Annotated in this window: 55 protein-coding genes and 2 pseudogenes; 39 read left to right on the plus strand and 18 right to left on the minus strand. The window is 49.5% G+C overall.

The window, feature by feature from the left end; translation table 11 throughout:
- Nucleotides 1–70: 70 nt before the first annotated feature.
- Entirely contained in the window at nt 71–388 is a 318-nt protein-coding gene (cyaY, locus tag EWA64_RS09145; protein WP_039437826.1) for an iron donor protein CyaY, read from the minus strand.
- A gap of 75 nt (nt 389–463) precedes the next feature.
- Between cyaY and lptM the strand changes: the two genes are divergently transcribed.
- The 7 genes from lptM to EWA64_RS09180 all read left to right on the plus strand — a co-directional run bounded on the left by lptM (nt 464) and on the right by EWA64_RS09180 (nt 7,703).
- Nucleotides 464–580 carry an LPS translocon maturation chaperone LptM gene (gene lptM / locus EWA64_RS21240; RefSeq protein WP_407701081.1) on the plus strand — a complete coding sequence of 39 codons (117 nt, stop codon included), beginning with the start codon at nt 464–466 and terminating at the stop codon, nt 578–580.
- A gap of 47 nt (nt 581–627) precedes the next feature.
- Nucleotides 628–1,881: a diaminopimelate decarboxylase gene (gene lysA, locus EWA64_RS09155; protein ID WP_039422162.1), complete on the plus strand. Its 1,254-nt coding sequence runs from the start codon at nt 628–630 to the stop codon at nt 1,879–1,881.
- Nucleotides 1,882–1,890: 9 nt separating this feature from the next.
- Complete coding sequence (gene dapF, locus EWA64_RS09160; RefSeq protein WP_061893539.1) at nt 1,891–2,721, plus strand: diaminopimelate epimerase; 831 nt, start codon at nt 1,891–1,893, stop codon at nt 2,719–2,721.
- Nucleotides 2,722–2,740: 19 nt separating this feature from the next.
- Nucleotides 2,741–3,445, plus strand: a complete 705-nt coding sequence (locus EWA64_RS09165) for a DUF484 family protein (RefSeq protein WP_061893540.1) — start codon at nt 2,741–2,743, stop codon at nt 3,443–3,445.
- Nucleotides 3,411–4,358: a tyrosine recombinase XerC gene (gene xerC / locus EWA64_RS09170; protein ID WP_061893541.1), complete on the plus strand. Its 948-nt coding sequence runs from the start codon at nt 3,411–3,413 to the stop codon at nt 4,356–4,358. Before EWA64_RS09165 ends, xerC begins: the two co-directional genes overlap by 35 nt.
- A complete protein-coding gene (gene yigB, locus EWA64_RS09175; protein ID WP_061893542.1) occupies nt 4,358–5,092 on the plus strand; it encodes a 5-amino-6-(5-phospho-D-ribitylamino)uracil phosphatase YigB in 735 nt (244 codons plus the stop codon). Before xerC ends, yigB begins: the two co-directional genes overlap by 1 nt.
- A gap of 118 nt (nt 5,093–5,210) precedes the next feature.
- The gene (locus tag EWA64_RS09180) at nt 5,211–7,703 is read left to right on the plus strand and encodes a bifunctional diguanylate cyclase/phosphodiesterase (protein WP_061893543.1); all 2,493 of its coding nucleotides are present in this window, start codon (nt 5,211–5,213) and stop codon (nt 7,701–7,703) included.
- Nucleotides 7,704–7,752: 49 nt separating this feature from the next.
- On the opposite strand, the gene EWA64_RS09185 is transcribed toward EWA64_RS09180, so the two are convergent.
- Complete coding sequence (locus tag EWA64_RS09185; protein ID WP_061893544.1) at nt 7,753–8,346, minus strand: tRNA-uridine aminocarboxypropyltransferase; 594 nt, start codon at nt 8,344–8,346, stop codon at nt 7,753–7,755.
- Complete coding sequence (locus tag EWA64_RS09190; protein ID WP_061893545.1) at nt 8,346–9,896, minus strand: COG3650 family protein; 1,551 nt, start codon at nt 9,894–9,896, stop codon at nt 8,346–8,348. The genes EWA64_RS09185 and EWA64_RS09190 overlap by 1 nt, the downstream gene beginning before the upstream one ends.
- Before the next feature lie 41 nt (nt 9,897–9,937).
- Between EWA64_RS09190 and EWA64_RS09195 the strand changes: the two are divergent.
- Nucleotides 9,938–10,048: pseudogene (locus EWA64_RS09195) on the plus strand (EVE domain-containing protein); the annotation flags it as partial.
- 53 nt (nt 10,049–10,101) lie between these two features.
- Here the strand turns inward: EWA64_RS09195 and EWA64_RS09200 are convergent.
- Both EWA64_RS09200 and EWA64_RS09205 read right to left on the minus strand, forming a co-directional pair.
- Nucleotides 10,102–10,932, minus strand: a complete 831-nt coding sequence (locus tag EWA64_RS09200; RefSeq protein WP_061893547.1) for a Cof-type HAD-IIB family hydrolase — start codon at nt 10,930–10,932, stop codon at nt 10,102–10,104.
- A 228-nt stretch (nt 10,933–11,160) separates the two neighbouring features.
- Entirely contained in the window at nt 11,161–12,138 is a 978-nt protein-coding gene (locus EWA64_RS09205) for an alpha/beta fold hydrolase (protein ID WP_061893548.1), read from the minus strand.
- A 64-nt stretch (nt 12,139–12,202) separates the two neighbouring features.
- Between EWA64_RS09205 and rhtB the strand changes: the two genes are divergently transcribed.
- The 3 genes from rhtB (at nt 12,203) to EWA64_RS09220 (ending at nt 15,201) form a co-directional block, all read left to right on the plus strand.
- Nucleotides 12,203–12,820, plus strand: a complete 618-nt coding sequence (gene rhtB, locus EWA64_RS09210) for a homoserine/homoserine lactone efflux protein (RefSeq protein ID WP_061893549.1) — start codon at nt 12,203–12,205, stop codon at nt 12,818–12,820.
- A gap of 39 nt (nt 12,821–12,859) precedes the next feature.
- The gene (locus EWA64_RS09215) at nt 12,860–14,083 is read left to right on the plus strand and encodes an EAL and HDOD domain-containing protein (protein ID WP_061893550.1); all 1,224 of its coding nucleotides are present in this window, start codon (nt 12,860–12,862) and stop codon (nt 14,081–14,083) included.
- Nucleotides 14,084–14,187: 104 nt separating this feature from the next.
- A complete protein-coding gene (locus EWA64_RS09220; protein WP_061893551.1) occupies nt 14,188–15,201 on the plus strand; it encodes an acyltransferase in 1,014 nt (337 codons plus the stop codon).
- Here EWA64_RS09220 and EWA64_RS09225 read toward each other — a convergent pair.
- Nucleotides 15,198–15,536: a DUF2500 domain-containing protein gene (locus EWA64_RS09225; protein WP_061893552.1), complete on the minus strand. Its 339-nt coding sequence runs from the start codon at nt 15,534–15,536 to the stop codon at nt 15,198–15,200. The genes EWA64_RS09220 and EWA64_RS09225 overlap by 4 nt on opposite strands.
- 233 nt (nt 15,537–15,769) lie before the next feature.
- On the opposite strand from EWA64_RS09225, the gene EWA64_RS09230 reads away from it, so the two are divergent.
- The 3 genes from EWA64_RS09230 to EWA64_RS09240 all read left to right on the plus strand — a co-directional run bounded on the left by EWA64_RS09230 (nt 15,770) and on the right by EWA64_RS09240 (nt 18,366).
- Nucleotides 15,770–16,138, plus strand: a complete 369-nt coding sequence (locus EWA64_RS09230) for a hypothetical protein (RefSeq protein WP_061893553.1) — start codon at nt 15,770–15,772, stop codon at nt 16,136–16,138.
- A gap of 938 nt (nt 16,139–17,076) precedes the next feature.
- On the plus strand, nt 17,077–17,697 hold the full coding sequence (locus EWA64_RS09235) for a lysoplasmalogenase (RefSeq protein WP_039439437.1): 621 nt from the start codon (nt 17,077–17,079) through the stop codon (nt 17,695–17,697).
- A gap of 81 nt (nt 17,698–17,778) precedes the next feature.
- A complete protein-coding gene (locus tag EWA64_RS09240) occupies nt 17,779–18,366 on the plus strand; it encodes a YhgN family NAAT transporter (protein ID WP_061893554.1) in 588 nt (195 codons plus the stop codon).
- 39 nt (nt 18,367–18,405) lie between these two features.
- Here the strand turns inward: EWA64_RS09240 and EWA64_RS09245 are convergent, their stop codons facing one another.
- Nucleotides 18,406–18,672: a DUF1145 domain-containing protein gene (locus EWA64_RS09245; protein ID WP_039422115.1), complete on the minus strand. Its 267-nt coding sequence runs from the start codon at nt 18,670–18,672 to the stop codon at nt 18,406–18,408.
- 12 nt (nt 18,673–18,684) lie between these two features.
- The gene (gene rsmD, locus EWA64_RS09250) at nt 18,685–19,284 is read right to left on the minus strand and encodes a 16S rRNA (guanine(966)-N(2))-methyltransferase RsmD (RefSeq protein ID WP_061893555.1); all 600 of its coding nucleotides are present in this window, start codon (nt 19,282–19,284) and stop codon (nt 18,685–18,687) included.
- A 210-nt stretch (nt 19,285–19,494) separates the two neighbouring features.
- Between rsmD and ftsY the strand changes: the two genes are divergently transcribed.
- From ftsY to glpG, 6 genes are all read left to right on the plus strand, one after another.
- Nucleotides 19,495–20,700, plus strand: coding sequence for a signal recognition particle-docking protein FtsY (gene ftsY / locus EWA64_RS09255; protein ID WP_061893556.1), 1,206 nt, complete (start codon nt 19,495–19,497; stop codon nt 20,698–20,700).
- Nucleotides 20,701–20,720: 20 nt separating this feature from the next.
- Nucleotides 20,721–21,398, plus strand: a complete 678-nt coding sequence (gene ftsE / locus EWA64_RS09260; protein WP_061893606.1) for a cell division ATP-binding protein FtsE — start codon at nt 20,721–20,723, stop codon at nt 21,396–21,398.
- Nucleotides 21,385–22,353: a permease-like cell division protein FtsX gene (gene ftsX, locus EWA64_RS09265; RefSeq protein ID WP_061893557.1), complete on the plus strand. Its 969-nt coding sequence runs from the start codon at nt 21,385–21,387 to the stop codon at nt 22,351–22,353. The genes ftsE and ftsX overlap by 14 nt, the downstream gene beginning before the upstream one ends.
- Nucleotides 22,354–22,528: 175 nt before the next feature.
- Nucleotides 22,529–23,386, plus strand: a complete 858-nt coding sequence (gene rpoH / locus EWA64_RS09270) for an RNA polymerase sigma factor RpoH (protein ID WP_039422105.1) — start codon at nt 22,529–22,531, stop codon at nt 23,384–23,386.
- 405 nt (nt 23,387–23,791) lie between these two features.
- Nucleotides 23,792–24,112, plus strand: coding sequence for a thiosulfate sulfurtransferase GlpE (gene glpE / locus EWA64_RS09275; protein ID WP_061893558.1), 321 nt, complete (start codon nt 23,792–23,794; stop codon nt 24,110–24,112).
- Between the two features lie 32 nt (nt 24,113–24,144).
- Complete coding sequence (glpG, locus tag EWA64_RS09280) at nt 24,145–24,987, plus strand: rhomboid family intramembrane serine protease GlpG (RefSeq protein ID WP_061893559.1); 843 nt, start codon at nt 24,145–24,147, stop codon at nt 24,985–24,987.
- A gap of 34 nt (nt 24,988–25,021) precedes the next feature.
- Here the strand turns inward: glpG and EWA64_RS09285 are convergent, their stop codons facing one another.
- On the minus strand, nt 25,022–25,432 hold the full coding sequence (locus EWA64_RS09285; RefSeq protein WP_061893560.1) for a flagellar basal body-associated protein FliL: 411 nt from the start codon (nt 25,430–25,432) through the stop codon (nt 25,022–25,024).
- 161 nt (nt 25,433–25,593) lie between these two features.
- Here EWA64_RS09285 and EWA64_RS09290 point away from each other — a divergent pair, with 161 nt between their 5' ends.
- Together EWA64_RS09290 and ubiA are read left to right on the plus strand one after the other, a co-directional pair.
- On the plus strand, nt 25,594–26,133 hold the full coding sequence (locus tag EWA64_RS09290) for a chorismate lyase (RefSeq protein WP_139045634.1): 540 nt from the start codon (nt 25,594–25,596) through the stop codon (nt 26,131–26,133).
- A complete protein-coding gene (ubiA, locus tag EWA64_RS09295; protein WP_061893562.1) occupies nt 26,134–26,988 on the plus strand; it encodes a 4-hydroxybenzoate octaprenyltransferase in 855 nt (284 codons plus the stop codon).
- A gap of 155 nt (nt 26,989–27,143) precedes the next feature.
- Here ubiA and EWA64_RS09300 read toward each other — a convergent pair.
- The 4 genes and pseudogenes from EWA64_RS09300 to hslR form a co-directional block, all read right to left on the minus strand.
- Nucleotides 27,144–27,338 (minus strand): annotated as a pseudogene (locus EWA64_RS09300) (DUF4277 domain-containing protein); the annotation flags it as partial.
- A gap of 123 nt (nt 27,339–27,461) precedes the next feature.
- Entirely contained in the window at nt 27,462–29,090 is a 1,629-nt protein-coding gene (pckA, locus tag EWA64_RS09305) for a phosphoenolpyruvate carboxykinase (ATP) (protein WP_061893563.1), read from the minus strand.
- A gap of 331 nt (nt 29,091–29,421) precedes the next feature.
- Nucleotides 29,422–30,297: an Hsp33 family molecular chaperone HslO gene (gene hslO, locus EWA64_RS09310; protein ID WP_061893564.1), complete on the minus strand. Its 876-nt coding sequence runs from the start codon at nt 30,295–30,297 to the stop codon at nt 29,422–29,424.
- Between the two features lie 32 nt (nt 30,298–30,329).
- The gene (hslR, locus tag EWA64_RS09315; RefSeq protein ID WP_061893565.1) at nt 30,330–30,713 is read right to left on the minus strand and encodes a ribosome-associated heat shock protein Hsp15; all 384 of its coding nucleotides are present in this window, start codon (nt 30,711–30,713) and stop codon (nt 30,330–30,332) included.
- Nucleotides 30,714–31,029: 316 nt separating this feature from the next.
- On the opposite strand from hslR, the gene gspC reads away from it, so the two are divergent.
- The 12 genes from gspC to EWA64_RS09375 are packed head-to-tail and all read left to right on the plus strand — an operon-like array spanning nt 31,030 to nt 42,340.
- Nucleotides 31,030–31,959 carry a type II secretion system protein GspC gene (gspC, locus tag EWA64_RS09320; RefSeq protein WP_061893566.1) on the plus strand — a complete coding sequence of 310 codons (930 nt, stop codon included), beginning with the start codon at nt 31,030–31,032 and terminating at the stop codon, nt 31,957–31,959.
- Nucleotides 31,960–31,996: 37 nt separating this feature from the next.
- Nucleotides 31,997–34,018 (plus strand): type II secretion system secretin GspD, encoded by a 2,022-nt coding sequence (gspD, locus tag EWA64_RS09325; protein WP_061893567.1) that lies wholly within the window; start codon nt 31,997–31,999, stop codon nt 34,016–34,018.
- Entirely contained in the window at nt 34,018–35,517 is a 1,500-nt protein-coding gene (gspE, locus tag EWA64_RS09330) for a type II secretion system ATPase GspE (protein WP_061893568.1), read from the plus strand. Before gspD ends, gspE begins: the two co-directional genes overlap by 1 nt.
- On the plus strand, nt 35,517–36,734 hold the full coding sequence (gene gspF / locus EWA64_RS09335) for a type II secretion system inner membrane protein GspF (protein WP_039422644.1): 1,218 nt from the start codon (nt 35,517–35,519) through the stop codon (nt 36,732–36,734). The genes gspE and gspF overlap by 1 nt, the downstream gene beginning before the upstream one ends.
- Nucleotides 36,735–36,786: 52 nt before the next feature.
- Nucleotides 36,787–37,230 carry a type II secretion system major pseudopilin GspG gene (gspG, locus tag EWA64_RS09340; RefSeq protein ID WP_039422645.1) on the plus strand — a complete coding sequence of 148 codons (444 nt, stop codon included), beginning with the start codon at nt 36,787–36,789 and terminating at the stop codon, nt 37,228–37,230.
- A 51-nt stretch (nt 37,231–37,281) separates the two neighbouring features.
- Nucleotides 37,282–37,872: a type II secretion system minor pseudopilin GspH gene (gspH, locus tag EWA64_RS09345; RefSeq protein WP_061893569.1), complete on the plus strand. Its 591-nt coding sequence runs from the start codon at nt 37,282–37,284 to the stop codon at nt 37,870–37,872.
- Entirely contained in the window at nt 37,872–38,234 is a 363-nt protein-coding gene (gene gspI, locus EWA64_RS09350) for a type II secretion system minor pseudopilin GspI (protein WP_061893570.1), read from the plus strand. The genes gspH and gspI overlap by 1 nt, the downstream gene beginning before the upstream one ends.
- On the plus strand, nt 38,221–38,892 hold the full coding sequence (gene gspJ, locus EWA64_RS09355) for a type II secretion system minor pseudopilin GspJ (protein ID WP_061893571.1): 672 nt from the start codon (nt 38,221–38,223) through the stop codon (nt 38,890–38,892). The genes gspI and gspJ overlap by 14 nt, the downstream gene beginning before the upstream one ends.
- Nucleotides 38,885–39,910, plus strand: coding sequence for a type II secretion system minor pseudopilin GspK (gene gspK, locus EWA64_RS09360; protein WP_061893572.1), 1,026 nt, complete (start codon nt 38,885–38,887; stop codon nt 39,908–39,910). Before gspJ ends, gspK begins: the two co-directional genes overlap by 8 nt.
- Nucleotides 39,879–41,078, plus strand: coding sequence for a type II secretion system protein GspL (gene gspL / locus EWA64_RS09365; protein WP_061893573.1), 1,200 nt, complete (start codon nt 39,879–39,881; stop codon nt 41,076–41,078). Before gspK ends, gspL begins: the two co-directional genes overlap by 32 nt.
- 7 nt (nt 41,079–41,085) lie before the next feature.
- Nucleotides 41,086–41,577, plus strand: coding sequence for a type II secretion system protein M (locus EWA64_RS09370; RefSeq protein WP_039439069.1), 492 nt, complete (start codon nt 41,086–41,088; stop codon nt 41,575–41,577).
- A gap of 1 nt (nt 41,578) precedes the next feature.
- Nucleotides 41,579–42,340: a type II secretion system protein N gene (locus tag EWA64_RS09375; protein ID WP_061893574.1), complete on the plus strand. Its 762-nt coding sequence runs from the start codon at nt 41,579–41,581 to the stop codon at nt 42,338–42,340.
- 78 nt (nt 42,341–42,418) lie between these two features.
- Here EWA64_RS09375 and cysQ read toward each other — a convergent pair whose 3' ends face one another.
- From cysQ to EWA64_RS09395, 4 genes are all read right to left on the minus strand, one after another.
- The gene (cysQ, locus tag EWA64_RS09380; RefSeq protein ID WP_061893575.1) at nt 42,419–43,246 is read right to left on the minus strand and encodes a 3'(2'),5'-bisphosphate nucleotidase CysQ; all 828 of its coding nucleotides are present in this window, start codon (nt 43,244–43,246) and stop codon (nt 42,419–42,421) included.
- A gap of 14 nt (nt 43,247–43,260) precedes the next feature.
- Entirely contained in the window at nt 43,261–43,815 is a 555-nt protein-coding gene (gene nudE / locus EWA64_RS09385; protein ID WP_061893576.1) for an ADP compounds hydrolase NudE, read from the minus strand.
- 155 nt (nt 43,816–43,970) lie between these two features.
- Entirely contained in the window at nt 43,971–44,555 is a 585-nt protein-coding gene (gene nfuA, locus EWA64_RS09390; protein WP_039422661.1) for a Fe-S biogenesis protein NfuA, read from the minus strand.
- A 133-nt stretch (nt 44,556–44,688) separates the two neighbouring features.
- Nucleotides 44,689–45,387: an amidophosphoribosyltransferase gene (locus tag EWA64_RS09395; RefSeq protein WP_061893577.1), complete on the minus strand. Its 699-nt coding sequence runs from the start codon at nt 45,385–45,387 to the stop codon at nt 44,689–44,691.
- Nucleotides 45,388–45,476: 89 nt separating this feature from the next.
- On the opposite strand from EWA64_RS09395, the gene bioH reads away from it, so the two are divergent.
- Both bioH and EWA64_RS09405 read left to right on the plus strand, forming a co-directional pair.
- Entirely contained in the window at nt 45,477–46,244 is a 768-nt protein-coding gene (gene bioH / locus EWA64_RS09400) for a pimeloyl-ACP methyl ester esterase BioH (protein WP_061893578.1), read from the plus strand.
- 140 nt (nt 46,245–46,384) lie between these two features.
- Nucleotides 46,385–46,852, plus strand: coding sequence for a hypothetical protein (locus tag EWA64_RS09405; protein WP_061893579.1), 468 nt, complete (start codon nt 46,385–46,387; stop codon nt 46,850–46,852).
- A 78-nt stretch (nt 46,853–46,930) separates the two neighbouring features.
- Here the strand turns inward: EWA64_RS09405 and EWA64_RS09410 are convergent, their stop codons facing one another.
- A complete protein-coding gene (locus tag EWA64_RS09410; RefSeq protein ID WP_061893580.1) occupies nt 46,931–49,252 on the minus strand; it encodes a Tex family protein in 2,322 nt (773 codons plus the stop codon).
- 234 nt (nt 49,253–49,486) lie between these two features.
- On the opposite strand from EWA64_RS09410, the gene greB reads away from it, so the two are divergent.
- The 3 genes from greB (at nt 49,487) to EWA64_RS09425 (ending at nt 57,127) form a co-directional block, all read left to right on the plus strand.
- Nucleotides 49,487–49,969: a transcription elongation factor GreB gene (gene greB / locus EWA64_RS09415; protein ID WP_039422669.1), complete on the plus strand. Its 483-nt coding sequence runs from the start codon at nt 49,487–49,489 to the stop codon at nt 49,967–49,969.
- A gap of 229 nt (nt 49,970–50,198) precedes the next feature.
- On the plus strand, nt 50,199–56,702 hold the full coding sequence (locus tag EWA64_RS09420) for an FG-GAP-like repeat-containing protein (protein WP_061893582.1): 6,504 nt from the start codon (nt 50,199–50,201) through the stop codon (nt 56,700–56,702).
- A gap of 2 nt (nt 56,703–56,704) precedes the next feature.
- Nucleotides 56,705–57,127 carry an Imm26 family immunity protein gene (locus EWA64_RS09425; RefSeq protein ID WP_061893583.1) on the plus strand — a complete coding sequence of 141 codons (423 nt, stop codon included), beginning with the start codon at nt 56,705–56,707 and terminating at the stop codon, nt 57,125–57,127.
- Nucleotides 57,128–57,671 lie beyond the last annotated feature (544 nt).

Here is a 57,671-nt window from a genome sequence, read left to right on the forward strand (position 1 = left end):
AGGCGAGTAAGCTGCTCATAAAGTTAGCGACCAATAGAGAAAGAGCACCCAGGTGGTGCTCTTTGGCTTTTTATTGTACCCAGTCGATCGTTTCGCCTGCGTGCTTCTCGCATTCTTGTTTGACCATCTGCGAGAATTCCATGCCAGTCTTAGAGCAAATCCATTTATCCTGCTGATATTTAAAATGGAAACCGCCGGATTTTGATGCCAGCCAAATTTCCTGCATCGGCTCTTGGCGGTTAATGATGATCTGGCTGCGGTCATCAAACTCCAACGTCATCACATTGCCGGTGGTTTCGAAATCGATGTCCGCGCCTGAATCATCAATCGCTTCTTCAATAAGTTGCAACTCGGCATCCACCAGTTGATGAAATTCAGTATTGTTCATCTTATCTATCCTATTGCTTTTCCTGAGTGTGGTGCGATTATAGGGGGCATTGAATCAATAATCACGATATGCAAAATGAAAAAATTACTTACTGTGTTGCTTACCCTCAGTGTGGCCTTGCTAGCTGGATGTGGGCAGTCGGGCTCCCTCTATATTCCTGACGACACTCCGCCGAGTGAACAGTCGCAGTAGGCATAAAAACAGATAAAGCAGTCGACCATTAATAAGGGAAGCGAATTTTGGACTATTTCAATTATCAGGATGATGGCCAACTGTGGGCCGAAGGCGTTGCGCTGTCTCAACTGGCGCAACAATATGGTACGCCGCTGTACGTCTATTCACGTGCCACATTAGAGCGCCACTGGAAAGCCTTTGATCAGTCTGTTGAAAACCATCCTCATCTGGTTTGCTACGCGGTAAAAGCCAACTCCAACCTTGGTGTGCTCAATGTGTTGGCGCGTCTTGGTTCCGGCTTTGATATCGTCTCTGGCGGTGAGCTGGAGCGTGTGATCGCCGCCGGTGGCGACCCGCGTAAAGTGGTGTTTTCTGGCGTGGGTAAAACCGAAGCTGAGATGCGCCGCGCGCTGGAACTGAACATCAAATGTTTCAATGTGGAGTCCGAGCCTGAGCTGGAGCGCCTCAACAAGGTAGCTGGTGAGCTGGGCGTGAAAGCGCCGATTTCACTGCGTATTAATCCCGATGTTGATGCTCAAACTCACCCTTATATTTCGACGGGCCTACGCGACAACAAATTTGGTATTGCGTTTGACCGCGCACCGGCGGTTTATCAGTTTGCGCAAAGCCTAGAGAACCTCAATGTGCAGGGGATTGATTGCCACATTGGCTCTCAGTTGACGGCACTTGCGCCGTTCATTGATGCCACAGATCGTCTGTTGGCGCTGATCGATTCCCTGAAAGAGCAAGGCATTACCATTCGTCATCTGGATGTCGGTGGTGGTTTAGGGGTGGTTTATCGCAATGAGCTGCCGCCGCAGCCGTCAGAGTATGCGAAAGCGCTGCTGGGCCGTCTGGAAAACCATCAAGATCTCGAGCTGATTTTCGAGCCCGGCCGAGCCATTGCGGCGAATGCGGGTGTACTGCTGACCAAAGTGGAGTTTCTCAAACATACCGAGCACAAAAACTTCGCCATCATTGATGCTGCGATGAACGACTTGATGCGCCCGGCGCTTTACCAAGCGTGGCAAGATATCGTGCCGGTGAAGCCACGCAGCGGCGAGGCGGTGACGTATGATCTGGTCGGGCCGATTTGTGAAACTGGTGATTTCCTCGGTAAAGACCGCTCACTGGTGTTGGCCGAAAATGACCTGCTGGCGGTGCGCAGCGCTGGTGCTTACGGCTTTGTGATGTCCTCGAACTACAATACTCGTGCTCGCGCTGCAGAAATCATGGTCGATGGCACGCAAAGTTTCCTCGTTCGTCAGCGTGAAGAGCTGCGCAGCTTGTGGGAACTTGAACACATTCTTCCGGAGTAACCAGCTTTTATGCATTTCCACTTTTCCAAAATGCACGGTTTGGGTAACGACTTTATGGTGGTCGATTGCATTACCCAAAACGTTTACTTCTCGCAAGAACTGATCCGCCGCTTGGCGGATCGTCACACAGGCGTTGGCTTCGACCAACTGTTGGTGGTCGAGGCGCCCTATGATCCCGAAACGGATTTCCACTACCGTATTTTTAATGCCGATGGTAGCGAAGTCGAGCAGTGTGGCAACGGTGCGCGTTGTTTCGCCCGTTTTGTGCGCATGAAAGGGCTGACCAACAAATACAGCATCAGCGTCAGCACCAAGAAAGGCAAAATGATTCTCGACGTGGAAGACGACGACCAGATCACCGTCAATATGGGTGTGCCGGAGTTTGAACCGAGCAAAATTCCATTTCGCGCTAAGCAGAAAGAGAAAACCTACATCATGCGTGTTGGCGAGAAAACGCTGTTTTGCGGTGCCGTGAGCATGGGTAATCCGCATGTCGTGACCGTGGTAGACGACGTCGATACGGCGGAAGTGGAAACCTTGGGCCCGCTTTTGGAGTCGCACGAACGTTTTCCAGAGCGCGTTAACGCCGGTTTTATGCAAGTGGTCAATCGCAACCAGATCCGCCTACGCGTGTATGAACGCGGCGCAGGGGAAACCCAAGCTTGTGGCAGCGGCGCGTGCGGTGCCGTCGCGGTGGGTATTGTGCAGGGCTTACTCGATGAGAGTGTGACGGTCAAGTTGCCCGGCGGCGAGCTACACATTCAATGGCAAGGCCCTGGCAAGCCGTTGTACATGACCGGGCCAGCCACACACGTTTTTGACGGACAGCTCTCTTGCTGATGGAACGAGGGGAAATTTTTTGTCGTATATAGAAGCAGATACGCTGAGCGCAGAAGTGGTGGCCGAGTATCTGAAAGATCACCCAGATTTTTTTATGCAACGTCCCGAGCTGGTGGATCGCTTGTCGCTGCCGCATCCGGATTTGGGGGCCGTACCGCTTGTGCATCTGCAACTGAATCGCCAACGTCAGCGAATTGAAGAGCTGGAAGAGGAGATTACTGGCCTGATGTCATTAGCGGCCAGTAACGATCGAACGTTTTACCAGTTTATGGATCTACAAGGCACAATCTTAAAATGTACCGACTTCACACAAGTGATCAGTGCCATTGAGCAGAAAGCGCAACAACTTGGCTTGTGCGCTTATGTGCGCCTGTTTAGTCAATGTGATGCCAGCGCGCAGCTGAGCAAAGAGCACTATCAACGTTTTGCTACCACGCACCTTAACGGCAAAGAGGCCTACTTGGGCCGTTTGCGCAAGGTGGATCGCGAGGCGTTGTTTGGGGAGATGCACGTGCCAGAAATGGGTTCCTACGTGATTTTGCCTTTGGTGAAAAAGCAGACGCTCGGCGTGCTGGCTTTTTCCAGTGAAGATGGCGGCCATTTCCAACCCGATATGGATACCTTGTTCTTGCGCCATCTCTCTTTGGTGGTCGCCCACCTTGCACAAACCCTGCTATGGCAAAACTACGATGACGACAACGCCCACCACACCTCTGCCAAGTAGCCTGCAAAAGCCACTGGATCGCTTCTACGAATTTCTGCGTAGCGAGAAAGGGCTGAGTTTGCACACGCAGCGCAACTACAAACAGCAGTTGCAAACCATGGCGCAGCATCTGGCGGACATGAACGTCAAGGCGTGGCATGACGTCGATGCCAACTGGGTGCGCCAGTTAGCGGGCAAAGGGATGCGTGAAGGCATGAAAGCCAGCAGTTTGGCCACGCGTCTCTCATCACTACGCAGTTTTTTTGATTTTCTCATTTTGCGCGGAGAAATCGTCGCCAATCCGGCTAAAGGGGTTTCCGCACCGAGGAAAAAGCGTCCGCTACCGAAAAATCTCGATGTCGATGAAGTCAATCAACTGCTCGAAGTGGATGAAAATGATCCGTTGTCGATTCGCGATCGCGCCATGATGGAGCTGATGTATGGTGCAGGATTGCGTTTGGCGGAACTGGTGAGCATTGACGTGCGAGATGTGCATCTGCGTAGCGGCGAAATTCGCGTGATCGGTAAAGGTGACAAAGAGCGCAAAGTGCCGTTTGCGGGCATGGCGGTGCAATGGGTCGGCAAGTGGCTAAAAATTCGCAGTGGCTTAGCCGCGCCGGGTGAAAATGCGCTGTTTGTCTCTAAATTAGGCGCGCGTATTTCCCATCGCAGTGTGCAAAAGCGCATGGCACAATGGGGACAAAAGCAGGCGGTGGCAAGCCACATTACTCCGCATAAACTGCGCCACTCTTTTGCCACGCACATGTTGGAATCGAGCAATAATTTGCGCGCGGTACAAGAGCTGCTGGGACACGAAAATATCTCCACCACGCAGATCTATACCCACTTGGACTTTCAGCACTTAGCGGATGTGTATGACCAAGCTCACCCCAGGGCGCGGAAAAAGTCGTCGCAACGCAAAGAGGAAGAATAATGAAATTCTATCGCTCACTGGCACCGATCAAAGCACTGACGTTCGATTTGGACGACACCTTGTACGACAACCGTCCAGTGGTGATGCGTATGGAGGCGGAAGTGTTGAGCTGGTTGCACCGCGAACACCCGCAAACGCAGCGTTTTCGTGCCGAGCAATGGCAGGAGATCAAAGCGGCGGTCAGCCGCAAGCATCCAGCCGTGTGCCACGATGTGACATTATGGCGAGAAAAACAGTTGCAAACGGCGTTCTTGCAACTGGGCTACACACCTGAAGAAGCACGACAGGCTGCTCAAGACGGGGTGGCGGTGGCGCTTAGTTGGCGTAGCCGGTTAACTGTGCCGCCGCAAACGCATCAGGTACTGAGTGCCTTGGCTGGTGAGTTTCCGCTGGTGGCGATCACCAATGGCAACGTCGATACCAAAGTGCTTGGCCTTGATGTTTACTTTAAGGCGGTATTGCAAGCGGGGCCAGATGGCGCAGCGAAACCCGCCGCGGATCTGTTTCTGCTCGCGCAGTCGATGTTGCCATGCTCCCCAGCGAACATTTTGCATGTGGGCGATCATCTGCTCAAAGACGTCGCGGCCGCCAATCAGCACGGATTTATGTCGTGTTGGATCAACACCACCCATCGAAGTTTGTACCGCAATGCGAAAGCGCGAAGCCTGCCCTATCTTGAGATTCGGGAATTGCGTCAATTGCTGCCGCTTTTGCAAGCACACTCTCAATCTTAACAAGCTGATAACGCGCAAAGCTGGCAAAGCTCAATAAAGATACGTAGATTAGATTTCTCATAAATAGAACATAATCTTAGTTTCTTTACTAAGCCACAACGTCAGGACTCACTCGCGTATGCAGACTTTCTCTCTCTGGGCGGATGATCTCGAGCAGTTACAAGAACAGATACAAGGCTATGATTGGCAAGTCGATAGCCCCTATTTGATTCAGCTTTTTTCCGCTCAGTCAGCGTCGGTGACCGAAGCTTATGCCCGCGCTCTTCGCATGAAGTTGCCGCGTGCTGAAATCATCGGACACAGCACTCGCCACATGATCCATGCCGGTGAAATTCTTCATCATGGTTGCTTGATCGTCATTAGTCAGTTTACGCATACGCAACTTACCTCCGCCGTGCAACCCTATAGCGGTTCGCCCGATCTCGACAGCTACGATTTTCGTCATGCGCTCAATCTCAGCCCGGCCAGTTGCGCGGTGGTCAGTTTTGCCGTGCAAGTGCAGCGGGTCGACTATCCAATCTATAGCGCATTTCGCTGTGAAGAAGCTTGCCCGCCGGTGGCTGGCGGTTTGGCTCAGGCAACCGAAGATGGCTGCTGGGTGCTGCATCAAGAGAAGGTGTACCACAACGCAGCGGTGGCGGTCGCACTGCATGGCGACGCGCTGAAAGTATGGACGCACGCTTATTCGGAGTGGAACCCGGTCGGGATGTATCACAAGGTGACGGCGGCGCAAGGGCGACGATTGATCGCGCTGGGCAACAAGTCGGCCTATGACGTATACAAGCATTATCTGGCAGACAATCGCGACATCTCTTTGAATCAGCTCATCAACTTTCCGCTTTATCGTGAAGTGAACAACAAAAAGGAAGTGTGTTCGGTGTGCGATATCCACGCCGATGGCAGCATGACCTTTGACCGTGATTGGCAAGTGGGCGATGAGGTACGCTTTTGCTATAACCACCCCTCTTTGACGCTGGAGCAGTTAAAGCATGGCGTGATGGAGTTGGCGATGCATCAGCCCGAATCGGTGTTTATCTACAACTGTGCTTCGCGGCTTGATTTCATTGACGGTGCCGAAGAGGTGAGTGCCTTCAATGAACTGGCCACCACCAATGGCAGCTATTGCATGGGTGAGATATACAGTGAAGGTGCTTCGCTGGAGATTTTGCATCATAGCCTAACCTATTTGGCGCTGCGCGAAAGCGACGAAGTAACACGTTTTCACTTGCCCTCCAATGAGATAAGCAGCAGCATTTCACCGCTGTTCTGTTTGATCCGCAGCGCCATTGCTGATCTGGACAACATGAATGCGCATATGGAGTACCAGCTTGAGCGTCAGGCGATGCGTCTGCAAGAGAGCTATCGCCGCGATAGCCGTACTGGACTGCCCAATCGTACTGCGCTTAAAGAGTCCCTCAGTGATATTCAAGCGGACGAGCACCTCCTGACACTCAAGTTGCTCAATTTTAACCACATCAATGAGAAATACGGTTATCAAGTTGGTGATGAGCTGTTGCAGATGCTATCGGCTCACTTTACCACACGGCTGCGCAAACGCCTTGGCAAAGGGGCGAATCTGCGTATCTACAGCATTGGGGTGGGAGAGTGGGCGTTTGTCTTTCGTGCCGGGCTGTGCGGTGAAACCATCAAACAGCTTTTCACCCGATTTGCCGATCTGATCGAACAAACCAACTTTGAACCCTCTGGGCTTGAGCATGTGGATTATCTCTCCATTTCGCTCTGTGGCGGTTTGGCGAGTCGGCGTGACTTCCCCAATGCCAGTGGTGATGAGCTCTTGCTGAAAGCGATTGAAGCTCGTCGGGTTGGGGTGCGTAACAACACCCACATTTGTGACGCTAAAGAAGCGCAAGTCAGCGAAGAGGCACGCCGCGAGCAGCTCGGCTGGCTGGGTTGTGTCAGCCGCGCCATCTTGCAGCAAAACATCGTTACCTATGCGCAGCCGATTTTTCACGCCGATGGTAAAACGCCTTCGGCTAAAGAGTGTTTAGTGCGCATTGTGGAAGACGACGGGCGCATTGTGTTGCCGGGGCAGTTTCTGCCGATTATCACGGGCACTCATCTCTACACTCGTTTAAGCCGGCATATGATCCAAAGCACTCTCGACTACATGCAAGATAAGCAGGAGGCGTTTTCGATCAACTTGTCACCACAAGATTTGCTCAGTGACAGAACGCTCTTGTTGCTTGAAGCCTCGATCAACCAGCTCAACAATCCCAGCCGCATTGGTTTGGAAGTGCTGGAGTCGGAGCAAATTAAAGATTACGGGCGGATGATCGAAGTGTGTAGCCACTTTCGCCGCTTGGGGGCGCGCATCATCGTCGATGATTTTGGCTCTGGTTACTCCAATATTGACGAAATCATCAAGTTGGAACCGGAAATCATTAAGCTCGATGGCAGCTTGATCCGCAATATTGATCAAGATGAGAAGCAGCGCAAAATTGCTAACCAACTGGTGCGATTGTGCCAAGTGTTGAATGCAAAAACCGTGGCGGAATTTGTGCACAACCAGCAGGTTTGCCAGATAGTGCAGGACATGGGAGTGGATTACTTGCAGGGCTATTTCTTAGGTGAGCCGCAACGGCTGTTTTAAGGGCTTAAAGCCAACAGCAAGGCTGGCGGGCCTTGCTGTTGTGCTTTCCTCACTTGAGTGAGTGGCCACTTCGGTCTGCGTGGAAAACCTGCAAATAGTGTTGCAAAAACTGCTGCATCTGCTGCGCCTGTGCCAGCTCGCCACTTTGCGCTAAAAGTTCGGCGGCGATCTCCATAGTGCACAAATTGCCCGGCTGCTGGTTGCGGCGCAATTGGTAGGCCGATTCCGCTCGGCTATTGATGCTCAAACAAGGCAATTGTGCCAGCCATTCGCTCTTATTGAGCATTTTCCTCGCCTCCTGCCAAGTGCCATCCAAAATCACAAACACGCTTTGACGCTGCTGAGCCGCGCTGCTTTGCTGCACCTGAGGCAAGGTGTGCGCTTGTGGATGCGGGTAGAGCAACACAGGGAAGAGGGTCGGGTCTTCCACCAGCGTCTGCCACTGTGGTGGTGGCGTTTGACGCTGCCAAATCATCTGTTCGACCTTAATTCCAAACCAGTGCAACAGTTTGCCGCTGTTGCTCAAACGCGCGGGTTCATTTGGGTGCTGGAGCAAAACGAAACGCAGCGAGCTTTCTATCTGCGGAATGTCCCCACACACGCACTGGTGGAGAAAGCCGCAACGCGGGCAAGGTTGCGCCATCACAAACGCACCCCATCTCGCACTGGGCTGATGCCATCGGCAAACAGTTTGACGCCGCTTATCTGCGCCGCACTCGCCTCTGGTGCTAAGCTTGGGTTGAGTGGGTAGCTAAGGCCGTTGTATTGCATCCGGTGTTTGCCTGATGCTGCGCCGCCGCCGCCGCTTACCTCAAAAATCAGATCTTGCCAGCCAGAGCTGCGCTGCGTGCCAAGGTAGATAGGGCTGCGCACCAGCGTGATACGGCTGTTAAAGCGCCATTGGTCGGCGTGATTTTCAAAAATCAGTAAGGTACAACCGCCAGAGCCGCACCAGTCAAGCTGAGTAAGCAGCTCAGGATTACCATCGCCGTTCAGATCGTAGGTGAGCCAGCGATATTGGTTATTTTTCGGGTCGGTTTTGTGCAAGCGAAAGTACTCACGCACAGCACTGTCCACTTTAGCGTTGTAGTCGGCACTGGCGTTGATGTCGCCGCTGCTTGGTAGCGCCACTTGTTGCTCAGTGTCAGATTCGACAGAGACGTTTGAGGACACTTTCGCGGGGTAAAGTACCAGCCCACCTTGAGCAATAGGGTAAACCACGCTGCCGACCTTTTCTTGTTCCGCTTTGAGCTGTGAGCCCGTGCGAGTAAAAATGCGTTCGGTGATCAGTTTTTGCCCTTGGTGACGGGTCATCACCACTTGAATCTGATTGGGATTTAACTGCTGCCAGTAGCCATGCTCTAAAAGCGGGCGCTCTTGATCGGCGTAGAGATAGCGGGTTTGCGCGCTATGGTCGGCCTTCAACTCCAGATGGACAGAAAATCCGGCCGATTGGGTTGAGGTCGCCGTGTATAGGCCGCTCCAGTTGGCTGTGGCATCGAGGTTGGAAGTGGTCGCGCAGCCATTAAAGGTGGTTTTGTCCTGTGTGAGGGTGGCTTTCCAGCCATACAAGGCGTTGTTTTTTGCATCGCGGCACAGGTTTTCGGTCAGTAACAGGCGGCCTGAACTCAGTTGATAGTCGCGTTTACGTGGGCTCAACTGGCTGCGTTCAATGTCGAGTACCCGAGTCGGCGTGCCTGCTTGCGTGAACGTCAGGTTGTCGCGGTTAAAACTCAGCGACCAATCGGGCTGGTTGCCAAACGCTCGGGTAGGACGTTTGGCTTGGTCACACTGCTGCTGGCGAGTGGCATCGACGTAGTTGATTTGTTCCACCACAAAACGAGCATCGTACTCGGCGGCAAAGCCTTCAGAGGTAGTGCTTTCCAGATGGCCGATGAATTCACCATACAGAGTTTGATAAGGCGTCTGATTGAGAGACTTCACTTGCTGGCGCTGCTGCGCCGAGAGCTGTAGCCAATATTGCTGGTTGCTACCACACGGCGTGAGGTATTGCGTCTCGTGGCCCACCACCGCAGTGCCAGACAAAAGAAAAGGCTGCGCCACCACGCTCTCGGGCTTGTTTAAACTGGCCTCAGGGGGCGGGGCAGATTTTATAGCGACGTTATCAGAGCTGGAACAGGCTTGCAGTAGCATCAGCAGCGAGAGTGTGGCTGGGGTTTTCAGCGCCTTCATGGTATACCTTTTTGCGTATCGAAATCTGCTTGGACACCATTATGGCATATTGGTTGTTTAAAACTGAACCGGGCACCTTTACCATCGACACCTTGCGCGTACAAAACATCTCATGTTGGGAAGGAGTACGCAATTATCAAGCAAGAAACCTGGCCATCGCGGCGCTGAAAGAAAAGGGCAGGATAGACCTGCCCCAATGTGCGGTTTAGAGCAAGTGTTGCTGTAAGTAGTGGGCGACGGCATCGTCTGCATTGCTGCCGATCACTTCATTGTCAGGCAGTGCCCGTTTTACTTTCTCGTGTGAGGTTGCCATCACCAAACCTTTGCCCGCCATCGACAGCATTTCAACATCATTCATCCCGTCGCCAAACGCAACGCAGTTTTGCAAACCAAGACCCAGCGATTGCGCCACCACTTGTAATGCATCCCCTTTCGAGACCTCTTTGGCCATCACTTCCAAACACCAAGGGGTGGAAAAGGCGATGTTGAGCTTCTCACCAAAGGCGGCGCGCAGTTCGTTTTCAAACATCACCAAATGCTCGTGGTCTTGCGCTGGGTGAGTGAAAAAAATCTTGGCAATGCCATCGGTAGGCGCTTGGTCAATGTCGAACAACTGGTAGGTAAAGCCCGAATCTTCGTGGAAGTGACGCAGCGTCTCATCGTCTCGATCCATCAACCAACGATCATCTTGGTAGATGTGCACAAACAGCATCGGATCGTTTTTGACGATATCGATGATCGGTTGCACCAGCTCGGCAGGCACGTTGTTGCTGTACATTAATTGGTCTTGTTGATCGTGCACGCGCGCGCCGTTTGAGGTGATCATGTACGCAGGAATGCCCGTCTGGGCACGAATGCCCGCCACATCCACGTGGTGGCGACCAGTGGCAAAAACGAACGTGTAGCCTTGGTCGTGCAGGGCTTTCAGCGTCTGTTTGGAAAACTCGCTCAACTGGTGGTTGGGGGCCAGTAAGGTGCCGTCTAAATCAGAAGCGACAATTTTGGTGATCTCTCTACAAGGTAAGCGCGTAGTCATGAAACTCTCTTATATCAGCAAAGGCGAAGGAAATAGGGCCAATCCACCAGCGCAGAGCGTGCGATACAGGATTGGGTGTTGCACAGGGCGTGGTCAACCCAGCGGTCAACGAGCCCGTGCAACAAGGGGGAATGGCCACAGTGTAGGGGAAAATACGGAAGAAAAAGAGGGTAAATCCTGTTTTGTTCCTTTCCTCTTTATGCTCTGCGCCGTATACATCGGTTGGTTTTATTGCAGAAAGTGAAACAGCGCATCTAACGCCTGATTACGATACTGATCTTGTTCAAACAGCAGTTCATGTTGCGCGCCGTCAATGGTGATCATTTGGCTGTTCTTATTGGTTTTGCAGAGCTTTTTATAGAACTGATTCTGCGCCTGATTACTGACGATACGATCATTACCCGCTTGCAGCAGTAACACCGGGATCTTGAGCTGGCGAGTCATTTGTAGACACTGTTTGGTTGCCATTAATCCCTGCCAAACCCAGCGCGTGCTCGGTCCGCCGACTTGCAGCTCCGGTTTGTCAGTATAGAGTTGGCGAAACCAGTGGTAACGCGCTTTACTTTGGCTGAGCGGGTTATCTTCAAATGGTTTGGCGTAATAAGGCTGGTGGCCGGGCGCGTAAGTAGGTGTGGGATATACTGCGGTGAGGATCTGGCTGACGGCGATAGCGACTGGGCTGAGATACCACGGCAGGTTGATGCCAAACATGGGTGCACTGAGCACCAATTTATCAAACGGATGGTGTGGGTACGTTTGTAGGTAGCGAGTGGCGATAGCGCCGCCCATCGAGTGCGAGACCAAATGGCGTTGCTGATAGCCTTCCAGCGCAAAATGTTGCACAACGCTGGCGAGATCGCGCACATAATCATCGAACTCATACACATGGCCGATATCCGAATCTTGCACTAGGCGATCCGACAAACCTTGGCCGCGATGATCGTAACTGTAGACGTCATAGCCTTGGCGATAGAAATCGAACAGCAACTCCTGATATTTCCACGATGACTCAATGCGGCCATTCACCAGTAGCACCGCTTTGCTGTGCTTTCGGTCGGTCAGTTTGCACCAGTACAATTTGGTTTTGTCGCTGCTCTTGAAATACCCCTCTTGGCGCTGCTGCCACAGGGCAGCAATCGGACCAGCTATTGCTTGCTCAAACAAGTTCTCTTGAGTATAAGAGGGAAGAGAAGGGTTATTAACCATTAACAAACTACCTGAATGCGACGTTTCTAGCCGAGTATGATCAGAGAATTAGCGGAGAATTGCAATGGATACACATGTCTGGCTCGCCTATGTCCTTACGGCGATCGTGTTCAGCCTCGCCCCGGGCTCTGGCACGGTGAACTCGATCAGCAACGGGATTAGCTACGGTACGCGCAAATCTCTTGCTGCTATTGCTGGTCTGCAAATTGGCTTGTCGATCCACATTATTCTTGTTGGAGCGGGTATTGGTGCGCTGGTTGCGCAGTCGGCCACCGCGTTTACCGTGATTAAGTGGGTAGGAGCTATTTATCTGGTTTGGCTTGGTCTTCAAAAATGGCGTGATACTTCTGGGCTAGCCACCGTGCAGCAGCAAGGGACCGTTTCTTCGCGGTCATTGCTGCATAAAGCGGTGTTGGTCAATTTGACCAATCCGAAATCGATTGTCTTTTTGGTCGCGCTGTTTCCCCAGTTCATCGACCCGAGCCGAGATCAGGTGACGCAGCTTGCTGTGCTTGGCCTGACAACGGTCGTGATCGATTCACTGGTGATGCTCGGTTATACCTCGCTGGCGGCGCAAATGGGGCGTTTTATTCGCTCTGAGCGGGTGATGGGCAAAATAAACAAACTATTTGGTTCAATGTTTATGGGTTGTGGTGCATTATTAGCGGCAGCAAAAACATAATTAAAATCAATCAGTGCTAGCAAAAGAATTTATAAGCAGATGAAATCCACTTACGTCGCGCGGCAACCTATTTTTAATCGCAAAAAGCATACTTTGGGGTATGAACTGCTGTTTCGTGATGGCGAAAGTAACGCCTACCCAACGCATATTGCTTCGAACCGCGCGACCTATCGTCTGATTGTGGAGAATTTTCTCTCCATCGGTATCAATCCGCTGATCCAATCCTCACGCTGTTTTATCAATTTCCCTTACCAAAGCTTGATTCGTCGTTTGCCACTGAGTTTGCCCAAAAACAAAGTGGTGGTGGAAGTGTTGGAAACCTGCGAGCCGACCGACGAACTGCTTGAAGCGATTCGCGAACTGCACCGTGAAGGCTATGTGATCGCGCTTGATGATTTTACCTTGATGCCGGAATGGCGCCGTTTTCTGCCTTTTGTACATATTGTCAAACTGGATGTAATGGCGCTGGGGCTCGACAATGCCTGCGAGCTGGTGCGTGAGCATCAAGCGCGTCGGGTGAAGTACCATTTCTTAGCGGAAAAAATCGAAAGCGCGCAGGAGTTTGAGCAGGCCAAAGAGGCGGGCTTTAAGTTCTTTCAGGGCTATTTTTTCAGTAAACCTGAGATGATCGAAACCAAGTACGTCAGCCCAGAGCACGCGGTGGCGTTGGAGCTGTTTCGCGAAGTGTGCCAACTGGAGCCGGATTTCGATCGGATTGAAAAGATCATCAGCCAAGATGTCACACTCTCCTACAAGCTGCTGAAATTCGTCAACACCCAGTCGACCCGCTTGGAAGTGAAGATTGCCTCATTTCGCCAAGCGCTGATTTATCTTGGCCAAGACAAGCTGAAAATATTTGTCTCCTTAGTGGTTGCTTCGTACATTTCGGCCCGCAAGCCACGTGAGCTGTATAACCTTTCTCTGCAGCGTGCTCAGTTTTGTGAGTTGATGTCGCGTCGCCACCCATTCAGTCGTCATCACGAACAAGGTTTTATGATCGGTTTGCTGTCGATTTTGGATGCAATGATGGATCTCTCTGTCGACACGCTGGTGGGGAGTCTGCCGCTCAGTGATGTGGTGAAACAAGCGCTGCTGCATCGTGAGGGCGCTTATGGAGACCTCATCGCATTAGAAGAGTGTTTCGAGCAAGCCGACTGGAGTGGCATTGAACAGATCTCCGATAAACTGGGGTTGTCGATGGACGAGGTCAAATACGAGTTGATTGAAGCGCAGCGCTGGTCGCAGGAGCTATCTCAGATATAGCCGCCAACCTTCGCTGAGTTCTGACCAAAAGCTGACTCGTTCGCTGAACTTGTCAGCTTTTTTCTTGCTATATTTTCGCTGCGAAAACAATCAAGGAAAAAGTGATGCGCGAAAGAGTGCTGTTTTTTGATCTACTCCGCTGTGTTGCGGCCGTGGCGGTGATTGCCATCCATGTCTTGGCGCCTTACCGCGAGCTATTGGGTACCATCCCGTTTTCACATTGGGCGACGGCGGTCAGTATCAACAGTGTAACCCGCTGGGCGGTGCCGGTGTTTATTTTGATTACCGGCGCCTTGATGCTCAGTGATACTCGCCCTTTTGCTGCGTCTTACTACATCAAACGCCGTTTGGGGAAAGTGCTGTTGCCCTTCGTGGTTTGGTCGCTGTTTTATGCCTATCTCAGCGGTTGGAGCGCCAGCGGTTTTGACGCGCAGCAGGTTCAGGACGTATTGGCGCACAGCCCCCAGCATGCGACCTATTACCACCTTGGCTTTTTCTACTACTTTATTCCCCTTTACGTTCTTATCCCTATTTTCCACTGGTTGGTCATGCAGGGACAAGATCGCGTATTGTATGCTTACACCAGTGTGTGGCTGATCACGACCGCACTCTATTTGCTTGGCATCGATGGCATTTGGAGCCATGAACTTTGGCTGTACTCCGGCTACTTACCACTGGGTTATCTGCTGTTTCATCGTTTTCCGGACACGGGGAAAACGGTGCTGTGGGTCAGCTTACTTGGCTTGGTCGCCCTCGCACTGACGGTGACGATGTTGATTTCCAATAGTCTTGAAGCGGGTCAGTACAGCGTCGGACGTTGGCTGTCGTATAAGACGCTCAATGTGGTGTTGGCAGCGACGATGGTGTTCGCCTTGTGTCGTTATGTCGCGGCCAAGTTACCCAGCGGTTGGTGGCGCACAATTGGTTTGGTGAGCCGTCACAGTTTGGGGATCTACCTGCTACATCCGATTTTCCTCTGGCCGATGAAAGCATTCGGCTGGCATCAGGGAAATCCTGCGTGGGTGATCCCGCTATGGATTGTATTGAGTGGGGCGGGCGCTTTGGCGCTCAGTTATCTCTTTTCTCTTTCCGCGAAAACGCGCTGGTTGTTACCTTAGTTTTTGTCGCGTTGCAGGGCAAAGTGAAGAAATTTATCGCCTTGATAAGTTAGCATCCCTTTGTCTCCGGGATTGAGGGCGTGGTAGTAGTGAATACCTACTTGAAATTCTCGTTTTGGCCCGAATGCGCCCCGTTGCACGTAGATCCAGTACTCTTGGTCCTCTTCTTCGGGCTTGGCGTCAGTGATGGGAATCACCTGCTTATCCAGCACAGTGACTTGCACACTCTGCTCAGGTGCATCTCTACCTTGAATGTGTTTATGGAAAAAATGGATAAACAGCCAAGCGCCAAGAGCAATGAGCGCGATGAGCGCCAGAAACAGAGAAACAGGCATGATAACCTCCAGAGTAATGGGAGCTTTATTCTACCGAACTCCCTGAATTATCAGCGTTTGAGTGTGGCTGATTCGTGATCTGATGAAAAAGGCATAACAAAAACTCGGCGTACTTCACGTTTTATGCTCGATGGCGTCGACCAAGCGAGGAAAAATAGTCAAAGCTGGCTCGAAAAGTGGATGGTTTTCTAGCAGAATCTTTTTAAAGCAAACACCTCGATAAGGAGGGCACGATGTCAGACATTGAAAACGTAGTTACTCGTACCCGAAGGTTGGAAACATTGCTGCGTAACCAATACCATGCGCAAGGCAAGGGGTTACATCAGTTGATCACCAGCTGTGAAGAGCGATTGCCGCATGATGTGATCGCCAAACTGCGCTTCATTGCCACAATCAGGAATAAAGTGGTGCATGAAGATCAATATCAATTGGATGATAAACAAGGCTTTTTCTCCGCCTGTGATGAGTGTGAGCGAGAGCTGACACCGCGTAGCGGTCGGTTTATTTGGCGCGTTGCTATCCTATTGATGTTGCTGATAACGGCTGGTGCGGTGGCTTTTTACTACGCCAATTGGGAGGTGCTCAGTCAGCACCTGAAATAAGAAGTAAATAGAATAAAAAACGGGATGCATCAGCATCCCGTTTTTTTTGGAAATCAATCTTAGTACATCATGGGTAGCGTCATTAGCCCAACGATAACTGCGATCATTACCAGTCCTTGTTTTTGAGAAGAAGACATCACAATACTACCTCCAGACTTTTGTTGATGAACTTTATGTAATCAATATAGCATCCTTTTCTTTCGTTGATCAAGTATCTGACGTTAATCTTGCAAAAAAATAACTTTAGTCGCCTATATATGGCGATTTTTATTAATAAAACAGTGTTTTTTGATTGGTTTATTGTTGTTCTTAGTCGCCGTTTATGTGCTTTTTGTTTTTTAAGTTTATGTAATTTAAGGAATAATAATTTGGTTGATGTTGGTCAATTTTCATTTGGCTTTGTTTGTTGGCTTTGGCTTGGTATCTGGATTTTTGTTGGGTTGTTACTATGTTTATTTCTTTCGATTGCGATGCTCTTAAAAGTCAATCACTTTTGATGGTGGCTTTTATCACTATTTGAGAATTTTCTTGTTAAGAATGATAGTTAAGACAGTTTACGATGAATTTTCTTGGTCTTTGATTAATTTTTTATGATTAACACTATGAAATGATTGATTATATTTCGTATTGATTACTATTTTATTAAGTGAAAAATGTGATTTTTATTCATTTTTACTTTCTCTATTGGTATGGCTGGTCTGGCCACGATGCGGTAACGTTTGCTTTTCTGATTTTTTCTACGGATTGCTTGGCATTCTGGTTGCGGATTGCAACGCTAAAGGTTTTTCTTCGCCCAGCGGAATAAACAGATTCCTTTGCCCTTGCGTTTTACCAGTAGGTCGTTATTCGCTATCAAGATCCAACTTTCGTGGTTTACTGCTTTACATACAGTTTCTGCTACCTAGACTAGCCGCGTTAAAAGTGAAAGGGTAATGCAGATGTGGAGTTGGCTGGCTATAGGCTTATCAGGAGTGACATCCGTATTGGGTGCGCGTCAATCGAGCCGGACTCAGACCTTGGTGTTTAAAGTGTTAACTTTGGCACTGCTCTGCGTTTTAGTCGTCACTCAAGGGCCGAAGCAGGGATACACCTACTGGGTTGCCGCTGGCCTTATGATTTCTATCGTTGCCGATGTGTTACATACCCTACGCGCCAGAAAAACCTTTTACTTTACTGGTTTTCTAGTGGCGCAACTTTGCTATAGCAAATCGTTCTGGGTGCAACTCAATGGCGAGATTGTCTGGTGGTTGCTTGCCCTGTTGCTGGCGGCCAGTATCGTTGCCTTCTTTTTGCTGCTACCTCAACTCGATTCTCTGGTCTTTCCCGTGGTCATCATGGGGATAATGTTGGTGCAAATGGCATGGGCGGCTGGGGAAGTGTGGCTGCAAAGTGCTTCGCTGGCCAATGCGGTAGGTTTTGGTGGTGCGTTGGTGATGATCTACTCGGCACTGGCTTATGCTATTCACGGCTATCGCAAGCCGATGAAGCGCGCCTATGTTTGGGTGTCGGGCAGCTACTTTCTTGCCCATGCACTGATCGTCGCTTCTATTATCTACTAGCGCCTCTCTGCTCGTTGAGTTCATCGTCAAGCCAGTATTGTACTGCTATACTGGCGCCATTGTTGTACTTCGAGATCTCTGATGGACATTCTTGCCGCAGCCACCATGCTGTTTCTGATTATGGACCCTTTGGGCAATTTGCCGATTGTCTTGTCCATTTTAAAACATATCGATCCTAAAAGACGCCGTAAGGTACTGATTCGAGAGTTACTCTTCGCTCTGATGATCCTGATGCTCTTTCTTTTTGCCGGGCAGAGTATTCTCAATTTTCTCCATGTCGAACCGGAAACGCTGAGCATTTCAGGCGGAATCATCTTATTCATCATCGCGATTAAAATGATTTTCCCCAGTGCAGGCAGTATCACCGGACTTGCGGCAGGTAAAGAGCCCTTCATTGTGCCGATGGCCATCCCGATGATCGCTGGACCGTCGGTGATTGCTGCGCTCTTGCTGTTGTCTACTCAGCATCCGAACAATTTGGCGGAACTGTCGGCGGCGGTTGCCTTGGCGTGGTTTGCCACCTTTATCATTTTGATGTTCTACGGTTTCTTCCATCGCATTCTCGGTGAACGCGGCCTTAAAGCGGTGGAGCGTTTGATGGGGCTGCTGCTGGTGATGATTTCCACCCAGATGTTTCTCAACGGGGTCAAGAGTTACATGGGAATGTAAATGGAATAAAAAATGCCGCTGACATTCAGCGGCATTTTTTTACATCATGTATTTACGGCGAATATCGAGCAGGGCGAAGATGCCAAACAGCAAAATCGAATATTTGTCCCAGCGAGTCATAGCGATTTTGTCGCCAAATGCGCCAATAAAAATCGCCATTTGTAAGCCGTGCATAATGAACAGAAAGGCGGCCATGATGTACAGAACAATCGCCGCATTGCCCGGAAAGGGGGCGAAGATGTTGAAAATCAGAATAAACCAGACGAAGGCAATCGCGGCTTTGGCCAGCAGGAGCAACGCTTTCATGACAGAATCCTTTTACGATGGTTGTCGTTGGTAGAGACGGTAACTGACCTGACCGGCGGTTTTTTCACGGTGCAAGTGCCAGGTCGCGGGCAAGTTTTCTCCCTGCCACTCTTTTTCCGCCTCAATATAGATCATCGCATCCTCGACCAGCCAGCCATTTTGTTCCAAAAGTGTCACTGTTTCTTGCAGCAAGCCTTGGCGAAACGGTGGGTCAATAAACACCACGTGCTGCGGTGTGCCTTGCTGCTTAAGGAATTGCAACGCATCACCGCTGACCAACTGGATATTATTGGCTTTGACTGCCGTGACATTTTGTTGCAATTGGGCAAACGCTTTAGGGTTGAGTTCCACCATGGTCACAAGCTTTGCCTGGCGTGAGGCCGCTTCAAACCCGAGCCCGCCGGAGCCAGCAAACAGATCCAAACAATGCGCGTGTGGGATCTCTTGCGCTAGCCAGTTGAACAGTGTCTCTTTGACCCGATCGGTGGTTGGCCGCAGGCCCTCAGCGTCGTGTACCGGCAGTTTTCGGCCTCGCCATAAGCCACTGATGATGCGCACACAGCCAACGGATGGCTTATTTTGTGATGTGTTTTGCTGGTGACGTCTTACCATAGATTTTTTGACCGCTAATTAAGTGTTACTATAGCCAATCCTCCAGGCGCAGCGCCTGGATAGAGCCCAGAGTTTCATTGTGACAGAGTGTACCACTATTCCGCTGAGAAAAACGGAATAGCCCAGAGTGCACTGGTTGAAGAGTTCACTTTTCTTTGTGCCTTGTGCTGGAGAAAAGCAGAGAGTCAGTAAAAATCAGGATATCTCCCGATGACGGAAAAGAAAAAGCGCGGATTATTATCATGGCTTGGTTTTGGTGAAGAAGAGCAAACCAAAGCAACGCAACACCAAGCCACTCCATCTCAATCCGCTGAAGAACAAGAACCGCAGTTAGTTGAAGAAAGTCTAAGCGATTCGCAGCCAGCCGAGCGTGTCGCGGAGAGCGCAGAAAGCCCAGAAAGTACACTTGCGATGCCGCAAGAAGAGAGCGAAGCGCTTTCTAGCGCTGACCCTGAACCTGTTGTGGAGCGCGTGCAAGAGCAGGAAAAACCCAGTGAGAGTTTTTTTGCCCGTTTAAAGCGCAGCCTGAGCCGTACCAAAGCCAATATCGGCGCTGGCTTCTTTGGCCTGTTCAAAGGCAAAAAAATCGATGATGAGCTGTTTGAAGAGCTCGAAGAGCAACTCTTGATTGCTGATGTGGGCATGGAGACTACGCTCAAAATCATTGAAAACCTGACCGAAAAAGCATCGCGCAGTGACTTGCGTGACGGTGAAGCGCTGTATGGTTTACTTAAAGAAGAGATGGCCGAGATCCTTGCCAAGGTGGAGCAGCCATTGCACATCGACAGCAGCAAAACCCCTTACGTGATCCTGATGGTTGGCGTCAACGGAGTAGGTAAAACCACCACGATTGGTAAGCTCGCGAAACAGTTCCAAAGCCAAGGTAAAAAGGTGATGTTGGCCGCTGGCGATACTTTCCGCGCCGCGGCGGTAGAACAGTTGCAAGTGTGGGGCGAGCGAAACAATGTGCCTGTGATTGCTCAGCACACCGGAGCCGACAGCGCCTCAGTGATTTACGATGCGATCGAAGCGGCGAAAGCGCGTGGGGTCGATGTGGTGATCGCCGATACTGCAGGCCGTTTACAGAACAAGAGCAATTTGATGGAAGAGCTACGTAAAATTGTTCGCGTGATGAAGAAAATTGATGAGTCCGCGCCGCATGAGATCATGCTGACACTGGACGCAGGCACGGGTCAAAATGCGATCAGTCAGGCCAAATTGTTCAGCGATGTGGCGCCCATTACGGGCATTACATTAACCAAACTCGATGGCACGGCCAAAGGTGGGGTAATTTTTGCCATCGCCGACCAGTTTAGCATCCCTATTCGCTATATCGGGGTGGGTGAAGGCATTGAAGACTTGCGACCATTCCAGACGCAAGAATTCATCGACGCCCTGTTTAGCCGCGAAGAGTAAAATCAACAGAGGGATAAGTGGTGATCCGATTTCAGCAGGTGAGCAAAGCGTACCGTGGTGGCCGCCAGGCACTGCAAAAGGTCGATTTTCATTTACGTCGTGGAGAAATGGCTTTTCTGGGCGGACATTCCGGAGCGGGTAAAAGTACCTTGCTTAAGCTGATTTGCGCCATTGAAAGGCCAACCGACGGGCGCATTAGTTTCAATGGCCACGACATCACACGTATCCCGAATCGCGATATTCCGTTTTTGCGCCGTAACATCGGCATTGTCTTTCAAGATCACCGTTTATTGATGGACCGCAGTGTCTACGACAACGTGGCGTTGCCGATGCGCATTGAGTCCATTTCTGAACTGGAGATCAAACGACGTGTCTCGGCGGCGCTAGACAAAACCGATTTATTGGACAAAGCGCGATGTTTGCCGAGCCAGCTTTCCGGTGGGGAGCAGCAACGTGTCGGTATCGCCCGCGCGGTGGTGAATCGACCAACCTTGCTGCTGGCCGATGAACCGACGGGGAACTTAGATCCGGAGTTGTCCAACCGCGTCGTGCGTCTGTTTGAAGAGTTTAATCGCGCTGGCGTCACCATTTTGCTCGCTACCCACGACATCAGCTTGGTTAACTCGCGCCCTCAATATCGTCACTTTGAGCTCAATCAAGGCTTTCTTAGCGAGGTAGAAGATTATGGCCGCGAATAAACGCATACAAAAGTCTTCCCCCAAAGCCAAAAGCAATCGACCGAAAACCGACAGCTTTTTTGCCATTCACCTGAAGCAGGCGAAAGCGTCACTAAGCGCAATTTGGCAGCGCCCTTTGGGCAATCTGTTGACGTTAGCAGTGATCTCCGTAGCGCTTTCCATGCCCGCGTGTCTTTATCTGCTCGGTAAAAACATAGCAGGGGCGACATCGCATGTGACCTCTCCTGCTCAAGTTAGTGCTTACTTGCGTCAAGGTGTTCCAGAAGCGAGAGTGATGATTCTCAAAGATGAGTTGGAAGCGCAAGAGGATGTCGGCAAAGTGGAATACATTTCGCCGCAGCAAGGATTGGCCGATTTAAGTCAATACTCCGGTTTTGAGCAGGCACTAAGCTTGCTCGATAACTATGCTTTGCCTGGGGTATTAGTGATCACGCCCAGTAGCGAAGAGCAGGTGGCGGTCAAACGCTTAGCACAAATTGTCGCTGCCAGCGACGATGTGACCGATGTGCGTTTAGATGAAGATTGGCTCACCCGTCTCGATGCGATAAAAACACTGGCGAGCATCATTGTCATTACCCTGACACTTCTGATGCTCGGTGCGGTATTTTTGATTGTCGGCAATACGCTGCGTTTTAATGTACTTGCCAACAAAGAAGAGATCCAAACCATGAAATTGATTGGTGCGACCGATGGATTTATCCTCCGTCCGTATCTGTATTCCGGTATGTGGTTTGGTTTATTGGGCAGTGTGATTGCCTGGATTTTAACCGCGTTGATTACTATTCTGCTTAACGGCGCGGTGGAAGATTTGGCCACCTTGTACGACAGCCAGTTTCGTTTGATCGGTCTCAGTTGGGATGAATCCTTGCTGCTGCTGATGACCGGAACCTTTCTTGGCTGTGTCGCGGCGAGATTTTCCGCACAGCGACATTTAAAAGAAATTGAACCAGTTTAAGTGATGCTGGTCTTATATTCGGTGCTCATCCTGACAAGAAAAATCGATTGACTTGTATCGATGGATTGTTTATGGATAATGGCTAACCCAGCTTGAAACTGAGGAAAGATCAGTTCAAGATAGCAGCGCCGACTGGCAATGTTTTACTCCAGATCAGAGATTGATGAGGAATCGAATGACAAATCAAGCGTATCCGATGGCTCTAGTAACGCAAGATAGCCTTGATGGTTATATTCGTTCGGTAAACAGCTATCCCATGCTGAGTGCGGACGAAGAGCGTGAACTCGCAGAGCGTTTGCATTACAAAGGCGAGATTGAAGCAGCGAAAGGGCTGATTTTATCTCATCTGAGATTCGTTGTTCACGTGGCTCGTGGCTATTCCGGTTACGGTTTACCGATGGCCGACTTAGTACAAGAAGGCAACATTGGCCTGATGAAAGCGGTTAAGCGCTTCAACCCAGAAGTCGGTGTAAGACTGGTGTCGTTTGCGGTGCACTGGATCAAAGCGGAGATCCACGAATACGTATTGCGTAACTGGCGCATCGTCAAGATCGCCACCACCAAAGCACAACGTAAGCTGTTTTTTAATCTGCGCAAGTCCAAAAAACGCTTAGGCTGGTTCAACAATGGTGAAGTGGAAACGGTCGCCCGCGAATTGGGTGTCGAGCCTTCAGAAGTACGTGAAATGGAATCCCGTCTTGCTGCGGTCGATTCGACGTTCGATCTCACCGTTGATGATGAAGATTCCGGCAGTGTATCGACAGCGCCAGTGCTTTATTTGGAAGATAAATCTTCTGATATTGCGGATAACCTTGAAGCGCAAAACTGGGAAGAGCACACCAACAACCGCCTTTCTTTGGCGTTAGCGAGTCTGGATGAGCGCAGCCAGCATATTGTGCGTTCTCGTTGGTTGGACGACGACAAAGCGACGCTGCAAGATTTGGCTGAACGTTATGGTGTTTCTGCCGAGCGTATTCGACAGCTAGAGAAAAACGCCATGAAGAAGCTGAAAATGGCAGTTGGTGAAATCTAAAACCAACGAAAGAGTTATTCTAAAAAAACCGGGATCGAGAGATCCCGGTTTTTTTTCATTTTTTGATCAGAAAAGTTGCGATAAACGGCGTAAAAACATCACCAAGCCTGTGAATAACTCTGTGAGGTAATTATTTATCGTCTGTTCGCAAGCCGGACAAAATAAGGGTTCAGATGGGCTTAGAGCTTGGGGATAGTTATAATCCTACGCACAAGAAGATCAGGATCATTACTACATCTTGTGGATCTTTGGATCAAAAAATACCTTATCAACGCAATCCACAGCTTTATCCACAATTGATTGATTTTTGCACTTCAAAAAATGCCCTGAAGAACTATGTGTCTAAGTTTGCCTCTGGATAGGTTACAATCCCGTCAGCTAACAACAAGAACAGAGAGAAAGTAAATGGAACAGTTCAAACACATTGATGTACAAAGTGCGCAAGCGTTGCTGGAGAGCGGTGAAGCTCGTTTGGTGGATATTCGCGATCCGCAATCCTTTGCTGTGGCACATGCCAATTCCGCTTTCCATCTCACCAATGACAGCATGGTTACCTTTATGAATGAGGTTGAGCTGGATCAGCCTATTCTGGTGATGTGTTATCACGGCATCAGCAGTCAAGGGGCCGCTCAGTATCTAGTGAATCAAGGTTTTGAAGAGGTTTACAGCGTTGATGGTGGTTTTGAAGCATGGCACCGTGCAAACTTACCAGTAGAGCGTAGCTAGTGGCGTAAAAGTAAAAGCAGAGAGGTTTGGGTATGAGGCGATTAGTGGCACTAAACAACCCAAGGATGATGCAAGCATTTATCGATTACATGGCATCGCAGCAAATTGAATTGCAGATGATGCCAGAAGGTGAGGGGATGTTTGCCCTCTGGTTGTTAGATGAGCAGTATCTGCTTGAGGTTGAAGCGGAGCTCGATCGCTTCTTAGCCAATCCATCAGACAGCAAATACAGTGCAGCTTCGTGGCAGGTAGCGGAAACGCGCAAAGCACGTTTTCGCTACCGTTCGCCCAGTCTCGGTGCGATGGTCAAAGCCAAAGCGGGACCACTTACGCTGGCGATCATGCTGCTGTGTAGTGTGATTTATCTTTTGCAAACCTTTGGCCTAGCGGATGCGGTATTTGCTCTGTTGCATTTTCCTGCGGCGGCCGAACAGCAATGGCAGCTATGGCGCTGGGTCAGCCACGCTGTGCTGCATTTTTCTGTGCTGCATATTGCTTTCAACCTTTTGTGGTGGTGGCAGTTGGGCGGTGAGCTGGAGCAGCGACTTGGCACGCGCAAACTATTGCAACTGTTTGTCATCTCTGCCGCGTTGTCTGGTGTTGGTCAGTTTATGGTCCATGGTGCCAATTTTGGTGGCTTGTCTGGCGTGGTATACGCGCTTGTCGGCTATGTGTGGATTTTCGGCTATCGCTGTCCACACAAGGGCCTTTTCTTACCTAAACCTATCGTGGCATTTATGTTGGTGTGGCTGGTGCTTGGTTACGTGCAGCCCTTTATGCCAATTGGCAATACCGCGCATTTGGTTGGGTTACTCGCGGGGATGGCGCTGGCGTATCTTGATTCAACCAAAGCAAAAAATCAAAAAGCGGCCTGAGCCGCTTTTTTAACGTGGTCATCCGTTTTGCTGATTACTGATAGAGATACTTAGTAAATAGCAGGTCGGCAATCACGGTTTTGCCTGTTTCTGGCAGTAAAATCTCGTTTAAGTATGCGACCAAGTTTTTGCGCAGATCTTCCCGTCCAGCCAGTGACTTGACCGTCTCTTCGGTTTGCTGACCGAGCATTTCTACCACAGCATCGCGGATAAGCGGTTGATGACGCTCGACCAAAGCGAGATCTTCGCTGCTCATCACCATCACATCAATACGCACTTGCACGTAACCGAGCTTTTTCCCTTTGGTATAGAAGTTGGTCGTCAGATCCGGTTCCAAAGTGAAATAAGCCAGTTTCGGCCCTGCTTTTTCTTCCTCCGCGAACGTAGGAAGCGAAACCAGCACACTGAGTGCGAGAATTATTTGGACTATATAACGTTTGTACATATTTCTATCTTTTCTTTCTTCTGATTACGATACTCGAAACGCGTTTGTCTTGTTACAATGGGCGGTCCAAATGTCACATAAGTTATAACAATCGTTACGGTAAGTCGTTGCCGTAATGTGTTGCTTTATTGTACGCATAAAGCGATCAATTGAATACTAGTATGAATCAGCCGATATCGCCCTATCTTGCTTTATTATCACAAGCGAGATGGCAAACTACCGAACATTTTGCCTACCCCAATGAGCAGGCCAAACATTGGCTGCATGAACAGGGCTCGTTATCGCGTCGCTTGAACCAGCATTGCCAGAACTTGACGGTTGAATTGCTGCGCAATCAGGCGCTGGATGAGCCGCTCTTACTGGGAGAAGAAAAAGCGTTGCTCAGTCAAGGGCCATGTTTACTGCGAGAAGTGATCCTCTCTGGTGACGGTGCTCGCTGGGTGCTTGGACGTACTTTGATCCCACAGTCGACGCTTTGCGATCAGCCGTACGATTTGGCCACGCTAGGCGAGCTACCACTTGGATTAACCGTATTTAGTGCGGATAATGTTGAACGCGATGCGCTGCAAGTGGCTTGGGTTGAGACCCCATCTGGACGTTTACTTGCGCGCCGCTCACGATTATGGATGAACCACAAACCGATGCTGGTGGCCGAACTGTTTTTACCCCATGCACCAATTTACTCCAAGGAGAGCGTGTAAATGTCGGCAGAAAAAGCCAAAGCATATTGGCAATTGATGAGAATGGATCGGCCGATTGGCTCTTTTTTACTGTTCTGGCCGATGTTGTGGTCGCTGCTTCTGGCTGCGGAAGGGATGCCAGATTGGGACGTTCTACTGGTCTTTACCGCGGGCGTTTTCTTGATGCGTAGCGCCGGGTGTGTCATCAATGATTTTGCCGATCGCCATGTCGATGGCCATGTCAAGCGCACCCAACAGCGCCCATTGCCAGCGGGCAAAGTGACCTCAAAAGAGGCGGTGCTGCTGTTTTTGGCTTTGGGGATAACGTCCTTTCTCTTGGTCCTCACCATGAACTCGCTGACCATTCAGCTCTCCTTTGGTGGCATAGCTTTGGCGTTTGTTTACCCTTTTATGAAGCGTTACACCCATCTCCCGCAGTTGGTGCTAGGACTGGCGTTTAGCTGGGCCATTCCAATGGCGTGGGCGGCGCAAACCAATGAATTGCCTTGGATGGTGTGGTTCCTCTTTACTATTAATGCGCTGTGGACCATCGCTTACGATACCCAGTATGCGATGGTGGATCGCGATGATGACCTGCTTATTGGGGTGAAATCGACCGCGATCTTATTTGGTCGTTTTGACAAACTGATCATCGGATTGTTGCAACTGGCGACCTTAGCGATGTTGCTGTGGCTGGGTCAATATTATCAGTTAGGGCAAAGTTTCTATTGGAGCATACTGGCCGCGGGAGCTTTGTTTGTTTATCAGCAACATTTGATTCGCCATCGCGAACGAGAGCTGTGCTTTAAAGCGTTCCTGAATAACAACTACGTCGGCATGGTATTGGCATTGGGGCTGCTTGTTGCTTTCTGGTAAACGAACAATCAGAGAAAAACAAAGGCATCCGAGTGGATAATGTCGATCGTTTTAAGTAATTGAACGATCCTAAGCTTCATAATTGGACTCAACGCTGTTGAGTCCGATTTTTTATGTCCGAATTTTCTAAAGAGTGATACCCATCTGGAAAATTAACTGGTCTGGTGAGGTGTTCTGCGGTGAAAGCCAAGTCCATTTAGGAGCATGGCCAAGACAGCGGCAGCATGAGAAACATGGTGCTCGGAATAGCTGGGAATGAGCGCATCTATCACCCGTGCTAGGCTGATTTCATGGCAAAAAGCGTCAATGAGGCCAAGATGATCCAAGCGTTTAATAGCTTGAGTCGACATATTATGAGGCCGTCAAATAACAGCGTAGAACCAAACTATCGAGCGCGATCTAGACATAAAAATGCCACTCGCTATAAAGCGAGTGGCATTACTCGAGTGAGGGCTTTTTTATTGCTCGATCACTTAGTCAAGCTGAGGCCCCGCTGAGACTAGAGATTGGCCTTCGGCGTTGTCTGTGTATTTAGCAAAGTTATTGATAAAGCGTTGTGCCAGATCTTGGGCTTTGCTTTCCCACTGTAGTGGGTCTACATAGGTATCGCGTGGATCAAGGATGGTTGGATCGACGCCAGGAAGCGATGTCGGTACCTCTAGATTAAAGATAGGCACATGTTTGGTTGGTGCTTCTTCAATCGAGCCGTCAAGGATGGCATCGATAATGCCGCGCGTATCTTGAATCGAGATACGTTTGCCGCTGCCATTCCAGCCGGTGTTCACTAGGTACGCTTCTGCGCCCGCTTCTTCCATGCGTTTAACTAGGACTTCTGCGTACTTGGTTGGGTGTAGCGTTAGGAACGCGGCACCAAAACAGGCAGAGAAGGTTGGCGTTGGTTCGGTAATGCCACGCTCAGTACCCGCCAATTTGGCGGTAAAACCAGAGAGGAAGTGGTACTTGGTTTGTTCTGGTGTCAGTTTAGACACGGGAGGCAATACGCCAAAGGCATCGGCAGACAGGAAGATCACTTTGTTGGCATGACCGCCTTTAGAAACGGGTTTGACGATGTTATCAATGTGGTAAATCGGGTAAGAAACGCGCGTATTCTCGGTTTTCGAGCCGTCGTCAAAATCGATTGAACCGTCGTTACGTACCGTAACGTTCTCAAGCAATGCATCGCGACGGATGGCGTTGTAGATGTCTGGTTCTGCTTCTTTCGACAGTTTGATGGTTTTCGCGTAGCAGCCACCTTCAAAGTTAAACACGCCGTCATCGTCCCAGCCATGTTCGTCATCGCCGATCAGCGCACGTTTTGGATCGGTGGATAGGGTCGTTTTCCCTGTACCAGATAGGCCGAAGAAGATCGCGACATCGCCATCTTTGCCCATGTTGGCACTACAGTGCATAGATGCGACACCTTTCAGCGGCAGGAAGTAGTTCATCATGGCGAACATGCCTTTCTTCATTTCGCCGCCGTACCAAGTGCCACCAATCAGTTGAGTGCGCTCGGTCAGGTTAAACACAGTAAAGTTCTCCGAGTTCAGACCATGCTCTTGCCACTTCTGGTTAGTGCATTTCGCGGCGTTCATCACCACGAAGTCCGGCTCAAAGCTTGCCAACTCTTCTTCGGAAGGGCGGATAAACATGTTCTTCACAAAATGCGCCTGCCAAGCGACTTCGGTGATCACACGAATGCTTAGACGCGTGTCAGGGTTAGCACCACAGTAACCATCAATCACGAACACACGTTTGCCAGAAAGCTGGTTGGTGACCAGTTCTTTGAGGTCGTTCCACACTTCCTGAGTGATTGGTTTGTTGTCGTTCGGAACTGCACTGGATGTCCACCACATGTTTTCTTCCGTCGTCGCGTCTTTCACTATGTATTTATCTTTTGGTGAGCGGCCAGTGAAAACGCCAGTATCGACAGCGACCGCACCAAGCTCGGTGACTACGCCTTTTTCGTAGCCTTCGAGATCCGCACGCGTCTCTTCTGCAAACAGCACTTCGTAACTTGGGTTACGTAGAACCTCTTTTACGTTGCGCAGTCCATGTTTGGTTAAATCAATTGTTGCAGCCTTAGTATGTTCCATAACGGTCATAGGTGCTCCTTATAGGATTTTGTAGGGATTTTGTAAGAATCTTTTAATTTTTCTGCTCACCATGCTAACAACGGGTGGGGGAGAAAACAGGGATATAGTTCAAAAATTATCCTTAATTTTCCTGAGGTTTTAGGTGTCCCGTCACATATTGGCCGAGATAGTTTATCGTGCACGCAAACCATTGCGCCAGCGTTAAGGGATTATTAATTAACAAAAAATAAGGGGTTATTAAATTACGGGAAAGTATTGATTTACTAGGCTTTGATCACAAAAAGGCCAGCGTATGCTGGCCTTTTGACGGGTAAATTACGTGCTTGATAATCCAAGGAAATTAATGCAGCGTTTTACGCTCAGAAGTGGCGTTGGTGTAGAGCTCAGCCACTTGCGGCTCGTCAAACGAGTAAGTCGTGCCGCAGTAATCACAATGTAAAGAAACGGATCCTTCGGTGGCCAAAATGTCATAAATTTCAGTTTTATCGAGAGTGACAATTGCGGCACCGCTGCGCTCACGAGAACAGCCACAATGGAACTCAACAGGTTGTGGTTCGAACAGACGAACTTGTTCTTGGTTGTACAAGCGATACAGCAGATCGTTGGCTCCTAAGGTGAATAACTCTTCATTTTTCACCGTGTTTGTTAGCTGTTCGAGGTGCTCAAAGTCATCGGCAGAGCCAGTGCCGTCTGGCACAACTTGAATCAGCATACCAGCAGCGTGCGCTTGACCTTGGTGCGCGCCAGTGCGGATCCACAAGCGGGTTTTAAGCTGCTCTGAATTGGCGAAATAGCCTTCAATCACTTGAGTAAGGTTGTCGCCCTCTAGGCCAACCACACCTTGATAGCGCTCGCCTTTTTTCGGCTCAATGGTGATGACAAGGTAGCCTTTCCCCATCATATCGTGCAGGCTAGCATCGTCGGCAATCTCACCTTCCCAGCGCGCGACACCACGAACTTTCTGTTCGTTATCGCCATTGATGACCGCCAAAGATACCGGACCATCACCTTGCAATTGAATGGTGATAGAACCTTCAAATTTGAGCGTAGCGGTGAGTAGAGTGGTTGACACCAACAGCTCGCCTAACAGTTTTTGCAGGGCTGCCGGATATTCCTTGCTCGAAATAATACGCTGGTACGCTTCATCCAATTGTACCAGCTCGCCACGCACTGAAAGGTCTTCAAATAAGTAGCGGTTCAAAACATTGCTTGCCATTTAGGGATTCCTCGTCGGTTTTTCCGGCGTTGTTACTGCAGTTTAAATTTGATGATGTCACGACGCTGTTTTTTGTCTGGGCGTCTTTCTGGGCTTGGGTTGGCGTTGAGTTTACGCTGCTGTGCCAGTGTTTCGCGCTTCGCCACACTTTCGTCGGTTTCGCGATACAGCTTTTGCGCTTCTGGTGCGCCACGTCGCTGATCTGAGATCTGCTCAATCACCACCACTTTTTCTTCATTTCCTTGGCGTAACTTAATTGTTGCACCAATTTCAACTATTTTGCTTGGTTTTGTGCGCTGACCATTATAGTGGACTTTACCTCCATCGACCATGTTGCGGGCGATGGAACGGGTCTTATAAAATCGTGCAGCCCACAGCCATTTATCTAAGCGAATGGCATCAAGTTGGGAACTCATAGGAAGTCTTACTCTCTAATCAGTGCTGTGAATGATTAATGATTGCTGCTTATTGACTCTTACAATGGTGACATGCAGCAAAAATTTCAAGGGAGTTGGCAAAAACGGAATTTGAAAAGCGTGTAACTATTATGCTGTGATATAGTTCACTGCTCTTTGTCGACTAGACAATTCCATTGCAGTCAAAAACATAGCAGGATGTCTTCCATTTGTTTATGACTGGTGAAGATGTCGTCAGGGAGTGCAGTGAAATCATAGAAGAACACTGCCGATAACAAAGCGGTCATTGAATCGTAACAAAAAAGGAATCAACTCAGTGAAACCATCAGAGCTAAGTGCTGGATTGAAAAGCAGCCCGCTACTGGCTCGCGTCATTGCGAATAACGGCGAGATTCAGCGCCATGTAAGCAAAATCTTAGCTGGTATTTTGATTGCGATGACAGGCTGGACTCTAGGTCAGGTTGTTTGGCTCACACAGCCAGCAAAAAATGAGATTGTCGCTTGGCAAGCTCCTGCAATAGTCGGTGGGCAAAGCAACAATAAACAGGGCCTTTCTCTTGCTGGGTTGCAGGCGATGAATTTATTTGGTGTTTACAACGAAAACAAAGCGAAACCCGTCGTAACCGCGCCAGTTGTGCAAGATGCGCCGAAAACTCGACTCAATTTGGTGTTAGTTGGTGCGGTTGCGAGCAGTAACCCGAGTGCCAGCTTGGCGGTCATTGCCAACCGAGGTCAGCAAGCGACTTACGGCTTAGGCGAAGAAATTGAAGGGACTCGTGCCAAATTAAAAGCCGTGTTGGTGGATCGCGTAATCATTGATAATGAAGGGCGTGATGAAACCGTGATGCTCGAAGGGCTAGAGTACAAGAAACTTGGTGATAGCACCTCGCGTGCGCCTGCCTCGTCGACCATTGCGAAGAATAACCCGCCCGATACCGACGAACAGTTGGCACAGATTCGTCAAGAGATCACCGCCGATCCGCAGAAGATTTTCCAATATGTCCGTTTATCCCAAGTAAAGAAAGACGAACAAGTGATCGGTTATCGGGTCAGTCCGGGTAAAAATCCACAGCTTTTCCAGTCGGTTGGTTTGCAAGATGGCGATATTGCCGTGCAGCTTAACGGCAACGATCTGACCGATCCCGCAGCGATGGGCAAAATTTTCAATTCAATTTCAGAGCTGACAGAGCTGAACCTGACGGTTGAGCGTGATGGTCAGCAGCATGACATTTACATCCAATTTTAATACTTAGGCGCTAGAGCGTAAGTGGTGGGAGATATACGTGAAACATTGGTTTAGCAAAAGCGCATGGTTGCTAGCAGGGACGCTAGCCTGTACGTCCGGCGCGTGGGCAAGCGAATTTAGTGCGAGCTTTAAAGGTACGGACATTCAGGAATTCATTACGATCGTCGGACGCAATCTGGAGAAAACCATCATTGTTGACCCGTCAGTGCGCGGCAAAATTGATGTCCGCAGCTACGATGTGCTAAATGAAGAGCAGTACTACAGTTTTTTCCTTAATGTGCTGGAAGTGTACGGCTATGCCGTGGTGGAAATGGAAAATGGCGTACTGAAAGTCGTCAAATCGAAAGATTCGAAAACCTCGGCCATTCCTGTGGTGGGTGATGACACCGTCAAAGGCGACAATGTTATTACACGTGTGGTCGCGGTACGCAATGTGTCGGTACGTGAACTCTCTCCATTGCTGCGCCAACTGATCGACAACGCAGGTGCGGGTAACGTGGTGCACTACGACCCAGCTAACATCATTTTGATCACTGGACGTGCTGCGGTGGTGAATCGCCTGGCGGAAATCATCAAACGTGTCGACCAAGCGGGCGATACCGAAGTGGAAGTGATTGAACTGAAAAATGCGTCTGCCTCTGAAATGGTGCGCATTGTCGATGCACTGAATAAATCTCAAGACGCCAAAAATACCCCAGCCAATCTGTTGCCGAAATTGGTGGCAGACGAACGCACCAACTCCATCTTAATCTCGGGTGATCCTAAGGTGCGTGAACGCCTGAAAAACCTGATTGAGAAGCTGGATGTTGAGATGGCAACCAAAGGCAACAACCGCGTGGTCTATCTCAAATACGCTAAAGCGGAAGATTTAGTCGATGTGCTCAAGGGCGTGTCCGATAACCTGCAAGCGGAGAAAAATTCCGGCCAGAAAACCGCGGGTTCGCAACGTAATGACGTGGTGATTGCGGCGCACCAAGGCACCAACTCGCTGGTGCTGACTGCGCCGCCCGATATCATGATTGCGCTGCAAGAAGTGATTTCTCAGTTGGATATTCGTCGTGCACAAGTATTGATTGAAGCTTTGATTGTTGAAATGGCGGAAGGCGACGGCATTAACCTTGGCGTACAGTGGGGCTCACTGGAAAGTGGTGCTTTGATTCAGTACGGCAACAGTGGTGCGCAAATTGGTCAGGTGATGATTGGTTTGGAAGAAGCTAAGGATACAACAAATACGAAAGCTGTGTATAACTCTGATGGTGAGTTTCTACGCAATGAAACAACGACAGACAAAGGCGATTACTCCACTCTAGCCTCTGCCTTATCAGGTGTAAATGGCGCAGCGATGAGTTTGGTCATGGGTGATTGGACAGCCTTAATCAGCGCAGTCGCCAGCAACTCCAATTCGAACATACTCTCCTCGCCCAGTATTACCGTGATGGACAACGGCGAAGCGTCGTTTATTGTTGGTGAAGAAGTGCCAGTATTAACCGGTTCATCGGCCAGCTCGAACAACGACAATCCATTCCAGACGGTGGAGCGTAAAGAAGTCGGCATCAAACTGAAAGTGGTACCGCAAATCAACGAAGGCGACTCAGTACAACTGAATATTGAGCAAGAGGTCTCCAACGTGCTTGGAGCCAACGGCGCGGTCGACGTACGCTTTGCTAAACGTCAGTTAAATACCTCCGTGATTGTTCAGGATGGGCAGATGCTGGTGCTCGGTGGTTTGATCGATGAACGAGCACTGGAGAGTGAGTCGAAAGTGCCGCTGCTGGGTGATATTCCAATTTTGGGCCACCTGTTCAAATCGACCAGTACCCAAGTTGAGAAAAAGAACCTGATGGTTTTCATCAAGCCAACCATTATTCGCGATGGCATGACGGCTGACGGCATCACCCAGCGCAAATACAACTACATTCGTGCTGAACAGCTGTACAAGGCCGATCAAGGTTTGAAGCTTATGGACGATGGTAACATCCCTGTTTTGCCGAAATTTGGAGACGATAAGCGTCATCCTGCTGAAATTCAGGCCTTTATCGAACAGATGGAAAGCAACTAATGGTAGATATGTTGGACACGGTGGCTGCTTTTCGCCGTTTGCCTTTTAGCTTTGCCAACCGTTTTAAGATGGTGCTTGAAGTGGAACATCCCGAGCGCCCGATGATGCTTTATTATGTCGAACCTCTCAATGCATCGGCGTTGATTGAAGTACGCCGAGTGTTGAAGCAGACGTTTATTCCCAAGGCGCTCAGCGCAGAAGAGTTCGAGAAAAAGCTTACCTTAGCCTATCAGCGTGACTCGTCAGAGGCGAGACAACTGATGGAAGACATCGGTTCCGATGACGATTTCTTCTCGCTGGCGGAAGAGTTGCCGCAAGGGGAAGATCTGCTTGAATCGGAAGACGATGCGCCGATCATCAAATTGATTAACGCCATGCTTGGCGAGGCGATCAAAGAAGGGGCATCGGATATTCATATCGAAACGTTTGAAAAATCGCTCTCGATTCGATTCCGTGTTGATGGGGTACTGCGTGATGTGCTGGCTCCTAACCGTAAGCTGGCACCGCTGCTGGTATCGCGGGTCAAGGTCATGGCGAAGCTGGACATCGCTGAAAAACGCGTGCCGCAAGATGGCCGAATCTCTTTGCGCATCGGTGGTCGCGCAGTGGACGTACGGGTTTCGACTATGCCTTCATCGCATGGTGAACGTGTGGTTATGCGTCTGCTGGACAAAAACGCCACCCGCTTGGATTTACACAGCCTCGGTATGACGCCTGCCAACCACGATAACTTCCGTCACCTTATCGCTCGTCCACACGGGATTATTCTGGTCACGGGGCCTACAGGTTCGGGTAAATCAACCACCTTGTACGCAGGGTTGCAGGAGCTCAACAGCAACGAGCGCAATATCCTCACCGTCGAAGATCCGATTGAGTTTGATATCGATGGCATCGGCCAGACTCAGGTGAACCCGAAAGTCGACATGACGTTTGCTCGCGGTTTGCGTGCGATTTTGCGTCAAGACCCGGATGTGGTGATGGTCGGGGAAATTCGTGACTTGGAAACCGCGCAAATTGCCGTTCAAGCGTCGTTAACCGGCCACTTAGTGATGTCGACATTGCACACCAACACGGCGGTCGGTGCGATTACCCGTTTGCGTGATATGGGAATTGAGCCTTTCCTCATTTCTTCCTCTTTGCTTGGGGTGTTGGCGCAGCGCTTGGTACGAACGCTGTGCCACGACTGTAAAGAGCCCTACGAAGCCGATAAAGAGCAGCGCAAACTGTTTGATAGTAAGAAGAAAGAGCCTCTTATCCTCTACCGTCCCAAAGGTTGTGAGAAGTGTAATCACAAAGGTTACCGAGGCCGTACCGGCATCCACGAGTTGCTAATGGTGGATGAAAAAGTGCAGGAGCTTATCCACAGTGAAGCGGGTGAGCAGGCGATTGATAAACTGATCCGTGAACATACGCCGAGCATTCGCAGCGATGGTTTGAGCAAAGTATTGCAAGGTGTCACCTCACTTGAAGAGGTGATGCGTGTCACTAAGGAATCCTGATGGCAGCGTTTGAATACAAAGCGCTCGATGCCAAAGGGCGACAGAAAAAAGGCAATATCGAAGGCGATAACGCTCGTCAGGTTAGACAGCGGCTTAAAGAGCAAGGCTTGGTGCCAATTGAGGTGATCGAGACCAAAGCGAAGCAGGCGAAAAGCAACGCTTCCGGTGGATTCAAACGCGGGATCAGTACTCCTGATCTTTCGTTGATTACGCGCCAAATCTCGACCTTGGTTCAATCGGGTATGCCTTTAGAAGAGTGCTTACGCGCGGTATCGGAACAAGCGGAAAAGCCGCGCATCAAAAGCATGCTGGCCGCGGTGCGTTCCAAAGTGACCGAAGGTTACACTTTAGCCGACAGCCTAGCCGATTATCCGCACATCTTCGATGAGCTGTATCGTTCTATGGTGGCGGCAGGGGAGAAATCCGGTCACCTCGATGCCGTTTTAGAACGGCTGGCTGATTACTGTGAAAATCGGCAGAAAATGCGCTCTAAGCTGATGCAAGCGATGATCTACCCTGTAGTGTTGGTGGTGTTTGCGGTCTCGATTGTGGCGTTTTTGCTGGCGACCGTGGTGCCGAAAATCGTTGAGCCGATCATTCAAATGGGGCAAGAGCTGCCGCAGTCCACGCAGTTTCTTCTCGCCTCGAGTGAATTTATTCAGCAATGGGGCTTGATACTGTTTGTCAGCGTGGTAGTGGCGATCTATCTGCTAAAAACCGCCCTGAAAAAGCCAAACTTTCGTATGGCGTGGGATAGACGTATTTTAAGCCTGCCGCTGCTTGGGAAAATTTCTAAGGGTTTGAATACGGCGCGTTTTGCACGAACGCTATCGATTTGTACCTCCAGCGCCATTCCGATTTTGGAAGGAATGCGTGTTGCGGTGGATGTGATGTCGAACCAATTTGTCAAACAACAGGTCTTAGTAGCAGCGGACAGTGTGCGTGAAGGAGCCAGCTTGCGCAAAGCCCTAGATCAAACCCGTCTCTTTCCTCCGATGATGCTGCATATGATCGCCAGTGGTGAGCAGAGTGGTGAGTTGGAGAGCATGTTGACGCGTGCAGCGGATAACCAAGACCAGAACTTTGAATCGACGGTCAATATCGCGTTGGGGATCTTTACTCCCGCGTTGATCGCCTTGATGGCGGGCTTGGTGCTGTTTATCGTCATGGCAACGCTGATGCCGATGCTGGAAATGAATAACTTAATGAGTGGCTAAGGTTATCGATCGGGTGGAGTAACTATCTGAACGATTAATTGTGGAGAAAATAATGCAAAGCAAACGTAAAAAACAGGCGGGTTTTACCCTGTTAGAAGTCATGGTTGTGGTAGTGATTCTGGGCATTTTGGCCAGTTTCGTTGTACCTAACTTGCTGGGGAACAAAGAGAAAGCGGACCAACAGAAAGCGATCACCGATATCGTCGCGTTGGAAAACGCGCTCGATATGTACAAGCTCGACAACAGTGTTTATCCAACCACAGATCAAGGTTTGGAAGCGCTGGTGAGCAAGCCAAGCAGCCCAGAGCCGCGTAACTACCGCGATGGCGGTTACATCAAACGTCTGCCAAAAGATCCGTGGGGCAACGATTACCAATACCTTAGCCCAGGTGACAAAGGCACTGTTGACATCTTTACCTTAGGGGCGGATGGTCAAGAAGGCGGTGAAGGCGCTGCGGCGGACATCGGCAACTGGAATATGCAAGACTTCCGTTAATTCGGATCCGCTTGCAACGCAATAACAGTGAGAGAAAGCAGTTTGAAGAACATGTCCAATCAGCACCAGCGTGGTTTCACCTTGATCGAGATCTTGTTGGTGTTGGTGCTGCTTTCTCTGACGGCGGTGGCGGTGATCGCCACCATTCCAACCCGCACCGATGACAGCGCCAAAAAATACGCTCAGAGTTTTTACCAACGATTGCAGTTACTCAATGAAGAAGCTCTCCTCAGTGGTAAAGATTTTGGTATTCGTATCAATGAAGATAAATCCCGTTATACCTTACTTGTATTGCAAGCTCAGGGGTGGCAGAGCTTAGCGCTCAACAAAATCCCCGCGACAACCGAACTTAAGAATGATGTTGCGCTGCAACTCTCCCTCGGCGGCGGTGTTTGGCAACAAGATGATCGCTTGTTTAAACCGGGATCTCTGTTTGACGAAGATATGTTTGCCGAAGAAGAAGGCAAAAAGAAAAAAGAGTCGCCACCACAAATTTTCGTTTTGTCGAGTGGTGAACTGACGCCGTTCTCACTCTCTTTCTACCCACAAGACCGTGATGCAACAGAAGATGGTTGGCGTGTGAGGGCGAAAGATACCGGGCAGATTGTGCTGCTTGCTCCAGGCGAAGAAGAGAAAGAGTAATGGCCAACAGACGTAAAAGCAGAGGCATGACGCTGCTGGAAGTGCTGGTTGCGCTGGCGATTTTTGCCACCGCGGCGATGAGCGTAATTCGAGCGGTCAGCCAACACATCAATACCATTGGCTATTTGGAAGAGAAGATGTTTGCCGCCATGGTGGCGGATAACCAGATGGCGAGTGTGATGCTCGACCCTAAATCGCTCAAAGCGCGCTCTGGTCAGGAAGAGATGGCCGGGCGAACTTGGTACTGGAAAGTGGCACCTGTGGCGACCACGCAACCGCTGTTGAAAGCGTTTGATGTCAGTGTTGCAGCGGAAAAGGAAGCGAACCCCATTGTGACGGTGAGAAGCTATGTCGGCCAGTAAAAGAAAGCGTCAACCAGGCTTTACCCTGATTGAAGTGTTAGTGTCGATCGCCATTTTCGCCACATTAAGCGTGGCCGCTTATCAGGTGGTGAATCAGGTGCAGCGTAGCAATCAGTTGTCGCAAGAGCGCAGCGCGCGTCTCAACGAGCTACAGCGTGCCTTGGTAATGATGGACAACGATTTTCGCCAAATGGCGCTGCGCCCGATGCGCACCAATGGTGAGAGTCCATCGGCAAAATTGATCGTCTGGGCGGATTATCTACTCGACTCGGACAGCAAAGGGGTGATGTTTGTCCGTTTAGGCTGGCATAACCCTCAGCAGCAATTTCCGCGTGGTGAAGTGACCAAAGTCGGCTATCGCATCAAAGACGACATGTTTGAACGGGTATGGTGGCGCTACCCCGATACGCCTGCTGGGCAAATGGGAGTGATTACCCCTTTGCTGAGTGGGGTGGAAACGTTTGAAATGCGTTTTTCCGATGGTAAGAAATGGAGCGACGAATGGGATGCGGAGAACACGTTACCCGCTGCCGTTTCGGTTGAATTGACACTGAAAGATTACGGTAAGATCTCACGCGTCTATCTGACTCCGGAAGGTACGCTGCAAAAACGCAGCGACTCGGGTAATCAAGACAGCAAGGATAACAACAATGGCTAAAGTGACCATCCGCCGTCAATCTGGTGTGGCACTGGTGATTATCCTCATGCTGCTGGCCATTATGGCGACCATAGCGGCATCGATGTCGGAACGGCTGTTTGCCCAGTTTCAACGCGGTAGTAATCAAGTTAGCTACCAGCAAGCCTATTGGTACAGCTTAGGTGTGGAAGCGCTGGCTAAAGTGGCGATTGAACAGAGCTACAAAGACAGTGACACCACGGTGAACTTGAACCAGCCGTGGGCGGTGGAAGAGAAAACCTATCCACTGGATTACGGTGAAGCGCGCGGGCGAATTTATGATCGCCAAGCGTGCTTTAATCTCAATGTGTTGGCGAGTGTAAAACCTCAGGATGGACAGCTTGAGCGTCCTTACCTCGTCAAGGTGCTGCGCAATCTGCTGGAAGAAAATGGCGTGGAAACGTATGAATCTGAGGTGGTTGCGGATTCAGTTTGGGAATTTATCGATAGTGATGATGCAATTCGTTCCAGTTCCGGTGTGGAAGATGCCACTTACGAAGGCATGCAACCCGCGTATTTAGCGGCTAACGGACTTCTTGCGGATAGCAGTGAATTGCGTGCGGTGTACAAGGTCACGGGCGAGATGATGGAAAAGCTGCGCCCGTTGGTGTGTGCGTTGCCGACCGATGACTGGCGGCTAAATGTCAATACACTCGCCGAGGCGCAGAGCTCACTACTGGTTGCGCTCTTGTCGCCGACGCTTAACGAATCGAGTGCCAAAGATTTGATTGAAAAGCGACCGTTTGACGGTTGGGCGAGTGTCGATGCCTTTATGGCAGAATCAGAGCTGGCAGGTGTCAGCGATGAGATTAAAAAACAATCCAAAAAGTACCTCACCGTAGATAGTGCTTATTTTGAATTGGATGCGCAGGTCTTTGTTGATGACTCACGAGTGAGAATTCGCAGCCTAATGTACAGTAAAAACAGAGAAACAGTGACCGTTGTGCGTCGTCGCTTTGGAGGAATCAGTGAGCGAGTTTCTGACCGTTCGGCTGAGTAGCGAACAATATAGCCCGATCCCTTGGCTGGTTTGGTCTGCAGACCAACAAGAAGTGATCGCCAGTGGCGAGCTGCCTGATTGGCAGCAACTGGAAGAATTAAAACCTTTTGCAGAACAAAGAAGTGTGGTGGTACTCCTAGCATCGAGCGACCTTGTGCTTACGGATGTTGAGATACCCGCTGGCGCCTCTCGTCAGCTTGACAACATGTTGCCCTACCTGCTCGAAGATGAGATAGCGCAAGACGTGGATGACTTGCACTTTTCTATTTTGGCCAAAGAAGGTCGCTTTGCTCATGTTTGCGCCGTAGAGCGAGATTGGCTGCATCACATTGTGGCGAAATTTCGTGAGCACGGCATAGAGATCAAACGCATCGTACCAGACTCTTTGGCATTGCCGCTGAGTGATGAAGGGATGAGCGCCGCCCAACTGGGTGAACAGTGGTTATTTCGCCGCAGTGCCTACCAAGGCAGTGCGGTCGATCAAAGCTGGATGCCGCTCTATCTTGAGGCTTTGAGCCCTGACGAACCGTTAACGGTAGCCAGTTTCAGTAGCGTACCGTCAGAGACAGGTAAAGTGAATTGGTTGGCTCAGCCAGCCGAGATGACCATGGCGCTGCTGAGCCAAGGCGTGGCAAACATCAAATTCTCTTTGCTGACTGGAGCATTTAAGCCGAAATCGTCTTGGCTGAAACACTGGAAGGTGTGGCAGAAGGTGGCAATCAGTGGCGTACTACTGATTGCTGCGGTGGTGGCGCAGCAGGTGCTCACCATTCAACAATATGAATCGCAGGCCAACGCCTATCGCGCGGAGAGTGAGCGTATTTTCCGTCAGGTTTTGCCCGGTAAGAACAAGATCCCGACCGTCAGTTACCTTAAACGGCAGATGGAAGACGAAGAACGTCGTCTGTCTGGGGGGGCGGGTGGTGATTCTATTCTTAATTGGATGGCACTTATTCCCGACACCATTGGGAAAGTGAAGAGCTTTGAGGTGCAGAGCGTTAAATACGATGGCAATCGCGGCGAAGTGCGCATTCAAGCACAGAGCAAAGACTTCCAGATTTTCGAACAAGCCCGAGTCGCTCTGAGCGAACATTTTCAGGTCGAACAAGGGCAGCTTAACCGTACCGGCGATTCGGTAGTGGGCAGCTTTGTGTTGAAGCGTAAGTGAGGCCAGAATGACAAATTTACGAACCATGCTGCAAACTTGGTGGAGTGGCATTAGCCCTCGCGAACAGCGCCTAGTGATGGTGTGCAGTATTTTTGCCTTGTTGGGGGCAATTTATTGGGGCATTTTGCAGCCGATCGAAATGCGAGCTGAGCAGGCGCAGATGCGTATTCAGAGCGAAAAGCAACTGCTTAGCTGGGTGAAAGAGAAAGCGGACGACATCAGCCAAAAACGGGCGAGTGCAGGGGTACAGTTTTCCAATCAGCCACTCAACCAAGTGATCTCATCGTCCACTCGCCAATTCAACATTGAGCTGCAACGGGTGCAACCGCGCAATGAGATGTTGCAAGTGTGGGTGGCGCCGATGCCGTTCAACCGTTTTATCGATTGGTTGACCTATTTAAAAGAGAAACAAGGCATCGAAGTGGAATTTATGGATATTGACCGCGGAAAAGAAGCGGGCGTGGTTGAAATTAACCGATTGCAGTTTAAGCGAGGTTAATGTGAAACGCGGTATAGTTTATAGCCTGATTTTTATTGTTTTTTTCAGCATCAGCCTGATTTCGAGTATTCCGGCCAGTTTTGTGCTCGGCTATCTTCCGCCCGTACGTGGGCTTGCGATTGAAGGCCCATCGGGAACCATCTGGCAAGGCAGTGCGCACAAAATTTCTTGGCAAGGACAAGATCTCGGCGAAGTGAACTGGGATGTGCAGTGGATGCCGCTGCTCACGGGCAATGCGCAAGTGATGCTGCGTTTTGGTCGCGGCAGCGAGATGAATTTACGTGGTAAAGGGCGTGTTGGTTATAGCCTAAGCCGAGGCGCTTACGTAGAAAATTTGCTGGCATCGCTCCCAGCGAAATACATCGCCAGCAAAATTCCGATGCCGTTACCGATTGATGTCGAAGGGCAAGTGGAGCTGAATGTCGCCCAAGCGGTGTATCAAGCGCCTTGGTGCGCCACGGGCGCTGGCACCTTAGTGTGGAGCTCGGCCAAAGTGGGCACTCCGATTGGTGGGCTCGACTTGGGCCCAGTGATCACCGATATTCAGTGTGAAAATAGCCTACTTTTGGCCAAAGGATCGCAGCAGAGCGAGCAGGTCAGCGCCGCCTTTAGCGCGGAAGTGAGCCCTAATCGTCAGTATGTTACCTCGGCGTGGTTTAAACCGGGCGCGGCGTTCCCCGCTTCGATGAAGTCACAACTCAGCTGGTTGGGCAATCCTAATGCTCAGGGGCAGTATCAGTTTGACTACAAAGGGCGCTTCTAGCTGCTCCAGTTGCAATACACAATGAAAAAGCGAGTGGACTTCCACTCGCTTTTTTGTCTTTGTCTGATTGCTCTTGCCTTAGTCTTTGCCCTGCAAAATCTCATGCCACGGCAAATCAGCATCGCCCAACACAATGAAATTTGGGTTCTCTAACGTGTCGCGTTCGTTGTACGACAAAGGCTCAAGTTGAGTGCTGAGAATACGCCCCCCTGCCTCTTCGACAATGCATTGCGTCGCGGCGGTGTCCCACTCTCCGGTTGGGCCTAAACGGAGGTAGCAATCGACCGCGCCTTCGGCCACCAAACAGGCCTTAAGGGCTGCCGAACCGAGTGGCACCAGATCGTAGTTCCAAGCACTGCTCATGCGGTTGGTGATGCGATTGATGTCCTGACGACGGCTGATGGCAATCGCAATATTTTGTCCGGGCAGCTCATGTTTGTGGGTCTGAATTCTCAGGCTTTGATCCATCTGTGGGATTTTCCATGCGCCTTTGCCATGGTAAGCGTAGTAAGTTACGCCAGAGACCGGGCCATAGACGACACCCATTACGGGCCGATTGTTCTCCACTAATGCAATGATGGTGGCGAAATCGCCGCTGCGCGCGATAAATTCTTGTGTGCCATCCAGCGGGTCGACCAACCAGTAGCGATTCCACTGCGCGCGCTTTTCTAAACTGATGTCGGCAGCCTCCTCAGACAGGACGGGAATATCCGGGGTTAACTCACTGAGTTGCTTGGTGATCAGTTTGTGCGCGGCGAGATCGGCACTGGTGACCGGCGTCGCATCGTCTTTGGTGAAGGCTTCGTACTGCTTGGTTTGATAGATATCGAGGATCAGTTGTCCGGCAGAGCGGGCGATATCGATGACCTGAGGTAATAGTTGAGATAAATCTTTTGTTGTCTGCATGGGGCTTGTCCTTACTACCCGGCTTGATTGAGCGCTTTGATGGCCAGTAACAATGCAGTGATGCTGCGTGATTCACAAAAATCGAGGTGATTGAGCAGCTCTTCTGCTTGTTGCAAAGGCCAACGCACCACTTCCAGAGGTTCAGGCTCATCGCCTTGCAGCGTTTCTGGATACAGATCTTGCGCAATGAACAGCGTCATTTTGCTCGAAAAATAGGACGGAGCGAGCACAACCTGTTTAAGGGGCGTTAGTTTTTTTGCGCCAAAGCCGATTTCTTCTTTTAGTTCTCTGTCCGCTGCCTGCTCTGGGCTCTCACCACTGTCTATCAGCCCTTTAGGAAAACCGAGTTCATAACGTTCTGTGCCTGCAGCGTACTCCCTTACTAATAGTAGGTCACCCTGCTCCGTGATGGGAACCATCATGACGGCATTTCTGCCGCTTGGCTTCATGCGTTCATAAATGCGTTCTTCGCCATTGGAAAAACGCAATTGCAGAGCTTCGATGGCAAACAGTCTGGACTTGGCAACAATGTCACTCTTGAGGATTTCAGGTTCTTTCCTTCGGCTCATTGCGTGTACTCCTTCACCGCGAGATGGTTAGCTGCGTTAAGTTAATCGGCAATATTAGGGATTTGCTGAGTCAATATAAACGAAAAGGAAAAATAATCGAAAAGAAAAGGCTGGCGCAATGTGCCAACCTTTTTCTTTATCGCCATCTGGCGCGATTAATAGTACGAGTGCTCGCCGCGATCGTGTTCTGTCGCATCGCGTACCGCGGTCAGTTCTCCGGCAAACTGTTGCAGCAGCTCTTTTTCAATGCCTTCTTTGAGCGTGACGTCCACCATAGAACAACCGTTACAACCACCGCCGAAAGAGACAATCGCCACGCCTTGATCGGTAATTTCCACCAAGTTGACATGGCCGCCATGCCCCGCCAACTGCGGGTTCACTTGAGTTTGAATCGCATATTCAACTCGTTCAATCAACGGCGCGTCGTCAGACACTTTACGCATTTTAGCATTTGGCGCTTTAAGCGTCAGTTGTGAGCCCATTTTGTCGCTGACGTAGTCGATCTCGGCATCTTCCAAAAAAGGCAGGCTCAGCTCGTCAACGTAAGCGGAAAAACCTTGGTACGGAATTTCAGTATCGGTGCCTTCAACCGCTTCTGGTGGGCAGTAAGAAACGCCACATTCCGCATTCTGTGTGCCCGGATTGACGACGAAAATACGAATATTGGTTCCGTCAGGCTGTTGGCCCAACAGGTTGGCAAAGTGAGTTTGTGCAGATTCAGTAATAGTAATATTTGACACGACTAAATACCCGAGTGGAATTGTAGGTTATTGATGCCATTCTACTCCTGATAGCGAAAGGATCTAGTCTTTTGCAGCGAAAAACCACCAATTTCAGCGCACTTTGTACAGGATAATTTAGTTAGCGCTGGCGTTATTTCGGCTCAGGAGTGCGGCAGATACAATAAATATCAATGCTTTCCACCCCGTCTGCAAGCAGTAATTGGCATAATTGTCGCACTGTGCTGCCAGTGGTGACAACATCGTCAACAATCGCCACGTGTTTGGCCTCAATTGGCCGATTTAAGCGAAAAGCGCCCGCGAGATTGCGCTGTCTCTGCTGTTTGTTGAGCCCTTGTTGTGGTGGCGTGTGAGTGGTGCGGCGAAAGGCGTCTGGCAGATAGTGCTGGCCAAGGGCGTGTGCCAACTGTGCGGCGAAAAGGTCGCTCTGATTAAAACCACGTCGCCACTGTCGACGCCAGTGCATGGGGACAGAGAGCAGCAGTGGAGCGGGCTCAGTAATGCGCTCGGCAAGGAGCGTGGCAACGGGTTGACAGAAACGAAATTGGCGCTGGTGTTTGATCTGATTGACATACCAAGCGGTAGGAAATTGGTAATCGCTCAGACAATACAAGCGTCGCCAAACGGGTGGGGTGCGCAGACATTGGCCGCATTCGGCGACGTTACTTAAGGTGGGCAAGCCACAGTGGCGACAACGAGGCGTAGGCGAAAAATAGCCAAGGCAATGGTCACACCACAGAGAGGCGCTGGCAGGTGAACAGGGTAAGCCGCACAGGTGACACAGCCTAGGCAGTGATCGGAGTATTTTTTCACGCAGCCAATGAGTTAACATAATCACTTCGAAATATAAGCAGACCGAGCACTCAATGTAGCCAACAGGCGAGACTGAGCGGAGTGGAAAAAGTGGGAGAGTGTTTGAGCATGGACACACAATTGCATTGGCAAGTGAGTGGGGAAGGGCAAGATTTGGTGTTGCTGCATGGCTGGGGAATGAACGGGGCGGTGTGGCAGCAGAGTGTGGAGCGCTTGCAAACGCATTTTCGGGTGCATGTGGTGGACTTGCCCGGCTATGGTCACAGCGCGCATCTGCCGGCCAGCAGTTTAGAAGCGATCGCCCAGTTATTGTTGCCGCGCGCTCCTCGTCAAGCGATTTGGGTCGGCTGGTCGCTCGGTGGGCTGGTGGCGACGCACATGGCGCTGCATCACGCCGACTATGTTAGCAAACTGGTGACGGTCGCCAGCTCGCCAAAATTTGCCGCGGAATCTAAATGGCGTGGCATTCAGCCCAGCGTGTTGCACGCGTTTACCGAGCAGCTCAGTGAAGACTTTCACACCACGGTAGAGCGCTTCATGGCACTGCAAGCCATGGGTAGCCCTTCGGCGCGTCAGGATGTGAAAAACTTAAAGCAGGCGGTGTTGTCGCGTCCGGAGCCGAACCCGCAAGCTTTGCTGGCTGGGTTGAAAATGTTGGCCGAAGTGGATTTGCGTGAGCACTTGCCGCATCTCAGTATGCCGATGCTACGTCTGTATGGTCGCTTGGATGGTTTAGTGCCCGTTAAGATTGCCGAGCAACTTACCGCTGCACTGCCGAGTAGCGAGCAGTTTGTTTTCAGCCAATCATCTCATGCGCCCTTTATCACCGAGCCCGAAAGCTTTTGCCATCAACTCATCAGGTTTGCGGCGAAATAAAAACTAAAATTGTTTAAATATTGGTCGATAACTAAATGACCAAGGTTATTCTCACTGAAGGTTTTCCTCTCGGGAGCATGAATTGGCGCTGTTCGCAGCAATGCGCACGGCTGAGGGCGATTCTTTGAGGAGGTATCGCGATGATTGTGTCACCGACCACTGTGAGTGTGCCACTGATCGCCCCATCGGTAAATGTGCAAACAGAGCAGGTTGCGCGTGACAATCGAGTGCGTGAACCCGTCGCGCCACCCGTGGCACTGGCAAAGTCCAATGCGGAACGTAAAGTCAAAAGTGACGATAAGCGGCGACGGCAGTCGTCTTGGGATCCGACCGAGCATCCCGGCTACGAGATGGATACTGCGGATGGCATCGCGGTGTATCACGATGAAGCCAAAGATGCGATTGATCGGCTCTTTAGTTTGATATCACTGGGCAGTTACGCAGAAGATCAGGGCAAAGGCTATGCGATTCGTTACCGTCTACCTAAGCGCGTTTTGGATGCGGCGATAAAAGAAGGCGTGATGGAAAAGCGCCGAAAGATCATCAAATACCACTATGGTCATTCGGTCGTGCCCCACACTCCTTCGGAAGTGATTGCGGTGTTGTAAGCGCAATTCAATAAAAAACCCACAATGGGCAGCCGTTGTGGGTTTTGTTTTGCTCAATTAACTCTGTTGATTGCCGCGCTATTTTTTCGCTTTGGCAAAAGCAGCCGCAAATGCGCCGCCCATCGCACCACCGAGTGCATTGCTTTGCGGCTCATCACGACGTGGCGAGCGGCGCTCTTGAGCGGAGCGAGGCGCCGCGCCGCGTTGGCTGCGGTTATCTTGTCCGGGTTCATCGTTTAAGCGCATTGAGAGGGCGATGCGCTTACGTTGCACGTCCACTTCCATCACCTTGACCTTGACGATGTCGCCTGCTTTGACGACTTCGCGAGGATCAGAAACAAAGCGATCAGTCAGAGCGGAAATGTGCACTAAGCCATCTTGATGCACGCCGATATCGACAAACGCGCCGAAGTTGGCCACGTTTGATACCACGCCTTCCAAAATCATCCCAACTTCCAGATCGCGCACTTCATGGATGCCTTCAGCAAACGTGGCGGTCTTAAACTCCGGACGTGGATCGCGGCCCGGCTTATCCAGCTCTTTGATGATGTCGGTGACCGTTGGCAGACCAAAATGTTCATCAATGTAGTCGAGTGCACGCAGCCCTTTGAGGAAGGTGGAATCGCCGATCAGCGCTTTGACCTCTTTGTGATTTTTCTCTGCAATCGCCTTCACCACTGGGTAGGCTTCCGGGTGCACCGCCGAGGCATCCAGTGGATTTTTGCCATCCATAATGCGTAAAAAGCCCGCACACTGTTCAAACGCTTTTGGCCCCAAACGAGGTACTTTCTTCAAGGTTGCACGGCTAGCAAAGCGGCCGTTTTCGTCACGAAAATCGACGATGTTCTGCGCCAATGTGGTGGAAAGCCCGGCAACGCGAGTCAACAGGGCGGCCGAGGCGGTATTCACATCCACGCCGACCGCGTTTACACAGTCTTCCACCACCGCGTCCAGACGTTTTGCCAACATGGCTTGACTGACATCATGCTGATATTGGCCCACTCCGATCGATTTCGGATCGATTTTCACCAGCTCCGCCAGTGGGTCTTGCAGACGACGAGCAATCGACACCGCACCGCGCAGTGACACGTCCATATTCGGGAACTCTTTCGCCGCCAGTTCGGATGCCGAATAAACCGACGCTCCCGCTTCGCTGACCATGATTTTCTGTACTTTGAGGTTGCCGCGTTTGATCAAATCGGCCGCGAACGCATCGGTTTCACGTGAAGCGGTGCCGTTGCCAATTGCAATCAAATCGACATTGTGTTGCTTGATCAAGGCCGTCACGGTGTGCATTGCGCGATCATACTGGTTCTGTGGCACGTGCGGGTAGATGGTGTCGGTGGCCAGCACTTTTCCTGTAGCATCGACTACCGCTACTTTACAACCGGTACGCAGGCCAGGGTCAAGGCCCAAGGTGGCGCGTGGGCCAGCCGGAGCGGCCATCAACAGATCTTTGAGGTTAGTGGCGAATACTTCAATCGCTTCGATTTCGGCACGCTCTTTCATCGCGCCCATCAATTCGGTTTCCATGTGCATCGAAACCTTGATGCGCCATGCCCAGCTAATGACCTGTTTACGCCAAGGGTCGGCTGGTGCACTGCTGAGTGTCACGCCGTAGTGATCGGCAATCAGCGTCTCACAGTAAGATTGACGTGCGTTCTCTTCTTGTCCCGGATCGGCGTTGAGCGTCAAGCTCAAAAAACCTTCATTGCGGCCACGCAGCATTGCCAGCGCGCGGTGTGATGGCACCTTGCTGATGAGCTCGTTGTGCTCAAAGTAGTCTTTGAACTTCTCGCCTTCTTGCTCTTTGCCCGCCACGACGCGCGAAACAATTTCCGCATTACGCGTGAGGTGCGTGCGGATTTTTTCCAGCAAGTTGGCGTCTTCGGCGATGCGCTCCATGATGATCGCGCGTGCGCCATCCAGCGCGGCCTTGCTGTCTTCGACTCCTTTCTCAGCGTTAATGTAGCGCGCGGCTTCGCTTTCAGGTTCGGTCTGTGGTTGGTTCCACAGCGTATCGGCCAGCGGTTCGAGGCCCGCTTCAATCGCGATTTGCCCTTTAGTGCGGCGTTTGGGTTTGTATGGCAAGTAGAGATCTTCTAAGCGTGTTTTACTGTCGGCGCTGAGGATCTCTTTTTCCAGTTCGGCGCTCAGTTTACCTTGCTCGGCGATTGACTTAAGAATGGTTTGGCGACGGTCGTCCAGCTCGCGTAGATAAGACAAACGGCTATCGAGGTTACGCAGCTGCGTGTCGTCCAACCCGCCCGTCACCTCTTTGCGGTAGCGGGCAATAAAGGGCACTGTGTTTCCGTCATCAATTAGGGTGACGGCGGCGATGACCTGCTCTGGGCGTACATTCAGCTCCTGAGCAATCAGATTACAGATAGCTTGGCTCATCCGTGGGATCTCTTTGTTCTTCGTTAATGTGGCTAATATGGGGATGGTAATGCGTCGATTCCACCCCGCAATGTATGAATCGGCCAGCAAGGGCGCAGTGGGGGGATTAATAGCACGTTTCGCCGTGGCTTTTGAGAGCATACAGTCAATTCTTTGGCCTGCACTGGTAAAAGCGGGCAAAAGTCGTTACTTTTCGCTCCATCTGATTCCGTTCGAACCGATAAAGGAAAGTGCGTGAAAACCAAAATGATTACCCGTGAGGGGTACAACAAGCTCAAAAAAGAGCTCGATTACCTGTGGAAAGAGCAGCGTCCGGAGATCACACAGAAAGTGGCGTGGGCCGCGAGCCTTGGCGATCGCTCTGAAAACGCAGATTACACCTACAACAAACGCTTGCTGCGCCAAATTGATCGCCGCGTGCGCTTTTTGAGCAAATTGCTACCGGAAGTGAAGATTGTCGATTACGCGCCGCAACAAGAGGGCAAAGTATTCTTCGGCGCGTGGGTGGAAATCGAAAACGAAGCGGGCGAAGTGATGAAGTTTCGCATCGTCGGCCCAGAAGAGATCTACGGCGACGCCAAAGGCTACATTTCGATTGACTCCCCAATGGCGCGCGCGCTGCTGAAAAAACAGGTGGATGACGAAGTGCAAGTACCGACGCCAAGCGGCATCAAAGAGTGGTTTATTAACGCGATTGAGTACGAAAAGGGAGAGTGAGGAAGCTTTTGCGAATAGATTTAATATTCTTATTACAGATGTGCATATATTAATAATTTAATGAATAGTCAGTTGGAAATGAATGAATTATTGCATGTTCTAAATTACGGGTTTTTGTACTGTATTTTATTCAATATGATGTCTGATATTAATAAATTGAAATAATGTTCTGTGGGTATATTATTTCGCCTTTAAATTAGTTGGTCGTCTAGTATTTAAAGGCTTAATAATGGATTTAAGACAAGTAAGGAAGCTCTCTTCACTGCTGATCGCGTGCGTGGTGTCAGGATACAGTGATATATCATTTGCTTCATATTTAACCAATCTTCAACTAGAAAAAACATCAAATGGTGTTGAAAGTACAGGTGTTGCTTCTGTTGGCATTAACGGTAATGCAAAATACCATTATTCAATTCCCCTACCTAGCGGGATTAATGGTTTTACCCCTCAGCTCGGAATTTCCTACAATTCAAATCTGACCAAGGGTTCTTTAGGGTATGGTTGGACACTCTCTGGCCCGAAAAGTATAACTCGTTGCCAATCCAGTTATTTTGTAGATGGTGAACCAGGCTCTATCAGTGGTGAGCAGAGCGATAAGCTTTGTTTGAATGGCATGCGCCTTATCAATGTGGATGGTGAGTATGGCGCTGCTGAAACGGAATATCGCACTTTGAGCGACACCTATCAAAAAATTATTTTGCATCGAGGAATGCAAGATAGCGATAGTTGGTTTGAAGTTTGGGATTCTGATGGTGTTCGTTCTGAATTTCGCCAAAGCGTAAATTTAGAAAATGGTTCACCAATATTTTGGTATCAAACACAAATGGCCGATTTGTCTGGTAACTTGATCAATTATAATTATGAACCAGATTCATCAGGAACGAACCGGACACTCTATTTATCAACGGTAACCTATAATGGTTTTTCCGTTAAGATTAACTACGAAACGGCAAATCGAAAGCGCAGTTATTTTCGCGCAGGAAGTGAATTCTTAGATACGTTAAAAGTAAAAACGATTGATGTGTTTGCGGGCAGCAGCACTCTGGTTTTGACGGTTTCGGCTCACTATGATCCTAAAGATGCCAACCAAGATTTACTCAGTAAAGTCACCTTGAGCCGCTATAGCTCACCAGAAATCGATGCATTCACTATTGATTGGAATACTGACGGGGAGGAGGACTTCACCGATTACTCAGTTGCTCTGAGAGGTGATTTTAGTGAACGTCAATATTCATATCGAACCTTTGCCGATATGGATGGTGATGGTTTCCCTGATTTTGTTGGCATCAAGGATACAAGAATCTATGTAGCGTTTGCCGATGGAAATGGAGCTTTTTCATCCCCAGTGCGACTCACATACGGTATTCCCCCAAATCATCCACTTGTCACCAACAATGGAAAAGCACAAAGAAGTACCGAAAAGCGTATTAAATCTGCTTCTCTTCAAGAAAATAGAGGCAACGGTGAAGGTAAAGCACAAAACTTAGAGGAAGAAATTAAGGCGGATCTTCTTACAGAGTGGAAGGCTACATTCGAACCTAGATGGGTTGCCGATGTCAATGCAGATGGGAAGGCAGATATATTAGGTATGAGTCGTTTTGGAATGTCAGTGGCAGTATCTGCGGGACGCAATTTCAGAGATGCTGCACTTTGGTTGGATACTTTTGGTGATAAAGCAGTAGAGGGATGGCACCCCAACTTGACATTCAAATTTGCTGACGTCAATGGGGATGGTTTTAACGATATTGTCGGATTTTCTTCAGAAGGGGTGTACGTAGCCTTATCCGACGGGACTCAATTTAACCTACCTGAGCAATGGTCAAGCGAATTGGGGATTCGACCAGACTTTGGTGACAGAGATGTAGGAGATTTTAATGGCGATGGAATGGCTGACATCGTCGCGTTTACTAGCAAGGGAACTACAGTAGCGCTCTCGAATGGTAGATTTTTTGAGAAGAGCAGTCTTTGGTCAAGTCGGTTTAAGTCCTATAGCTTTTTAAGTGGTGACGGCAAGTCATTAATGTATGATCCTTTCAGAATGCTTAGTGGGTTGCCATTTGATACCAATGGTGATGGATTAACTGATATTGTCGGCTTTGCTGATACAGGATTTGAAGTTGCTCTATCAAATGGGAAAACTGCTGGTCTTCCAAAGCGTTGGAGCAATCATTTTGGTTTTAAGGCAGGCGGCTGGCGTGTTGGTGAACATCCACGCTTGTTAGCTGATGTCGATTATGACGGCATTCCCGACATCATTGGCTTTGCTAATGATAGAGTGCTTGTCGCGCAAGGGACTGGAAGTGGTTTCTTAGACCACGCCGGAGGGCTTCGTGCCTTTGGTACTCGAGCAGGTGGTTGGCGCGCAGAGGATGTGCGCACTTCAGTGGATTTGAATGGCGATGGGAAAATGGATCTTGTCGGTGTCAATGACTCTGGCATTCACACTGCGATCAGTCATTTCTCTTCTCCTCTTGTTAACGCTATCACGTCAAACTTAGGTAATGTTTCCAGATTTGAATACGGCACCTTGAGCGATACGGAAGTTTACCGTCGTGGACCTGACGCTCAATACCCGCAGCAGAATGTAACGTTTGGCATTGTGGTGAAAGGTTTATCCGTTTCAGATGGTATTGGCGGGTACAACGAGCTTGCCTATAAGTATGAAGGTAAAAAAGTGCACTTAATGGGTGCGCATAATTTGGGTTTTGAGAAAGTTCACCAGTGGAATAAAACAACCCATCAGGTAGAAAGCCGTACTTATCACCAAGATGTTGAAAATACGTTGCTTTACTCAGCATTGAAAGAGAAGGTGGTATGCCAGCTTACAAGTGATAACGAATTCAGTTTTGATTCCTGTTCGGTCGATTCTGCAAACAAACTGAGCGTGTTAACGAACCAATGGCACACCGAGAAAGCCATTGGCAATGGTCGTCCCAATGCGGCTAAATACCTAGCTCCAAGCTATAAATCACCCTTTGAACCACGTCAGCGTTTCAAGCAGCAGTTGATCAAGTCAGTCACCAAGACTTGGGGGCTTGATGGTGCTTTTTTACAAACAGTTACCATTGATAAAGCCTATGACAAACAGTTTGGTTACGTAAAGTCTGAGACAACGACAACCGTTGACCATATTCATAACCAAACCACGACGACCTCAGTCCTCAATGAGTATAAGCAGCCAAACTACGATAAGTGGTTAGTGCGTCTTCTAGAGAAAAAAACCATTGCGGTTTCACAAAGCAACGCCGCAGAGGGGGCAAAACTCAATACTCAAACCAAAACCTATGACTATGAATATGACGACAATGGTCGGCTGATCAAAGAAACCAAACAAAAAGGCACGGAGTTAGAAAGTGCCATCGAATATGGCAATTTTCACCGTGGTCTTCCTCAAATCATCACTGAACGGTGGTCGGCGGCACTGAGCAAAAATATTGTAGGAAAAACGGGAGCGCCTCAAAACTTTCGCCAAACGTTCAAAAGCTATGATAGGTATGGTTATCTCAGTAGTGAAACCAATGCGTTAGGTTACTCTAAAACGTATGGGTTTGATCCTGTGTTTGGCAGCTTGGTTCATCTGCGGGATGAACGAGCTAACGTTACCTTATATTACTACGACCAATGGGGCAGATTGATCGGCTCTCGTGAGCCAACTGGGGCATGGTCCACCATCTTATATGAACTGTCAGCAGAAGAAGGTGCGGTTTACAGTAAAACGGTTCGCTCTTCTAACGCCCCAGAGCAAAAGACTTGGTATGACGCGCGACATCGTGAAGTTAAATCGATGACACGAGTTATAGGAAACAAGCCGTATGCCTTTACGACGACGCGCTACAATGCGCTAGGACAAGTCGTGTCAAGCGGGGTTCCAAGTCCAAGCGAAGTCCCCGAAGCGACCACGGACTATCAGTACGATGCGTTGGGTCGAGTGACTCATATCAAGAAACCAGATGGCTCCTCATCTCGTTACCGCTACAGTGGTTTTACGACGGAGTTTACCAACTCTCGGGGCTACACCACGTCAACAACATTCGATGCTTTAGGGCAGAAAGTTGAAGTAAAAGACGCTGATAACAACAGTGTGTACTACCAATATGATGCTTGGGGAAATTTGGTTCAAACGGAAGATCCTAAAGGAAATCGTATTGAGGTTGGCTATGACATTTTAGGCAATCGCACGCGCCTGAAAGACCCGGATCTTGGCGTTGTTCATTACGCGACTAACGGCCTTGGTCTTGTTTATAAAACAGAGAAAAATCAAGACGTCGTTGTTAGCGAACACTTTGATCTGCTTGGTCGCATAGTGAAACGTGAGTCTAGCAAGGCTAATCATAAAGAGCCTGTACAAACTTGGAAATACCAAGCTCGAGGTGGTTTGCTTTCTGAGGCGTCTCAGGCCGGAAATGTAGAAAACTACGAGTATTTCGACAATGGGTTGCTGCAACACAAATACATCACAATTCTTGGGCAAAGTTATCATCAAGAATATGAGTACGATTTAACAGGCCGTCTGGAATTTCTCCACTACGGTAATGGGGTAGTTACCGAACAGGCTTACCATGAAAGTAACCGACTTTCGAAAGTTTACTTGTATAAAAAAGGCCTAACGGGCGCAAGAGACTTAGTTTGGTCTGCCAAAGATATGGACAGCTTTGGCAACATGACCGATTTGCAATTTGGCAATGGCTTGAGCTCGGTCTATCAATACCAAGCGGATACGGGCTATATCGATCGCACACAACTATTTAAAGGCAGTGAGGTCGTTAAAGAAAACCAGTACCGCTTTGATTCTGTCGGAAATCTGACCTATCGATCTGAACTGGATTCTCAGTTACTCAAAACAAAAGTGAAAACTGGCGAGAAGTTACTTGAGTCTGGAAGATCGGCTGGAATACGGGTTTCTTATGCGCACTATGAATATCAAATGGAGCTACAAGAATCGCTGAACTACGATGCTTTGAATCGACTGACTCAAAGTGATATATCACGCAGTGCGGTTATTTTAAATTCAAGAACAGAGAGCACGGAAACAAGCCTTCACGGCTATATGTCATTTGAAGACTGCCTGAAGCCGATTACGATACGTCCTGATCCTTTGCAACCTATTACGCATTGGAGTCAGGTAAAACCTAGTGATTTACTGGTTAATCCCCGAGGCATTGACTCTGTTTCTCGAATTGGAGGAATGCATGATGGCGCAATTAAGATTGAGAACAAAGTTTGTTTACCAAGCCAAGGAAAATCACCCTTTGCCGATGATACGGCATTGTCCAATGTTTCAGTGGCTTATGACGAGCTAGGTAACATAGAACATAAGCAGGATGTCGGCCACTACACTTATGGCGCGCTGCGAGTGGGAAGTTCAGAATATCTACCTCACGCCGTTAGCCAAGTTGTTTCATCTAACGGTCAGGTGCAAAAATTTACCTATGATGTCCATGGCAACATGCTATCGGGCGCGGGGCGCAGTATTCGCTACAACGCTAATCATAAACCTATCTCAATCAAGAAAGGCAATGCCACCACTGAGTTTGAGTATGGAGTGCATGGCCAGCGTTATTTACGTAAAGATACCACTGAGCGCGGTACCACCACCACACGTTATTTAGACTCGACAGAAGTCATCACACAGCCCAATGGTAAAACGACGTTTCGTTACTACCTTGGTGATAAAGCGATTTATGAGTATACGGTTGGTGATGTAAAGCTCTCTGGCATTAAATATCTGCATAAGGATCACCTTGGTTCTGTAATCGCTATCTCAAATGAGTTGGGCGATATTGAGCAGCGTTTTAGCTACGATGCATGGGGCAAACGTCGCGGAAGTGATTGGCAGCCGCAGTTGGAGCAAACCTCATCGATTGTCGGACGCTTGGGCTTTACGGGCCATGAAATGTTGGATGATGTGGGTTTAATCCACATGAACGGTCGAGTATACGATCCAACCTTGGCTCGTTTCTTAAGTGCAGATCCGTTTATTCAAGATAAATGGTTTGCAACGCAAGCATTTAACCGCTACTCCTATGTGCAAAATAATCCGCTGAGTTATTCAGATCCTACGGGCAAATTTGTCTTACAAGTGATAGGTGCAGCACTAACAGCCTATGATGTGTATAAGGCTTATGAAGAAGATGGTATTGCAGGAGCAGTTAAAGCTCTGGTTGAAGAGGGAATAGCGAACGTAGCAACAGGCGGTATTGCACGGATTGCCAAAATAGGTAAAAAAGTCGTTCAAAAAGTAGTGAAGAAAGTTGAAGATAGTAGTCAATCTTTACCAAATAATCAGTTACAACTAGCGGCTGCGTCCGACAATGCTCAATCGCTCAATCACATCGAAGATGCTAAGACAAAAGATGTCTCGATATCTAGCCCACAAATTGTGGCAAAAGATAGTGCGGATGTTACAAACAAAACAGGTAAGAAATACGTAACCTATACAGCAGACGATCTAGACAATCCGGGAAAAAAATATACGGGTAGGTGTAGTGGTACTTGCGATATGACGCCACAACAAATTTTGGACAGACGTAAGGCTGGCCATCATAGGAATTTGGGAGAATTAGAATTGGATCAGGTCACAGATTCTTATTCAGCTATTCGTGGTAGAGAACAGCAAGTACTGGAATCGTTACGAGAGCAAGGTTTGGCTACAGACCAAATAAATGGTGTCGGTCCAAGAAACAAAAAGAAAGACTCGTACATGGACGCAGCTAAGGAAGAATTTGGAGAATAGAAATGGCAAAAGTTAAGTATAAAGTTGGTGACATAGTTATGATACCTGTAAGTGATGATATGTTTGCCTATGGTAGATTGTTACAGGACGCATCAATAGCTATTTACTCTTTCGTCTCTAAAGGGCTAGTAGACGTATCTCGGTTAGAAAGTGAAGAAGTGTTATTTGACCCTGGAATATTTGATACGAATATTGCAAATGGGGAGTGGAAAATTATCGGAAACATTCCTTTTCACGATGCAGATGATAGTTGGCCAACACCAAAGTATATTCAAGATGTAATCAATCCTGATAAGTATCGCCTTTACTATAAGGGAGATATACAACCAGCTAAAAAACAAGATATTGAAGGACTAGAAAGGCAGGTTTTGTATAGGCCCGAAGAGTTGATCAAAGAGATAAAAAATCGAATTGTAATTTCTTAGTGGAACAAAGAGTAGAGCTAAAGAGGCCAGTGGAAAATTAAAAACAGTGAGTGGGAACACTTGCCATGTGTAGTGGCCAAATCACATTAGCCACTACAGTTTTTCGCTTTGCTAGATGAGGAGGAGAATGACTTTTTCTACCTCGTTGAGCCGATATTCGCATTTGTACGTGGAATGGAGGTTACGCTTGTTCAACTAATGCGGTTTGGGCTCCAGAGTTTGCCGGGTTCAAGATTTGAGTTATTTGTTCTGAAGAATGCGGACAAGCAGGGTATTGAAATGTATCTTGGGAAGATAACGAGTGAGCCTAATTATATCCACTCAAGCAGTGCTTGTGGGTTTAGTGATCCTCACCTTACTCTGCATTATCCCTACTTGGTATTTGCTTAAACTCGATCGGGCACTGTGCAACCGAGTGAGTTGAAGGGCATGCTTGCTGGAAGCGATAGCGGATTAAGTCGCTTTCAGCAAAGCAGCAGGAAGTTACAACGCCGAGCTTATCAATAGCACATGCACGGAGCACGCAACGCAGTTTGAAGTGCGC

The sequence above is a fragment of the Vibrio cidicii genome (genome assembly GCF_009665415.1).
GTDB lineage: Bacteria > Pseudomonadota > Gammaproteobacteria > Enterobacterales > Vibrionaceae > Vibrio > Vibrio cidicii.

Bases quoted from the DNA above. Each gene is read 5' to 3' on its own strand.
- cyaY (WP_039437826.1), bottom strand. From the start codon at position 388: ATGAACAATACTGAATTTCATCAACTGGTGGATGCCGAGTTGCAACTT.
- lptM (WP_407701081.1), top strand. From the start codon at position 464: ATGAAAAAATTACTTACTGTGTTGCTTACCCTCAGTGTGGCCTTGCTA.
- dapF (WP_061893539.1), top strand. From the start codon at position 1,891: ATGCATTTCCACTTTTCCAAAATGCACGGTTTGGGTAACGACTTTATG.
- xerC (WP_061893541.1), top strand. From the start codon at position 3,411: ATGACGACAACGCCCACCACACCTCTGCCAAGTAGCCTGCAAAAGCCA.
- yigB (WP_061893542.1), top strand. From the start codon at position 4,358: ATGAAATTCTATCGCTCACTGGCACCGATCAAAGCACTGACGTTCGAT.
- EWA64_RS09180 (WP_061893543.1), top strand. From the start codon at position 5,211: ATGCAGACTTTCTCTCTCTGGGCGGATGATCTCGAGCAGTTACAAGAA.
- EWA64_RS09185 (WP_061893544.1), bottom strand. From the start codon at position 8,346: ATGGCGCAACCTTGCCCGCGTTGCGGCTTTCTCCACCAGTGCGTGTGT.
- EWA64_RS09190 (WP_061893545.1), bottom strand. From the start codon at position 9,896: ATGAAGGCGCTGAAAACCCCAGCCACACTCTCGCTGCTGATGCTACTG.
- EWA64_RS09200 (WP_061893547.1), bottom strand. From the start codon at position 10,932: ATGACTACGCGCTTACCTTGTAGAGAGATCACCAAAATTGTCGCTTCT.
- EWA64_RS09205 (WP_061893548.1), bottom strand. From the start codon at position 12,138: ATGGTTAATAACCCTTCTCTTCCCTCTTATACTCAAGAGAACTTGTTT.
- rhtB (WP_061893549.1), top strand. From the start codon at position 12,203: ATGGATACACATGTCTGGCTCGCCTATGTCCTTACGGCGATCGTGTTC.
- EWA64_RS09215 (WP_061893550.1), top strand. From the start codon at position 12,860: ATGAAATCCACTTACGTCGCGCGGCAACCTATTTTTAATCGCAAAAAG.
- EWA64_RS09220 (WP_061893551.1), top strand. From the start codon at position 14,188: ATGCGCGAAAGAGTGCTGTTTTTTGATCTACTCCGCTGTGTTGCGGCC.
- EWA64_RS09225 (WP_061893552.1), bottom strand. From the start codon at position 15,536: ATGCCTGTTTCTCTGTTTCTGGCGCTCATCGCGCTCATTGCTCTTGGC.
- EWA64_RS09230 (WP_061893553.1), top strand. From the start codon at position 15,770: ATGTCAGACATTGAAAACGTAGTTACTCGTACCCGAAGGTTGGAAACA.
- EWA64_RS09235 (WP_039439437.1), top strand. From the start codon at position 17,077: ATGTGGAGTTGGCTGGCTATAGGCTTATCAGGAGTGACATCCGTATTG.
- EWA64_RS09240 (WP_061893554.1), top strand. From the start codon at position 17,779: ATGGACATTCTTGCCGCAGCCACCATGCTGTTTCTGATTATGGACCCT.
- EWA64_RS09245 (WP_039422115.1), bottom strand. From the start codon at position 18,672: ATGAAAGCGTTGCTCCTGCTGGCCAAAGCCGCGATTGCCTTCGTCTGG.
- rsmD (WP_061893555.1), bottom strand. From the start codon at position 19,284: ATGGTAAGACGTCACCAGCAAAACACATCACAAAATAAGCCATCCGTT.
- ftsY (WP_061893556.1), top strand. From the start codon at position 19,495: ATGACGGAAAAGAAAAAGCGCGGATTATTATCATGGCTTGGTTTTGGT.
- ftsX (WP_061893557.1), top strand. From the start codon at position 21,385: ATGGCCGCGAATAAACGCATACAAAAGTCTTCCCCCAAAGCCAAAAGC.
- rpoH (WP_039422105.1), top strand. From the start codon at position 22,529: ATGACAAATCAAGCGTATCCGATGGCTCTAGTAACGCAAGATAGCCTT.
- glpE (WP_061893558.1), top strand. From the start codon at position 23,792: ATGGAACAGTTCAAACACATTGATGTACAAAGTGCGCAAGCGTTGCTG.
- glpG (WP_061893559.1), top strand. From the start codon at position 24,145: ATGAGGCGATTAGTGGCACTAAACAACCCAAGGATGATGCAAGCATTT.
- EWA64_RS09285 (WP_061893560.1), bottom strand. From the start codon at position 25,432: ATGTACAAACGTTATATAGTCCAAATAATTCTCGCACTCAGTGTGCTG.
- EWA64_RS09290 (WP_139045634.1), top strand. From the start codon at position 25,594: ATGAATCAGCCGATATCGCCCTATCTTGCTTTATTATCACAAGCGAGA.
- ubiA (WP_061893562.1), top strand. From the start codon at position 26,134: ATGTCGGCAGAAAAAGCCAAAGCATATTGGCAATTGATGAGAATGGAT.
- pckA (WP_061893563.1), bottom strand. From the start codon at position 29,090: ATGACCGTTATGGAACATACTAAGGCTGCAACAATTGATTTAACCAAA.
- hslO (WP_061893564.1), bottom strand. From the start codon at position 30,297: ATGGCAAGCAATGTTTTGAACCGCTACTTATTTGAAGACCTTTCAGTG.
- hslR (WP_061893565.1), bottom strand. From the start codon at position 30,713: ATGAGTTCCCAACTTGATGCCATTCGCTTAGATAAATGGCTGTGGGCT.
- gspE (WP_061893568.1), top strand. From the start codon at position 34,018: ATGGTAGATATGTTGGACACGGTGGCTGCTTTTCGCCGTTTGCCTTTT.
- gspF (WP_039422644.1), top strand. From the start codon at position 35,517: ATGGCAGCGTTTGAATACAAAGCGCTCGATGCCAAAGGGCGACAGAAA.
- gspG (WP_039422645.1), top strand. From the start codon at position 36,787: ATGCAAAGCAAACGTAAAAAACAGGCGGGTTTTACCCTGTTAGAAGTC.
- gspH (WP_061893569.1), top strand. From the start codon at position 37,282: ATGTCCAATCAGCACCAGCGTGGTTTCACCTTGATCGAGATCTTGTTG.
- gspI (WP_061893570.1), top strand. From the start codon at position 37,872: ATGGCCAACAGACGTAAAAGCAGAGGCATGACGCTGCTGGAAGTGCTG.
- gspJ (WP_061893571.1), top strand. From the start codon at position 38,221: ATGTCGGCCAGTAAAAGAAAGCGTCAACCAGGCTTTACCCTGATTGAA.
- gspK (WP_061893572.1), top strand. From the start codon at position 38,885: ATGGCTAAAGTGACCATCCGCCGTCAATCTGGTGTGGCACTGGTGATT.
- EWA64_RS09370 (WP_039439069.1), top strand. From the start codon at position 41,086: ATGACAAATTTACGAACCATGCTGCAAACTTGGTGGAGTGGCATTAGC.
- cysQ (WP_061893575.1), bottom strand. From the start codon at position 43,246: ATGCAGACAACAAAAGATTTATCTCAACTATTACCTCAGGTCATCGAT.
- nudE (WP_061893576.1), bottom strand. From the start codon at position 43,815: ATGAGCCGAAGGAAAGAACCTGAAATCCTCAAGAGTGACATTGTTGCC.
- EWA64_RS09395 (WP_061893577.1), bottom strand. From the start codon at position 45,387: ATGTTAACTCATTGGCTGCGTGAAAAAATACTCCGATCACTGCCTAGG.
- bioH (WP_061893578.1), top strand. From the start codon at position 45,477: ATGGACACACAATTGCATTGGCAAGTGAGTGGGGAAGGGCAAGATTTG.
- EWA64_RS09405 (WP_061893579.1), top strand. From the start codon at position 46,385: ATGATTGTGTCACCGACCACTGTGAGTGTGCCACTGATCGCCCCATCG.
- EWA64_RS09410 (WP_061893580.1), bottom strand. From the start codon at position 49,252: ATGAGCCAAGCTATCTGTAATCTGATTGCTCAGGAGCTGAATGTACGC.
- EWA64_RS09420 (WP_061893582.1), top strand. From the start codon at position 50,199: ATGGATTTAAGACAAGTAAGGAAGCTCTCTTCACTGCTGATCGCGTGC.
- EWA64_RS09425 (WP_061893583.1), top strand. From the start codon at position 56,705: ATGGCAAAAGTTAAGTATAAAGTTGGTGACATAGTTATGATACCTGTA.